The organism is Rouxiella aceris (assembly GCF_012933545.1).
GTDB lineage: Bacteria > Pseudomonadota > Gammaproteobacteria > Enterobacterales > Enterobacteriaceae > Rouxiella > Rouxiella aceris.
Genome location: NZ_JAADJU010000016.1, coordinates 1 through 57,671, shown reverse-complemented (window position 1 = coordinate 57,671; position 57,671 = coordinate 1). Strand labels below are relative to the sequence as shown.

56 protein-coding genes (1 of these 56 running past the window's edge) are annotated in these 57,671 nt (G+C 53.1%); 40 read left to right on the top strand and 16 right to left on the bottom strand.

Going from position 1 to position 57,671, the window contains the following annotated elements; genetic code table 11:
• A protein-coding gene (locus GW590_RS22770; protein WP_169405374.1) for a thioesterase family protein crosses the window boundary here: on the bottom strand, positions 1–251 show its 5' portion. The gene continues 232 nt to the left of window position 1, outside the view; only the first 251 of its 483 coding nucleotides appear in the window; it begins with the start codon at positions 249–251; its stop codon lies beyond the left edge, outside the window.
• Positions 252–553: 302 nt separating this feature from the next.
• On the opposite strand from GW590_RS22770, the gene pldA reads away from it, so the two are divergent.
• The 3 genes from pldA to rhtC all read left to right on the top strand — a co-directional run bounded on the left by pldA (position 554) and on the right by rhtC (position 4,042).
• Positions 554–1,432 (top strand): phospholipase A, encoded by an 879-nt coding sequence (pldA, locus tag GW590_RS22765; protein ID WP_169405373.1) that lies wholly within the window; start codon positions 554–556, stop codon positions 1,430–1,432.
• An 87-nt stretch (positions 1,433–1,519) separates the two neighbouring features.
• Positions 1,520–3,352, top strand: a complete 1,833-nt coding sequence (recQ, locus tag GW590_RS22760) for an ATP-dependent DNA helicase RecQ (RefSeq protein WP_169405372.1) — start codon at positions 1,520–1,522, stop codon at positions 3,350–3,352.
• A 66-nt stretch (positions 3,353–3,418) separates the two neighbouring features.
• Positions 3,419–4,042 (top strand): threonine export protein RhtC, encoded by a 624-nt coding sequence (gene rhtC, locus GW590_RS22755; protein WP_169405371.1) that lies wholly within the window; start codon positions 3,419–3,421, stop codon positions 4,040–4,042.
• 61 nt (positions 4,043–4,103) lie between these two features.
• Here the strand turns inward: rhtC and rhtB are convergent, their stop codons facing one another.
• Positions 4,104–4,724, bottom strand: a complete 621-nt coding sequence (rhtB, locus tag GW590_RS22750; protein WP_169405370.1) for a homoserine/homoserine lactone efflux protein — start codon at positions 4,722–4,724, stop codon at positions 4,104–4,106.
• A 159-nt stretch (positions 4,725–4,883) separates the two neighbouring features.
• Between rhtB and pldB the strand changes: the two genes are divergently transcribed.
• Positions 4,884–5,876, top strand: coding sequence for a lysophospholipase L2 (pldB, locus tag GW590_RS22745; protein ID WP_169405369.1), 993 nt, complete (start codon positions 4,884–4,886; stop codon positions 5,874–5,876).
• A 75-nt stretch (positions 5,877–5,951) separates the two neighbouring features.
• Positions 5,952–6,761 (top strand): sugar/pyridoxal phosphate phosphatase YigL, encoded by an 810-nt coding sequence (gene yigL, locus GW590_RS22740; RefSeq protein ID WP_169405368.1) that lies wholly within the window; start codon positions 5,952–5,954, stop codon positions 6,759–6,761.
• A gap of 53 nt (positions 6,762–6,814) precedes the next feature.
• Here yigL and GW590_RS22735 read toward each other — a convergent pair whose 3' ends face one another.
• Both GW590_RS22735 and GW590_RS22730 read right to left on the bottom strand, forming a co-directional pair.
• Positions 6,815–7,381 carry a DcrB family lipoprotein gene (locus GW590_RS22735; RefSeq protein ID WP_169405367.1) on the bottom strand — a complete coding sequence of 189 codons (567 nt, stop codon included), beginning with the start codon at positions 7,379–7,381 and terminating at the stop codon, positions 6,815–6,817.
• Positions 7,382–7,492: 111 nt separating this feature from the next.
• Positions 7,493–8,182, bottom strand: a complete 690-nt coding sequence (locus tag GW590_RS22730; protein WP_169405366.1) for a 7-cyano-7-deazaguanine/7-aminomethyl-7-deazaguanine transporter — start codon at positions 8,180–8,182, stop codon at positions 7,493–7,495.
• A gap of 218 nt (positions 8,183–8,400) precedes the next feature.
• Between GW590_RS22730 and tusA the strand changes: the two genes are divergently transcribed.
• On the top strand, positions 8,401–8,649 hold the full coding sequence (gene tusA, locus GW590_RS22725; protein WP_169405365.1) for a sulfurtransferase TusA: 249 nt from the start codon (positions 8,401–8,403) through the stop codon (positions 8,647–8,649).
• 263 nt (positions 8,650–8,912) lie between these two features.
• On the opposite strand, the gene GW590_RS22720 is transcribed toward tusA, so the two are convergent.
• The 4 genes from GW590_RS22720 to rsmD form a co-directional block, all read right to left on the bottom strand.
• Positions 8,913–11,273: a zinc/cadmium/mercury/lead-transporting ATPase gene (locus tag GW590_RS22720; RefSeq protein WP_169405364.1), complete on the bottom strand. Its 2,361-nt coding sequence runs from the start codon at positions 11,271–11,273 to the stop codon at positions 8,913–8,915.
• An 86-nt stretch (positions 11,274–11,359) separates the two neighbouring features.
• A complete protein-coding gene (locus GW590_RS22715) occupies positions 11,360–11,986 on the bottom strand; it encodes a lysoplasmalogenase (protein WP_169405363.1) in 627 nt (208 codons plus the stop codon).
• 272 nt (positions 11,987–12,258) lie between these two features.
• Positions 12,259–12,534 (bottom strand): DUF1145 family protein, encoded by a 276-nt coding sequence (locus GW590_RS22710; RefSeq protein ID WP_169405362.1) that lies wholly within the window; start codon positions 12,532–12,534, stop codon positions 12,259–12,261.
• Entirely contained in the window at positions 12,524–13,147 is a 624-nt protein-coding gene (gene rsmD, locus GW590_RS22705) for a 16S rRNA (guanine(966)-N(2))-methyltransferase (protein WP_169405361.1), read from the bottom strand. Before rsmD ends, GW590_RS22710 begins: the two co-directional genes overlap by 11 nt.
• 250 nt (positions 13,148–13,397) lie before the next feature.
• Between rsmD and ftsY the strand changes: the two genes are divergently transcribed.
• The 4 genes from ftsY (at position 13,398) to rpoH (ending at position 17,475) form a co-directional block, all read left to right on the top strand.
• Complete coding sequence (gene ftsY, locus GW590_RS22700) at positions 13,398–14,669, top strand: signal recognition particle-docking protein FtsY (RefSeq protein WP_169405360.1); 1,272 nt, start codon at positions 13,398–13,400, stop codon at positions 14,667–14,669.
• Between the two features lie 5 nt (positions 14,670–14,674).
• Positions 14,675–15,346 carry a cell division ATP-binding protein FtsE gene (gene ftsE / locus GW590_RS22695; RefSeq protein WP_169405359.1) on the top strand — a complete coding sequence of 224 codons (672 nt, stop codon included), beginning with the start codon at positions 14,675–14,677 and terminating at the stop codon, positions 15,344–15,346.
• On the top strand, positions 15,336–16,316 hold the full coding sequence (gene ftsX, locus GW590_RS22690; protein WP_169405358.1) for a permease-like cell division protein FtsX: 981 nt from the start codon (positions 15,336–15,338) through the stop codon (positions 16,314–16,316). The genes ftsE and ftsX overlap by 11 nt, the downstream gene beginning before the upstream one ends.
• A 301-nt stretch (positions 16,317–16,617) precedes the next feature.
• The gene (rpoH, locus tag GW590_RS22685; protein ID WP_169405357.1) at positions 16,618–17,475 is read left to right on the top strand and encodes an RNA polymerase sigma factor RpoH; all 858 of its coding nucleotides are present in this window, start codon (positions 16,618–16,620) and stop codon (positions 17,473–17,475) included.
• Positions 17,476–17,685: 210 nt separating this feature from the next.
• Here the strand turns inward: rpoH and panM are convergent, their stop codons facing one another.
• Positions 17,686–18,078, bottom strand: a complete 393-nt coding sequence (gene panM / locus GW590_RS22680) for an aspartate 1-decarboxylase autocleavage activator PanM (RefSeq protein WP_169405356.1) — start codon at positions 18,076–18,078, stop codon at positions 17,686–17,688.
• Between the two features lie 420 nt (positions 18,079–18,498).
• On the opposite strand from panM, the gene GW590_RS22675 reads away from it, so the two are divergent.
• The 10 genes from GW590_RS22675 (at position 18,499) to ugpQ (ending at position 28,744) form a co-directional block, all read left to right on the top strand.
• Complete coding sequence (locus GW590_RS22675) at positions 18,499–19,611, top strand: branched-chain amino acid ABC transporter substrate-binding protein (protein ID WP_169405355.1); 1,113 nt, start codon at positions 18,499–18,501, stop codon at positions 19,609–19,611.
• A gap of 186 nt (positions 19,612–19,797) precedes the next feature.
• Positions 19,798–20,724, top strand: coding sequence for a high-affinity branched-chain amino acid ABC transporter permease LivH (gene livH / locus GW590_RS22670; protein WP_169405354.1), 927 nt, complete (start codon positions 19,798–19,800; stop codon positions 20,722–20,724).
• Positions 20,721–22,010 carry a high-affinity branched-chain amino acid ABC transporter permease LivM gene (locus GW590_RS22665; protein ID WP_169405353.1) on the top strand — a complete coding sequence of 430 codons (1,290 nt, stop codon included), beginning with the start codon at positions 20,721–20,723 and terminating at the stop codon, positions 22,008–22,010. Before livH ends, GW590_RS22665 begins: the two co-directional genes overlap by 4 nt.
• Entirely contained in the window at positions 22,007–22,777 is a 771-nt protein-coding gene (livG, locus tag GW590_RS22660; protein WP_169405352.1) for a high-affinity branched-chain amino acid ABC transporter ATP-binding protein LivG, read from the top strand. The genes GW590_RS22665 and livG overlap by 4 nt, the downstream gene beginning before the upstream one ends.
• Positions 22,778–22,780: 3 nt before the next feature.
• A complete protein-coding gene (gene livF, locus GW590_RS22655) occupies positions 22,781–23,482 on the top strand; it encodes a high-affinity branched-chain amino acid ABC transporter ATP-binding protein LivF (protein WP_169405351.1) in 702 nt (233 codons plus the stop codon).
• 241 nt (positions 23,483–23,723) lie between these two features.
• The gene (gene ugpB, locus GW590_RS22650) at positions 23,724–25,040 is read left to right on the top strand and encodes a sn-glycerol-3-phosphate ABC transporter substrate-binding protein UgpB (RefSeq protein ID WP_169405350.1); all 1,317 of its coding nucleotides are present in this window, start codon (positions 23,724–23,726) and stop codon (positions 25,038–25,040) included.
• A 151-nt stretch (positions 25,041–25,191) separates the two neighbouring features.
• Positions 25,192–26,079, top strand: a complete 888-nt coding sequence (gene ugpA, locus GW590_RS22645) for a sn-glycerol-3-phosphate ABC transporter permease UgpA (RefSeq protein ID WP_169405423.1) — start codon at positions 25,192–25,194, stop codon at positions 26,077–26,079.
• Complete coding sequence (gene ugpE, locus GW590_RS22640; protein WP_169405349.1) at positions 26,076–26,921, top strand: sn-glycerol-3-phosphate ABC transporter permease UgpE; 846 nt, start codon at positions 26,076–26,078, stop codon at positions 26,919–26,921. Before ugpA ends, ugpE begins: the two co-directional genes overlap by 4 nt.
• 6 nt (positions 26,922–26,927) lie before the next feature.
• Positions 26,928–28,001: a sn-glycerol-3-phosphate import ATP-binding protein UgpC gene (locus tag GW590_RS22635; protein ID WP_169405348.1), complete on the top strand. Its 1,074-nt coding sequence runs from the start codon at positions 26,928–26,930 to the stop codon at positions 27,999–28,001.
• 2 nt (positions 28,002–28,003) lie between these two features.
• Positions 28,004–28,744, top strand: a complete 741-nt coding sequence (gene ugpQ / locus GW590_RS22630) for a glycerophosphodiester phosphodiesterase (RefSeq protein WP_169405347.1) — start codon at positions 28,004–28,006, stop codon at positions 28,742–28,744.
• Positions 28,745–28,983: 239 nt separating this feature from the next.
• On the opposite strand, the gene GW590_RS22625 is transcribed toward ugpQ, so the two are convergent.
• Together GW590_RS22625 and GW590_RS22620 are read right to left on the bottom strand one after the other, a co-directional pair.
• Positions 28,984–29,682: a DUF3592 domain-containing protein gene (locus GW590_RS22625; RefSeq protein ID WP_169405346.1), complete on the bottom strand. Its 699-nt coding sequence runs from the start codon at positions 29,680–29,682 to the stop codon at positions 28,984–28,986.
• 198 nt (positions 29,683–29,880) lie between these two features.
• A complete protein-coding gene (locus GW590_RS22620; RefSeq protein ID WP_235956016.1) occupies positions 29,881–30,195 on the bottom strand; it encodes a DUF2756 domain-containing protein in 315 nt (104 codons plus the stop codon).
• A gap of 225 nt (positions 30,196–30,420) precedes the next feature.
• Between GW590_RS22620 and GW590_RS22615 the strand changes: the two genes are divergently transcribed.
• A complete protein-coding gene (locus GW590_RS22615; protein WP_169405345.1) occupies positions 30,421–31,320 on the top strand; it encodes a carboxylate/amino acid/amine transporter in 900 nt (299 codons plus the stop codon).
• Here the strand turns inward: GW590_RS22615 and metR are convergent.
• The gene (metR, locus tag GW590_RS22610) at positions 31,205–32,161 is read right to left on the bottom strand and encodes an HTH-type transcriptional regulator MetR (RefSeq protein WP_169405344.1); all 957 of its coding nucleotides are present in this window, start codon (positions 32,159–32,161) and stop codon (positions 31,205–31,207) included. The genes GW590_RS22615 and metR overlap by 116 nt on opposite strands.
• A gap of 104 nt (positions 32,162–32,265) precedes the next feature.
• Here metR and metE point away from each other — a divergent pair, with 104 nt between their 5' ends.
• Positions 32,266–34,542, top strand: coding sequence for a 5-methyltetrahydropteroyltriglutamate--homocysteine S-methyltransferase (gene metE / locus GW590_RS22605; RefSeq protein ID WP_169405343.1), 2,277 nt, complete (start codon positions 32,266–32,268; stop codon positions 34,540–34,542).
• Positions 34,543–34,776: 234 nt separating this feature from the next.
• A complete protein-coding gene (locus GW590_RS22600) occupies positions 34,777–35,541 on the top strand; it encodes an SDR family NAD(P)-dependent oxidoreductase (RefSeq protein ID WP_169405342.1) in 765 nt (254 codons plus the stop codon).
• 89 nt (positions 35,542–35,630) lie between these two features.
• On the opposite strand, the gene GW590_RS22595 is transcribed toward GW590_RS22600, so the two are convergent.
• On the bottom strand, positions 35,631–36,458 hold the full coding sequence (locus tag GW590_RS22595; RefSeq protein ID WP_169405341.1) for a dienelactone hydrolase family protein: 828 nt from the start codon (positions 36,456–36,458) through the stop codon (positions 35,631–35,633).
• 366 nt (positions 36,459–36,824) lie between these two features.
• Here GW590_RS22595 and udp point away from each other — a divergent pair, with 366 nt between their 5' ends.
• The 10 genes from udp (at position 36,825) to tatD (ending at position 45,983) form a co-directional block, all read left to right on the top strand.
• Complete coding sequence (gene udp, locus GW590_RS22590) at positions 36,825–37,586, top strand: uridine phosphorylase (protein ID WP_169405340.1); 762 nt, start codon at positions 36,825–36,827, stop codon at positions 37,584–37,586.
• 366 nt (positions 37,587–37,952) lie between these two features.
• The gene (locus tag GW590_RS22585; RefSeq protein WP_408014957.1) at positions 37,953–38,462 is read left to right on the top strand and encodes a DedA family protein; all 510 of its coding nucleotides are present in this window, start codon (positions 37,953–37,955) and stop codon (positions 38,460–38,462) included.
• Positions 38,463–38,598: 136 nt separating this feature from the next.
• On the top strand, positions 38,599–40,182 hold the full coding sequence (gene rmuC / locus GW590_RS22580; protein ID WP_328803096.1) for a DNA recombination protein RmuC: 1,584 nt from the start codon (positions 38,599–38,601) through the stop codon (positions 40,180–40,182).
• A gap of 137 nt (positions 40,183–40,319) precedes the next feature.
• Complete coding sequence (gene ubiE / locus GW590_RS22575) at positions 40,320–41,096, top strand: bifunctional demethylmenaquinone methyltransferase/2-methoxy-6-polyprenyl-1,4-benzoquinol methylase UbiE (protein WP_169405338.1); 777 nt, start codon at positions 40,320–40,322, stop codon at positions 41,094–41,096.
• Positions 41,097–41,109: 13 nt separating this feature from the next.
• Positions 41,110–41,718 carry a ubiquinone biosynthesis protein UbiJ gene (gene ubiJ / locus GW590_RS22570; protein WP_169405337.1) on the top strand — a complete coding sequence of 203 codons (609 nt, stop codon included), beginning with the start codon at positions 41,110–41,112 and terminating at the stop codon, positions 41,716–41,718.
• A complete protein-coding gene (gene ubiB / locus GW590_RS22565) occupies positions 41,715–43,355 on the top strand; it encodes a ubiquinone biosynthesis regulatory protein kinase UbiB (protein ID WP_169405336.1) in 1,641 nt (546 codons plus the stop codon). Before ubiJ ends, ubiB begins: the two co-directional genes overlap by 4 nt.
• 146 nt (positions 43,356–43,501) lie before the next feature.
• A complete protein-coding gene (gene tatA / locus GW590_RS22560; RefSeq protein WP_169405335.1) occupies positions 43,502–43,771 on the top strand; it encodes a Sec-independent protein translocase subunit TatA in 270 nt (89 codons plus the stop codon).
• Between the two features lie 3 nt (positions 43,772–43,774).
• A complete protein-coding gene (gene tatB, locus GW590_RS22555; RefSeq protein WP_169405334.1) occupies positions 43,775–44,368 on the top strand; it encodes a Sec-independent protein translocase protein TatB in 594 nt (197 codons plus the stop codon).
• A 2-nt stretch (positions 44,369–44,370) separates the two neighbouring features.
• A complete protein-coding gene (tatC, locus tag GW590_RS22550; protein ID WP_169405333.1) occupies positions 44,371–45,141 on the top strand; it encodes a Sec-independent protein translocase subunit TatC in 771 nt (256 codons plus the stop codon).
• Positions 45,142–45,197: 56 nt separating this feature from the next.
• Entirely contained in the window at positions 45,198–45,983 is a 786-nt protein-coding gene (tatD, locus tag GW590_RS22545; RefSeq protein WP_169405332.1) for a 3'-5' ssDNA/RNA exonuclease TatD, read from the top strand.
• 28 nt (positions 45,984–46,011) lie between these two features.
• Here the strand turns inward: tatD and rfaH are convergent, their stop codons facing one another.
• A complete protein-coding gene (gene rfaH / locus GW590_RS22540; RefSeq protein WP_169405331.1) occupies positions 46,012–46,500 on the bottom strand; it encodes a transcription/translation regulatory transformer protein RfaH in 489 nt (162 codons plus the stop codon).
• 128 nt (positions 46,501–46,628) lie between these two features.
• Here rfaH and pepE point away from each other — a divergent pair, with 128 nt between their 5' ends.
• From pepE to fre, 3 genes are all read left to right on the top strand, one after another.
• On the top strand, positions 46,629–47,354 hold the full coding sequence (pepE, locus tag GW590_RS22535; protein ID WP_169405330.1) for a dipeptidase PepE: 726 nt from the start codon (positions 46,629–46,631) through the stop codon (positions 47,352–47,354).
• Between the two features lie 144 nt (positions 47,355–47,498).
• Positions 47,499–48,986 (top strand): 4-hydroxy-3-polyprenylbenzoate decarboxylase, encoded by a 1,488-nt coding sequence (gene ubiD, locus GW590_RS22530; protein WP_169405329.1) that lies wholly within the window; start codon positions 47,499–47,501, stop codon positions 48,984–48,986.
• A gap of 151 nt (positions 48,987–49,137) precedes the next feature.
• A complete protein-coding gene (fre, locus tag GW590_RS22525; RefSeq protein WP_169405328.1) occupies positions 49,138–49,839 on the top strand; it encodes an NAD(P)H-flavin reductase in 702 nt (233 codons plus the stop codon).
• Between the two features lie 41 nt (positions 49,840–49,880).
• Here fre and fadA read toward each other — a convergent pair whose 3' ends face one another.
• Both fadA and fadB read right to left on the bottom strand, forming a co-directional pair.
• On the bottom strand, positions 49,881–51,044 hold the full coding sequence (gene fadA / locus GW590_RS22520; protein ID WP_169405327.1) for an acetyl-CoA C-acyltransferase FadA: 1,164 nt from the start codon (positions 51,042–51,044) through the stop codon (positions 49,881–49,883).
• Between the two features lie 11 nt (positions 51,045–51,055).
• Positions 51,056–53,245 (bottom strand): fatty acid oxidation complex subunit alpha FadB, encoded by a 2,190-nt coding sequence (gene fadB / locus GW590_RS22515; RefSeq protein ID WP_169405326.1) that lies wholly within the window; start codon positions 53,243–53,245, stop codon positions 51,056–51,058.
• A gap of 200 nt (positions 53,246–53,445) precedes the next feature.
• On the opposite strand from fadB, the gene pepQ reads away from it, so the two are divergent.
• Genes pepQ through hemG form a run of 4 tightly spaced genes read left to right on the top strand, consistent with a single transcriptional unit; the run spans position 53,446 to position 57,447 of the window.
• On the top strand, positions 53,446–54,777 hold the full coding sequence (gene pepQ, locus GW590_RS22510; protein ID WP_169405325.1) for a Xaa-Pro dipeptidase: 1,332 nt from the start codon (positions 53,446–53,448) through the stop codon (positions 54,775–54,777).
• A complete protein-coding gene (locus GW590_RS22505) occupies positions 54,777–55,385 on the top strand; it encodes an IMPACT family protein (protein WP_169405324.1) in 609 nt (202 codons plus the stop codon). The genes pepQ and GW590_RS22505 overlap by 1 nt, the downstream gene beginning before the upstream one ends.
• Positions 55,386–55,424: 39 nt before the next feature.
• On the top strand, positions 55,425–56,876 hold the full coding sequence (trkH, locus tag GW590_RS22500) for a Trk system potassium transporter TrkH (RefSeq protein WP_169405323.1): 1,452 nt from the start codon (positions 55,425–55,427) through the stop codon (positions 56,874–56,876).
• Positions 56,877–56,913: 37 nt separating this feature from the next.
• Positions 56,914–57,447 (top strand): menaquinone-dependent protoporphyrinogen IX dehydrogenase, encoded by a 534-nt coding sequence (gene hemG, locus GW590_RS22495; protein WP_169405421.1) that lies wholly within the window; start codon positions 56,914–56,916, stop codon positions 57,445–57,447.
• Positions 57,448–57,671: the final 224 nt, after the last annotated feature.

Genomic DNA, 57,671 nt, shown 5'->3' with positions numbered 1-57,671 from the left:
CGGATAAGCGAACTGTTAACACACACCAGACCGGCGGCGACATCCAGCACGGCAGCAATCACCCCGCCGTGTAAAATTTTTTGCGCGGCGTTGCCAACCAGTTTGCCATTATTTTTAAAGGTTAGCTCAATATAGCCAATATCCAGGCGCTGTATTTCCAGGCCCAACTCGCGGTTAAACGGCATATCATAAACAAAAATATCGCCAATCAACTGGCGGGCAGCATCGTGACTCAAGGGGATTGCGGACATGAATATTTCCTGATGACGAATTGATAGGAAGATTCGTTAATTGTGAATTAGTTGTTGATTTTATGCCTCGACATAGGCGATTTCCAGCCCTGTCATGCTATCGCCTTCATCTTTCTCCCTGGATGTTGCCAATAGATTGATGGCGCGTCCTGACACCCTCGGTTCTGCCTCCTGAACTTTGAAAGCTGAATGTTTAATCATTCCGAATTTAATTTATGTGTAAAATGAATCTGGCTTTTAAAAAATTTAAACAAGTATCAGTGTTGCCGCTGACCGGCAAAAAATTTGGGGGTAATGGAAGGATGCGTAATTCTTGGGCGGTTGGTGCGGTGATAATGGCTGCGCCATTACTCAGCTATGCTGATGAAGCAACGATTCAGAAAGTGCATGATACGCCCAGTGTGCGTGGCAGTATTATAGCCAGTATGCTGCAGGAACATGATAACCCGTTTACGCTTTACCCTTATGACTCAAACTACTTGCTTTATACCTACACCAACCATATCAATAAGCAGGCCATTAAGTCCTATGACTGGGCGGATAATGCCAAGCGCGATGAGGTTGAGTTTCAACTGAGCCTGGCCTTTCCTCTGTGGCGCGGTATTGCCGGGGAAAACTCGGTGCTGGGTGCGTCTTACACGCAAAAGTCTTTTTGGCAGCTCTCCAACCGTGCCGAGTCCTCGCCTTTTCGGGAAACCAACTATGAGCCGCAGTTATTCTTAGCCTGGGCTACGGATTACGAGTTCCTCGGCTGGACCCTGCGTGAAGCCGAGTATGGGCTCAACCATGACTCCAATGGCCGTTCGGATCCCACCTCGCGCAGCTGGAACCGGGTTTATGCCCGTTTTATGGCGCAGCACGGTGACTGGCAGGTAGAGATAAAACCCTGGTACCGTATTCCAGAAAGCCAAAATAATGATGATAATCCCGACATAACCAAGTATATGGGTTACTACCAGCTTAAAGTAGGTTACGCCCTGGGCGAAAGTGTGATTAGCGTGACCAGCCGTTATAACTGGAATTCCGGTTACGGCAGCGCGGACTTGGGCTGGAGTTATCCAATTTCACGCCATGTGCGCTTCTACACCCAGGTGTCCAGCGGCTACGGAGAGTCATTGATTGACTACAACTACAAGCAGACTCGCGTCGGTGTTGGTATCATGCTCAACGATATGATGTGACCGACCGATCGGCGCATGCCAGGCCCGGCGCTATGTTGATGTTATCTAAAACATAGTAGTCGGGTGTCATCAATATTGGGGATACGAGTGTCAACGGCGGCAGTGTTAAATAAGGAGTTGCTGGCAGAACAGGTGTTGCGCGATACCTTTGGTTATCAGCAATTTCGACCGGGTCAGCAAACGATCATCAATGCAGCTATCTCCGGGCAGGATTGCCTGGTAGTGATGCCAACCGGCGGCGGCAAGTCGCTGTGTTATCAAATCCCTGCGCTGGTGATGGACGGCCTGACGCTGGTGGTCTCGCCGTTAATCTCTCTGATGAAAGATCAGGTCGATCAACTGATGGCGGCTGGTGTTGAGGCCGGTTGCCTCAACTCGACCCAGACTCGTGAACAACAACTGGAAGTGATGGCCGGTTGTCGCAGTGGTCGCATTAAAATGCTGTATATCGCCCCCGAGCGCCTGACCATGGGGGATTTCCTGGAGCAGTTGCAACAGTGGAATCCGGCGATGCTGGCGGTGGACGAAGCGCACTGTATCTCGCAGTGGGGCCATGATTTCCGTCCCGAGTACCGCGCCCTCGGTCAGCTAAAATTACGTTATCCGCAGTTGCCGGTGATTGCGCTCACCGCCACCGCCGATGATGCCACGCGTAGCGATATTATTCGCCTGCTCGAGCTGAACGATCCGCTGGTGCAGGTCAGCAGCTTTGACCGCCCCAATATTCGCTATACCCTGGTGGAGAAGTTTAAACCGCTCGATCAGCTGTGGCGCTTTGTGCAGGATCAACGGGGTAAAAGCGGGATCATCTATTGCGGCAGCCGGGCCAAGGTGGAAGACACCGCCGCCCGTTTGCAAAGCCGGGGTATCAGCGTCGGGGCCTATCACGCCGGTCTGGACAATGAACGCCGCTCTCAGGTGCAAGAAGCCTTTCAACGCGATGATTTACAGATTGTGGTCGCCACCGTGGCTTTTGGCATGGGCATTAACAAGCCCAATGTGCGTTTTGTGGTGCACTTTGATATCCCGCGCAATATCGAGTCCTACTATCAGGAAACCGGGCGCGCCGGGCGTGATGGCCTGCCCGCAGAAGCCGTGCTGCTGTACGATCCGGCCGATATGGCCTGGCTGCGGCGCTGTCTCGATGAGAAACCTGCCGGTGCGCAGCAAGATGTGGAACGCCATAAACTGAATGCCATGGGCGCTTTTGCCGAAGCGCAAACCTGTCGCCGGTTGGTATTACTCAATTACTTTGGCGAAGGTAAACAGCAACCCTGTGGCAACTGTGATATTTGCCTGGACCCGCCCAAACGCTACGACGGCTTAATGGACGCGCAGAAGGCGCTCTCCTGCGTCTATCGCGTCGGCCAGCGCTTTGGTCTCGGCTATATCGTTGAAGTGCTGCGCGGGGCTAATAATCAGCGTATCCGCGAATATGGACACGATAAGCTGCCGGTCTATGGCATCGGCCGCGAGCAAAGTAATGAGCACTGGATTAGCGTGGTGCGCCAGCTGATCCACCTCGGGATGATCACGCAAAATATTGCCATGCATTCTGCGCTACAGTTAACCGAGGCCGCCAGGCCGGTATTGCGCGGCGAAGTACCCATGCAGCTGGCGGTACCGCGTATTCAGACATTAAAAGTGCGCAGCAGCCATTCGCAAAAAACCTATGGCGGCAATTACGATCGCAAACTCTTTGCCAAGCTGCGTAAGCTGCGTAAATCGCTGGCCGATGAGGGTAACGTCCCGCCTTATGTGGTCTTTAACGATACCACGCTACTGGAAATGGCCGAGCAGTTGCCGGTCAGTCCCGGCGAGCTGTTGGGGATCACCGGCGTGGGTCAGCGCAAGCTGGAGAAATTTGGTCGGCCGTTTATGGCGGTGATCAAAGAGCATATTGATAACGGTGACGATTAATCGGTTTGCTCGGTTGATGTCGTCACATACTCGGTCTTGCAGGTTTCATCAGGGAGAATGTCAGTTATGTTAATGCTATTTTTAACCGTTGCCGTGGTCCATTTAGTCGCCTTATTGAGTCCGGGGCCAGACTTCTTTTTTGTTTCGCAAACGGCGGTAAGCCGCTCGCGTAAAGAAGCGATGATGGGCGTATTGGGTATTACGCTGGGGGTGCTGATATGGGCGGGCGTTGCGCTGATGGGGCTGCACCTGCTGCTGCAAAAAATGGCCTGGCTGCATCAGATTATTACCGTTGGTGGCGGCTTGTATCTGTGCTGGATGGGCTGGCAACTGTTGCGTTCTGCACGGGCCAAAAAATCAGCCACAGCGACAGATGAGCAGCCGGTGGTGTTACCGGCACGTGGCAAGACATTTATGCGCGGCCTGTTGACCAACCTGTCCAATCCGAAAGCCATTATCTATTTTGGCAGCGTGTTTTCGCTGTTTGTTGGTGATAGCGTTGGCGGCGCTGAGCGCTGGGGGATTTTTGCGCTGATTTGCCTGGAAACCCTGGCCTGGTTCTCAGTGGTGGCGCTGGTGTTTGCCCTGCCGGTGATGCGCCGTGGTTATCAACGGCTGGCGAAATGGATTGATGGCGTGGCCGGGGTGTTATTTGCCGGTATTGGTATCCATTTGATTATTTCCCGCTAAGGATTCACCCCAGGCATACCTATTGCTGTGCGCCTGGGGTGAGTGCTGTTTGTACCACCGGTCAGATTTTGCGTGCCGAAGCCAGCAGTAAACCGACCAGCACAAACAGCGAACCAAAAATCCGATTTAACAGCGTCATCTGTTTGGGTGCCTTGATCCAGCCGGCAATGCGTTTGGCCAGCGTGGCATAACCGATCATCACGATAATATCGACAAGCACCGTCGTTACGCCCAGCACCACATACTGCGCTGCCTGCGGCTGATGCGCGATGATAAATTGCGGAAACAGGGCGGCGAGAAAGACAATGCTTTTCGGGTTGGTGAGATTGACCAGCACCGCGCGTTTAAACAGTTTGCGGCGCGGCATACTGCCCGACAGGGCTTTTAAATCAATGGCCCCGGCGGCGCGCCACTGCACAATACCGAGCCAAATCAGATAGGCGGCACCCAGCCATTTCAGGATCTCAAAGGCGAGCAGCGACTGGGAGATTAACGCCCCCAGACCAATGCCAACCAGCACGATATGAATCGACAGGCCCAGCTGCAATCCGGCAATAGAAGCCACCGCCCCGCGATAGCCGTGGCTGATGCCGGTACTCATGGTATTGATGGCACCGGATCCCGGTGACAGGCTTAAAATCGAGGTCGTCAGCAGATAGGTCAGCCACCAATCCCATGTCATTGCATTACTCCCTGAGTTTAGGTTGCCGGAGCGGTTTCCCCCGGCTGGAAATCTATTGGAACAGGTCATTTTGTGGCACAATACGCTATTGTTTGAACTTGCGCTACGTCCCGAAATTACTTATTTCTTCATACGGTTTATTTGCTCCTGGAACACTCGATGTCATCAAATTATGAGCAGTGGTTAACCCGAGAGCGCGGATTTTCCGCCTTTGCCACCGGGCCATTACTGGACTTCTGGCAGGGAAGGGAAGAAGCAGAGTTTTTGGGGGTCGATGAGGTGGCGATCCGTTATGTCCGCTTTTGTTCACCCGAGCATGATAAAGTCATCCTGGTGTCCACCGGACGTATCGAAAGCTATGTAAAGTATCCTGAACTGGCTTACGACCTGTTCCATAGCGGCTATGATGTGATGATTGTCGATCATCGTGGTCAGGGACGTTCCGGGCGTCTGCTGGACGATCCCCATCGTGGCCATGTTCAGTCTTTCGACGACTACGTGACGGATTTGGCGACCTTTTACCAGTTGGAAATTGCCCCGCGGCAGTACGCCAAAAAGTTTGCCTTGGCCCACTCGATGGGCGGCGCCATTCTCGCGCTGTTTCTTGCCCGGCAACCCGACAGTTTCGACGCTGCGGCGCTGTGCGCGCCAATGACCGGCATCTATATTCGTATGCCCGGCTGGCTGACGCGACGTATTCTCGACTGGGCGGAATATCGCCCGCTTTACCGCGATGGCTACGCGCTCGGCACCGGGCATTGGCGTCCATTGCCTTTTGTGGTCAATCGCCTGACCCACAGCCGGGAACGCTATCGCCGCAATCAACGCTTTTATGCCGATTATCCCGAACTGCAGGTCGGCGGCCCCACTTATCATTGGGTACGGGAAAGCCTGCAGGCGGGGATACAAATTCTGCAAGAAGCCCAAAATATCACTACACCGCTATTATTATTGCAGGCGAGTGAGGATCATGTTGTCGATAACCGATCCCACCTTGCCTTTTGTCAGGCCATGGCCATTGCCGGACATCCTTGTGAAGGGGATAAACCCTTGGTCATTGAAGGCGCGCGCCATGAGATCCTGTTTGAACGGGACGATATGCGGGCACAGGCGTTAGACGCCATCCTGCGCTTTTTTGCGCGACAGAAGTAGGCTGTGCTTGATGCTGATACAGCCTGACCCGCGTGTCACCGCGCATAACTCCACCAGAGGTTAGATCTTACCGCTATGTATCATGTTGTTGCTTCCGATTTAGATGGCACCCTGCTGTCACCCGACCACTCCCTGAGTCCATTCGCCAAAGAGACCCTGCAACTGCTGACCCAGCGGGATATCCACTTTGTCTTTGCCACCGGCCGTCACCACGTTGATGTGGCGCAGATGCGCGATGGCCTGGGGATCAGCGCCTATATGATCACTTCTAACGGTGCTCGCGTGCATAACACCGACGGTGAGCTGATCTTCAGCCATAACCTCGACGCCGATATTGCTGAAGATCTGTTTGGCATTGTCCATCATCAAGCCGACATTCTGACCAATGTGTACCGCAATGACGATTGGTATATGAACCGCGATCGTCTCGATCAGAATGATTTCTTTAAAGAATCCATCTTCAAATATAAAGTCTATCAGCAGGGGATGCTGGAGACAGACGGCATCTGCAAGGTCTATTTTACCTGCGAAGACCATGAAAAACTGCTGCCGCTGGAAGCAGCAATCAACGCGCGCTGGGGCGATCGGGTCAATGTCAGTTTCTCATTGCCGGTCTGTCTGGAAGTGATGGCCGGTGGCGTATCCAAAGGGCATGCGCTGGAATACGTTGCCAAGCTGATGGGTTATTCGTTAAAGGACTGCATTGCTTTTGGTGACGGGATGAACGATCTCGAAATGCTGAATATGTCCGGTAAAGGCTGCCTGATGAGCGGCTCATTGCCACGTTTGAAAATGGCGCTGCCGGATGCCGAAATCATCGGCTCCAACGCCGATAACGCGGTTCCCCATTACCTGCGCAAAATGTATTTAAACCCGTCGCGCTAGGGGTAAAGCGCGCGGAGGGAGACCCTCCGCGTGCCAAGTGCATAACAAAACGCTTATTGCAGTTTCAAGGTATTGACGATGGCCTGGGCATTGGTCTGCGCTTGCTGCTGATCGTCCGCAGGCACTGTGATTTGCATGGTCATCAGATGATTGGCAACTTTAGCCAGCACGATAGACGAATAGGCTTTCTGACCGGCTGCATTGATCACGCTGTCAAACTGTTGCAGCGTTTGGCCGTTGATCTGAATGGCCTTGTTGCTGACCACCTGCAGATTGGTATCACGGGCGCGCTGTTGCTGTTCAAGACGGTTGGCCAGCACGTCGAGGGCGTCCGGCGTATTGTCGCCTAAAATCACGATCACCGCTTTCTGTCCGCTTTTATCGGCATAAACATGCATATTATTGGCTTGCGTACCCAGCTTACCGCTCTGGTCGCTCATGCCTTGTGGTAACGAAAAGATCACTTTACCGTCAAGCAGGCTGATAGGTTGCACAGGCGCTGCGGCTGTGGGTGTCGCCCCTTTGTCCGTCGAAGCGGTTTTATTGTCAGTTTTGCCATCGCAAGCTGCCAGGCCAGTGACCAGCAGTGTTATTCCCATAATCCGGGCTAATTTGTGCATAGGGCTTCCTTTAAGTTTCACGCATCCTATCCCGGTTACGCTAAGAGATAACCGGGATAGCTTATTGACTTCATGGCCTTTATGGCACCCTATTCAAGAGCGAAAAGCAAGTCAGATATTGGCGGGTTTTCTGGCATCCTGAAAGGATACCGCTTCGCTTTTACCGGAATCAGCCAGGCGCTTAAGCAGGACATTGAGCAGCATACCGTACATTGGCAGGAAGAATATAAGACAAATCAGCAATTTGAAACTGTAATCCACCAGCGCAATTTCTACCCAATATTGGGCCATAAAGGCGTCGCTGCTTTTGTAAAAAGCGATAAAGAAGAACGCCAGCGTATCGCTGATATTTCCCAGGAACATCGCCGCCGTCGGGGCAACCCACCAGCTGTTGCGCTGACGCAGGCGGTTAAATACCTGAACATCGAGGATTTGCCCGAGCACATACGCCATAAAGCTGGCGCTGGCGATACGAGCGACCATCACATTCAGACTGCCCAGTGACTCCCACCCTTGCCAGCTCCCCTGAAAGAACAGCGCAGAGATAAAATAGGAAATCACCAAGGCCGGCATCATAACGCAAAGGATAATGCGGCGCGCCAGCGGGGCACCAAAAATCCGTACCGTCAGATCGGTAGCCAGGAAAATAAAGGGAAAGGTAAAGGCTCCCCAGGTCGTGGTAAACCCGAAGATCGATACAGGTAACTGCACCAGATAATTACTGGAGGTGATAATGGCGATATGGAATAGCGATAGCCATATCAACGCAATAAAGCGCTGTTGTGCGGAAAAAGCGTACATAGATTGTGACCTTTTTAGTGGTTGGGGTGAGGGAACCCAATAACTCGACTGATTAAACGCTGTACAAAAAACGGTGATTTTACTACCGCGGCGCGCATACTACCCTTTTCCGGGCCGTTTGCGCAACTGCAATGATACGGCAGGACAGTGGCGCTTGCACTGGCGAATTTGCCGGGTAAACTGACGCGGCTTACTGTTTGAAAGGGGAGAGCGTATTAATGACAGATCAATTTCAAGAGGCAGATCACCAGTTAGATGCCCTGGGTTTACGTTGCCCCGAACCGGTGATGATGGTGCGTAAAACCATCCGTAAAATGCATGACGGGGAAACCCTGCTGATCCTCGCCGACGATCCGGCAACTACCCGTGATATTCCCGGTTTTTGCCGCTTTATGGAACATACCCTGCTTGCCGCCGACACCGGGCAGTTGCCCTACCGCTATCTGCTGAAAAAAGGCATGGCCTGAGTTGGTGACCAAGTGGTCTTGCTGATCGAGATACTCGGGCATAGCCTGCTACTTTGTGCTTAACGTCTCTATTGGCGGTCATTGCCTGGTCCATAAAAAGTCTATATTTGAACCTTACGCTGTCCGCTTGCGCAAAAGAGGTGTGTAGGAGGCAAATACCAACGATTAGTTTTGTCAAAAAGCACGCCGCTGCCCTGGATCTCTCCGAACCTATTCTGGTTACCCAAAACGGGGACCCTGCCAGCCTGCAGGATCCCTTGCTATTACGATCTTTTCCTCAGCAGGCGCAGCGCATTGGCGGTGACCAGCGCGGTGGCTCCGGAATCGGCCAATACCGCCAGCCACAGACCGGTTAGACCCAGCAGCGTCGTGACCAGAAACAGCGCCTTAAGACCCAGAGCAATGGAGATATTCTGACGGATATTGGCGCGGGTTGCCCGCGATAACCGGATCATCTCCGCCAGCCCGTTCAGGCGATTATGGGTCAATGCCGCATCGGCTGTTTCCAGCGCCACGTCGGTGCCACTGCCCATGGCAATACCAATTCGTGCCGCCTTCATCGCCGGGGCGTCATTGATACCGTCGCCGACCATGGCCGTGACCTGCGTCTGGCTGATTTCGGCCACCACCTGCACCTTATCTGCCGGTAACAGTCCGGCGCGGAAATCGATCCCCAGTTTCTCGGCTATGCTACGTGCTGCCAGCGGGTTATCCCCGGTCAGCATCAGCGTCTTGATGCCGAGACTTTTCAACGCCGCCAGGGCGCTAATGGCATCGTCTCGCAGCTTGTCCTGCATTGCCAGCAAACCGAGCAGGCGCTGTTCTTCCATCACCACAACCACGGTTTTACCCGCCGCTTCCAGGGCACTAATCTGCGTCACAACTTCGTCGGTCAGGGTCGCATGCGGCAGGTGCTTGGGGGCGGCAACCAAAATACGCTGACCATTAACCCAACCTTCGACGCCAATACCCGCCAGTGCGCGACGACGTTCGGCCACCAGCGTCTGCTGTGGTGGCGCGGCCTGAATAATGGCTTTAGCCAGTGGATGGTGCGATCCAGCTTCTACCGCCGCTGCGACCGCCAGCAGATGTTCTATGGCAATATCTGCCAGCGGCAGTGTATCGGTGACCACCGGCTTGCCTTCGGTCAGGGTGCCGGTTTTATCCAGGGCAATAGTTTCTACCAGCGCCAGTTGTTCCAGTGCCGCACCGCCTTTAATCAGTGCTCCCTGGCGGGTGGCCGCGGCCAACGCAGAAGTGATGGCGGCAGGGGTTGAGATCACCAGAGCACAAGGACAACCAATCAGCAGCAGCGTTAACCCGCGATAGATCCAGGTTTCCCACGGCAGTCCCATCGCCAGCGGTGGTATAAGGATCACCAGCAGCGCCATCAGCATAATCGCCGGGGTGTAATAGCGGCTAAAGCTATCGAGAAAACGCTCAATCGGCGCACGGCGCTCTTCAGCTTCTTCAATCAGTTGCAGAATGCGGTCAATAGCGCTTTGCCCGGGAGCGGAAACCACCTGCAACTGCGCCACATTGTCGACACACAAACTGCCAGCCGGCACTTTCTCACCAGGCTGGCGCTCTACCGGCATGGATTCACCGGTGAGGGCGCTCTCGTCAAAGCTGGCTGCGGCCTGTAGCAACAGCGCATCTACCGGCAGACGACCACCGGCCGCCACTTCGAGGATATCACCGGGACGCAGGCTGGCAACCGGCACTGATAGCAGCTTGCCAGCGACGATTTTTTGCGCGCTGTCGGGGATCAGCGCCATCAGACTCTTCACACCGCTACGGGCACGATTGGCGGCAAAAGCTTCCAGTTTCTCGCCAATCATAAACAGCAGCAGCACCATGGCAGCTTCGGCAGTCGCGCCAATAAATAGCGCACCGATGGCGGCAATACTCATCAAGGTTTCAATAGCAAAGGGGCTGCCGCTGCGGGTCAGTTTGATCGCCTGGCGCAGCACCGGCCACAGACCGACCAGGGTGGTCAGTGTGAAGGCGAGGGTGCCCCACTGGACATTGACCTGCGCCAGCAACGCACTAAGCAGCATCAGCAAGACCAGCGCAATCAGCGTGGCATTTTCTTTTAGCCAGGAAGGTGCTGCAGCAACGGGGCCTGCGGGGGTATCAAGGCTTTGTAGTGTAAAACCGGCAGCAATAACGGCCTGGCTAATCTGTGGGGAAATATCCTGCTCGCTATCGACGATCAGTTTCTCGGTAGCGAATAGCACTTTGACCTGGCTGACATGGGGCAGATTTTTGACCGCATTCTCGATTTTACGAGCGCAGCTGGCGCAATCCATACCTGACACCAGCCAGCTAAAACGCCGGGTATCAGCCTGTTCTGTGGCAGTTGTCGCGGGACCTTCTTCGTCACCGCCGCCGTCATCATGGGCGTTGCTGCTACAGCAATCCCCTTTTGTAGGTGAGTGCTCACTAGATTCACTGCTGCAACAGGATGCGCCCGCGACCGGGGCTGAACCACTGCAACAATCCACCGGATGCGGGCCTGCTGCCGGCATCGGCGCCATTGACCGAAAAGTGGGCGCACGAGAGGTTGAGGAGTGGCAGCTTGCGCCGCAGCTTTTTGAATGTTGATGCTGTTGGGGTGACATATTGCCTCCTGAAGCCTGGGGTTAACCACGAATATCAGGAGTGTACACCCTGGAGTTGACTCCAGGGTCAAGGCAAAAATCGACGGTTACAGGTACAGCGAACGGACGATCAGAAAATGACCACCAAAATAGCAGGCAGCGACAATCGCATCCGCCGCGCGGAATTTGAAGCGATAGTGGCTAATCATCCACACCGTGTTTGCCAGCAGCAGCAGCACGCTACCGGCCAGCAGCGAGAACGCCAAATCGGTGCTGCGGGCGAAATATTGTTCCCCGGCAACCCAGACCATCAGCAACGACATGGCGATAAAGGTCAGAATGGCCCAGCGCATTTCCTCCAGTCGTGTCCAGATAATCGCCAGCAGCACAATCCCCACCGCCAGCAGGATCACTGGCAGCGGCCAGAAGAAAGTAAAACTCATCTGACTGGCAAAACTCAGGGTATAGAGCAGATGCGACAGGAAAAAGGCGCCAATGGCGTAAAGAAAGCGTTCCCGGGGCAACAGCAGCAGGGCGTCGGCAATCAGTGTCACCATCAGACCCAAAACGATCAGGTAGCCATTGGTGGTCAGCACCGGCGCACGCCAGGCTAACAGTAACAGCAGCAGCAGAGTGACGGGTTTGAACAGCCAGCCTTGCCAGCGCGGACCACGATAGCGCGCATCGACATACAGCCAACCAGAAAGAAATACAGCAATAAACGGCCAACTCATTGTTTATCCTTATTTAATAAAAGAATGCAAAGAACTGCCAAATGAAAGCCTGAAACTCAGGTTCTCTTATCCCTTTAGTGTAGGAGAGGCACGGGGGGGCCGACAATCTTAAAAGAGGCTTAAAATTATGCTGAACAGTTTGTCTGCGAGATTGCAGGCCTGGATATAGTAACGCCGCCTGCGCTTTTGCACTATGTCTAAGCAGCAGCGTTGTAGGAGATTGAGCGAGACAGGCGCAGGTCATTCCTGACCCACGCCTGATTAAAAAGGCATTACTTTTTTGGCAGTGGCGGCTGTTTCTTTTGCCAGGCTAACAGTTCAAACACGCCGAACAGAAAAATTCGCAGCTGCAGGCCGGCACCGAGCGGTTTTTGTTCTTTCCCCTGTGTGGCTTTGAGCAGCATGACCTGTAGCCCATGCATAAAGAACATAAATACCATGGCGACATCGAGGAAATATTTCATCGGCTTGGGAAAGGGATGAACAATATTCATCAGCAAAAATGCCCAGATGCATAGCATCAACAGGCGACCAATATTAATCAACATCTGACTGCTCCTGTGGCGACGCGTCAACGGCAGGTGTAACGTCGCGGTGATATAAGCGATAGGCAACTTGTCCGGCAATCTTTTCCCGATGCAACCGCCAGTTGGCGGGCACCGGCAACGTGCCGTGTTCTACTTCTGATTCAATATATATCCAGGCTTCTTCGGCCAGCCAGCCATTGCGATCGAGCAGGGCAATGGTTTCTTGCAAAATACCCTGGCGAAAAGGCGGATCGAGAAACACCACGTCAAATGGCGTACCGCTCTTGGCCAGCCAGTTTAGCGTATTGACGTTGATCACCTGCCCGTCCGGCGTATTGAGCAGGGTTAAATTACGTGTCAATTGCTGGGCAACCGGGCGTTCAAATTCCAGTAAGGTGGCACTCCCCGCGTAGCGAGACAGCGCTTCAATGCCCAGCGCACCGCTGCCGGCAAAACAGTCCAGGCAACGCGCACCCTGGATCACCGGAGCCAGCCAGTTGAATAAGGTTTCCCTGACGCGATCGGTGGTCGGCCGCAGTCCTGGGCTATGCGGTACCGGCAGCTTGCGTCCACGCCATTTGCCGCCAATCAGACGGATTTGGCCAGCAGCCGGGGTTTGCGGTTTTTTTGCCATAATTAATCGGGTTCGGTAAATGTCTTTCTAATGGTTAAGAATACGGGTTTGGGGGGCTATTCTACCGGTGTGACACATTTGGGCAAATGTTGTCTGCATCTCTTTAGGCAGATTGATGGCTAGTTGATTGTATGGGCAGTGGAAATCATCATGCGGACGTGTTGCGGTAAAGGGAAAGTGATAGACTCTGGTTATTACCCTATTGATTATCCGTTCGTCGAGAATTAACGGCGTGGAGTGAAGTTGTAAAATGGCAAAAGAGAAAAAACGCGGTTTTCTATCCTGGTTTGGCCGTGGCCGCAAGGAAGACGAACAGCCACAAGAAGTGGAACCTATTGCGCAATCTGAAGTACCTGCTGAAGAACCGGCAGAATCGGCAGATATCCTGGCTGACGAGGCGCTGACGGCCACGTCGGATGCCGAAGCGATCGCGCCTGAACAGGCTGCCCAGTCATTGGCGCAGGACATTGTCCGTGTTACCGAGCAGGTCGCCGAGCAGCAGGCTGAGTTGCCCGCAGAACCGGAAATCGAGGTGCAGCAACCGCTGCCGGTAGCCCTGGAACCGTTGATCGTCACTCAGGTCGAACAGGAACGTCCCAGCAAAGAGGGCTTCTTTGCCCGGCTTAAACGCAGTCTGGTCAAAACCAGACAGAATCTGGGATCGGGCTTTATTGGCCTGTTCCGCGGCAAGAAAATTGACGACGATCTGTTTGATGAACTGGAAGAGCAACTGCTTATTGCCGACGTCGGTGTGGAAACCACCCGTAAAATCATTACTTCGCTGACCGAACACGCCAGCCGCAAACAGCTAAAAGATGCGGAAGCGCTGTACAGCAAGCTGAAGGAAGAAATGTCCGAAATATTGACCAAAGTGGAGAAGCCACTGGATGTCAGCGGCAAAACCCCGTATGTCATTCTTATGGTTGGCGTCAATGGCGTGGGGAAAACTACCACCATCGGCAAACTGGCGCGTCAGTTCCAGGCTGAAGGCAAGTCGGTGATGCTGGCCGCGGGAGATACCTTCCGTGCTGCGGCGGTGGAGCAGTTGCAGGTTTGGGGTCAGCGCAATAACATTCCGGTTATCGCCCAGCATACTGGCGCAGACTCCGCCTCGGTGATTTTTGATGCCATTCAGGCGGCCAAATCTCGTAAGGTCGACGTATTGATCGCCGATACGGCAGGGCGTTTGCAGAATAAAGCGCACCTGATGGAAGAGCTGAAGAAGATTGTCCGGGTCATGAAAAAACTGGACGAAGACGCCCCCCATGAGGTTATGCTGACGCTGGATGCCAGCACCGGCCAGAACGCCGTCAGTCAGGCCAAACTGTTTGATGAGGCGGTAGGTTTGACCGGCATTACCTTGACCAAACTCGATGGTACCGCCAAGGGCGGGGTGATTTTTGCCATCGCCGACCAGTTTAGTATCCCTATCCGCTATATCGGCGTGGGTGAGGGGATTGAAGATTTAAGGCCGTTTAAGGCTGACGATTTTATTGAGGCACTTTTTGCCCGAGAGGATTAATACGGATGATTCGCTTTGAACAGGTCAGTAAAGCTTATCTAGGCGGACGACAGGCGTTACAAGGTGTCGATTTCCATATTCAGCAGGGCGAGATGGCCTTTCTGACCGGTCACTCTGGTGCCGGTAAAAGTACCCTGTTGAAATTGATCTGCGGTATTGAACGCCCGAGTGCCGGGCATATATTTTTTGGCGGTCATGATATCAGTCGTCTTAAAAACAGTGAGGTGCCGTTTTTGCGGCGCCAGATCGGCATGATCTTTCAGGATCACCATTTGCTGCTCGATCGCACGGTTTACGACAATGTTGCCATGCCGTTGGTGATTGCCGGTGCCAGCAGCGAAGATATTCGCCGTCGCGTGTCGGCGGCGCTGGATAAAGTCGGCTTGCTGGATAAGGCCAAAAATTTCCCTATTCAGCTGTCCGGTGGTGAACAGCAGCGTGTCGGTATTGCCCGCGCCGTGGTCAACAAACCCGCGGTGCTGCTGGCAGATGAACCTACTGGAAATCTGGACGAAGTGCTGTCGGAGGGGATTTTGCGTTTGTTTGAAGAGTTTAACCGTGTCGGTGTTACCGTCTTGATGGCAACGCATGATATGGCGCTGATAGCCAGTCGTCGTTATCGCATGATGACCTTGAGTCAGGGCAGGATCGCCGGAGGTGCCTACTATGGCGAATAGCCCGCACCCGGCCAGAACGGCGAAAAGCGCACGAATGTCGAAGAGTAAGGCATTGCAGGGCGGATGGCGCGAACAGTGGCGTTATGCCTGGGATAACGCGGTGCAGGATATGCTGCGTCAACCCTTGGCCACGCTGTTGACCATTATGGTGATTGCCATCTCGCTGACTTTGCCTAGCGTCTGTTATCTGGTATGGAAAAACGTCAGTCAGGCTGCCGAACAGTGGTACCCAACTCCGCAGCTTACGGTCTATCTCGATAAGTCACTGGATGATGATGCCGCAGAAAACGTGGTGAAATCCCTGAAAGCCGAAGCCGGGGTTGATAAAGTCAACTACCTCTCTCGCGCCGAAGCAATGGGCGAATTCCGCAACTGGTCGGGATTTGGCGGTGCCATGGATATGCTTGAGCAAAATCCATTGCCGGCGGTGGCGATTATCACCCCGAAAATGAATTTCCAGGATGCCAAAACCCTCAATAGCCTGCGCGACCGCGTGGCGGCGGTGCAGGGGGTGAACGAAGTGCGTATGGATGACAGCTGGTTTGCACGGCTGGCGGCCCTTACCGGGCTGGTCGGGCAGATTGCTGCGCTGATCGGGCTGCTAATGGTGGTGGCGGTGTTCCTGGTGATCGGTAACAGCGTGCGGCTGAGCATTTTTAGTCGCCGCGATACCATTAATGTTATGAAACTGATCGGTGCCACCGACGGCTTTATTTTACGGCCATTCCTCAATGGTGGCGCGATGCTGGGCTTTTGTGGGGCCTTCTTGTCGTTGATCCTGTCAGAAGTGCTGGTGTTCCGGCTGGAGGCGGTGGTGACCCAGGTGGCATCGGTATTTGGCACTACCTTTGATATCCATGGTCTGGCGTGGGACGAAAGTTTGCTGCTGTTATTGATCTCGGCAATGATCGGTTGGATCGCCGCCTGGTTAGCAACCGTGCAACATTTACGTCGATTTACACCACAGTAATAATTTTTTGGTATACTCTTCCCTTGTAGCTGTGGGTTGTGCTACGAGGGTGAGCACAATTTCCCAATCATTCCCCCTGAACTTCGCATACAGTCATTAGCCCGCAAGGCGCTAATGAATGAACTTTGAGTGAGTTTCAGGGTCGAATCAGCAGCCAATGTGATAGGTTCTACGCTGTAGCATGGTATGCATTCCATGACAGCGTTAAAAATAACCGAGTAATTGAAGTTGCAGCCCTGGTGGCTGGGCTTCAAGTGAGAAAGTGAACCACCTTCTTACTTTATGTTATGAGAGGCTTTGAATGACCAAAGAAATGCGAACTTTAGCTTTAGTTCCCCAAGGTAGCCTGGAAGCCTATGTACGGGCCGCCAATGCCTATCCTATGCTCACCGCAGAGGAAGAACGGGCACTGGCTGAACGGCTGCATTACGAGGGCGACCTGGATGCCGCTAAGCAGCTTATCCTGTCTCACCTGCGCTTTGTTGCTCATATCGCCCGTAACTATTCCGGTTACGGCCTGCCGCAGGCAGACCTTATCCAGGAAGGCAATATCGGCCTGATGAAAGCGGTTCGCCGTTTTAATCCTGAGGTCGGTGTCCGTCTGGTTTCCTTTGCTGTGCATTGGATCAAGGCAGAAATCCACGAATACGTCCTGCGTAACTGGCGTATTGTGAAAGTGGCCACCACCAAGGCACAACGCAAGTTGTTCTTTAACCTGCGCAAAAACAAACAGCGTCTGGGTTGGTTTAGCCACGAAGAAGTCGAGCACGTTGCCCGCGAGCTGGGAGTAACCAGCAAAGATGTTCTGGAAATGGAATCGCGCATGGCGGCCCAGGACATGACCTTTGACCCAACGCCGGACGATGAACCGCGTGACGGTCAGGCAATGGCGCCAATGCTCTATTTGCAGGATAAAAGCTCCGACTTCGCCGAAAGCATCGAAGAAGACAACTGGGAGCATAGCGCGGCAGACAAACTGACCTTTGCAATGGAAGGCCTTGACGAACGCAGCCAGGATATTATCCGCGCTCGCTGGCTTGACGACGATAACAAGTCGACCTTGCAAGAGCTGGCCGACAAGTACGGCGTATCCGCAGAACGTGTGCGTCAGCTAGAAAAGAACGCCATGAAAAAACTGCGCCTGGCTATTGAAGCCTAACGTATTGGCGTAAAGCGAAAAAAGCGACCTCCAGGGTCGCTTCAGACTGCTGACAAAGCTCATTTTTAGGGAGAGTACACCGTTGGGGTCGTAGCGGGCTTGCCCGCCGGAGCGCCCCTAGGTGTGCTATGCCCGGGTATCTCGATCTTCAAAACCACTTTGTCATCAAACTCAAGCGACCTCCAGGGTCGCTTTTTTTATACCTGCAATCTACGAAGGGCGAGTTTTTAACCACTGTCCGGCAGTCAGATGAAAACCGCAGGCCTGCATAAAGGCGTGCAGCACACTCTCTTCGCTGCTGGCATCCATTGACCAGTGGCTTATCTCCGGCAGTTGCTGCTGCAGATCTTCCAACAGATACAGCCCGACGCCACGACGGCGGGTCACCTCGCGCACGGTTAAATCACTCAGCGTTCCCTGAGTGGCGTTAACCGACACTTTGACTGCCGCCAACAGCCGGTCGTTAAAACGTGCGGCAAAAATCATCCCTTGCTCATTGATCCAGCGTTGCCAGTCCGCTGCCTGCTGCTGCGGCCAGATTTTTGCCAAATCACTGAGATCCTGCGCGCTAAGGCTACTGAGTTTTACTATGGTTAATTTCATGGTTGAAGAAAAAATCACGAAGAAAAAAGGGCAGAAAACAGTGTACCGGATCGCAGTAATTTCGGGGCGTAACTTTTTTTGTACAGTAACAGGTTGAAAATATTTTTTCGATCGCCGTATAAAAGACAAACGGTGGCTTAATCAAAATTAAGCAGTTTTAACGGCTGATAGTTGGCGTTTTTGCCGCGTATTCACCCAAATAAAATTCTGTTTACACCTCTTGTTTCGGCATCGGCGATTTGATTTGCAGAGGAATATTCCTGTTTAATAACGTGATAAATAAGCTCTTATTTAAAAATAAGACAAAATAAGCCGCTAACTCATTCTAACTTATAGTGAAAACGAAAAGTGACCATGTTTTAAGCAGGCGTCAAAATCCAACAGCACATCATCATCAATCGATAAGACGGGGTAGTCAGGATGAAATTAACGAAGGGTAAGATCTGGTTGGCAGGCTGCGTTGCCTTGGCAATGGGCCATTCAGCAATGGCGAAAGACATTAAAATTGCCATTGTCGGTGCCATGTCCGGACCGGTTGCCCAATACGGCGATATGGAATTTACCGGAGCCAAACAGGCGATTGCCGATATCAACGCCAAAGGCGGCATCAAAGGCGACAAACTGGTCGGCGTCGAATATGACGACGCTTGCGATCCAAAACAGGCGGTTGCCGTCGCCAACAAAGTGATCAACGACGGTATCCATTACGTTATCGGTCACCTGTGTTCTTCTTCAACCCAACCGGCTTCTGATATTTATGAAGACGAAGGCGTGTTGATGATCACTCCGGCTGCCACCAACGCCGATCTGACCACTCGTGGTTATAAAATGATTATGCGTACCACTGGTCTGGATTCCGATCAGGGTCCAACGGCGGCGAAATACATTTTGAGCGCCATCAAGCCGCAGCGCATCGCCGTGATCCATGACAAACAACAGTATGGTGAAGGTCTGGCGCGTTCGGTTCAGGATAGCCTGAAGAAATCCGGCGGCAACGTGGTGATGTTTGAAGGCATCACCGCGGGCGACAAAGATTTCTCCACGCTGGTGGCCCGTCTGAAGAAAGAAAACGTCGACTTTGTTTATTTCGGCGGCTATTACCCGGAAATGGGGCAAATTCTGCGTCAGGCCAAACAGGCTGGCTTAACCGCCAAGTTTATGGGACCTGAAGGCGTAGGCAACTCCTCATTGTCGAACATTGCCGGCGCCGCCTCTGAAGGCATGCTGGTAACCCTGCCAAAACGTTATGACCAGGTTCCGACTAACCTGCCGATCGTTAATGAGCTGAAAGCCAAGAAACTGGATCCAACCGGACCTTTCGTCTGGACCACCTATGCCGCCTTGCAGGCTCTGACCACCGGTATGACCCGCAGTGGCAGCATGGAACCGGCTGAAATCGCCAAAAACCTTAAATCAGCCCCTGTTGATACCGTAATGGGTCCGTTGAGCTGGGATCAGAAAGGCGATCTGAAAGGCTTTGAGTTTGGTGTTTTCCAATGGCATGCCGACGGCACCTCAACACCAATTAAGTAATTGTTTCGCTATATAGCTGTTATCCCTGCATTTTGCAGCGTAGCGGTTATATGCCTTAAGTCATTAAAAGACCTCTGGTGAGGTAAGCGCACCCCTTGGAATCTTCCCGAGGGGTGTCTGTTTCTGGCCGCATAGACCCGTAACGCCTCGCCTTAGGCCGCATTTTTTGCGCATCAAGGGTAGGGTATGTCAGAGCAGTTTCTTTATTTTATACAGCAGATGTTTAACGGCGTAACGCTAGGCAGTACGTATGCGCTGATTGCCATCGGCTATACCATGGTTTACGGCATTATCGGGATGATCAACTTCGCCCATGGCGAGGTGTATATGATCGGCAGCTACGTCTCTTTTATCGTGATTGCCGCACTGATGATGATGGGGATTGACGCCAGCTGGTTGCTGATTGGTGCCGGATTTATTGCCGCCATCGTTATTTCCAGCGCCTACGGCTGGAGCATCGAACGCGTCGCCTATAAGCCAGTGCGTAACTCCAAGCGTCTGATTGCGTTGATTTCCGCCATCGGCATGTCAATTTTCCTGCAAAACTATGTCAGCCTGACCCAGGGCTCTCGCGACCTGGCGTTACCGAGCCTGATCACCGGGCAATGGAAACTGGCCGAGACCAACGGTTTTGCCGCCACCATTAGCACCATGCAGCTTACTATCTGGATTGTGACTTTTATCGCCATGTTGGCGTTGACCCTGTTTATTCGCTATTCCCGCATGGGCCGCGCCTGTCGCGCCTGTGCCGAAGACTTGAAAATGGCCAGCCTGTTGGGTATCAGTACTGACCGGGTGATCTCGCTGACCTTTGTGATCGGCGCACTAATGGCGGCGGTGGCGGGTGTGCTGCTTGGCCAGTTTTATGGCGTAATCAATCCCTATATCGGTTTTATGGCCGGTATGAAAGCGTTTACTGCGGCAGTATTAGGCGGCATCGGCAGTATTCCCGGCGCCATGATTGGCGGACTGATCCTGGGCGTGGCAGAAGCGCTGACCTCGGCCTACCTCAGCACCGAATATAAAGATGTGGTTTCCTTTGCGCTGCTGATTGTGGTGCTGTTGGTATTGCCTACCGGTATCCTCGGTCGTCCGGAGGTTGAGAAAGTATGAAACATCTCAATCTGCTTAATGCACTGATTTCATCCCTGGTGTTACTGGTGCTTGCCTCCTTTGTGATGGGCATGCAACTCAGTCTCGATGGCACCCATTTGGTGGTGCACGGTGCCGACGCCGTTCGCTGGTACTGGATTGCTGCCGGCTGCGCCATCGTCTTTGTCTTCCAGCTTTTTCGCCCGTTGTTACATCGCGGACTGGGAAAAATTTCCGGACCAAACTGGGTATTGCCAAGCTTTGACGGCTCAACGCCAAAACAGAAATGGCTGGCCCTGGCGATGATCCTGGTGGCTATCGCCTGGCCGTTTATTGTTTCCCGTGGCACCGTGGATATTGCCACGCTGACGCTGATCTACATCATGCTCGGCCTGGGCCTGAACGTGGTGGTGGGATTATCGGGTTTGCTGGTGTTGGGTTATGGCGGCTTTTACGCCATTGGTGCCTACACCTATGCGCTGCTCAATCACTACTATGGCATCAGTTTCTGGGAAGCCCTGCCACTGGCCGGTCTGGTCTCTGCCGCTTTTGGCTTCTTGCTGGGGTTCCCGGTACTGCGCTTGCGCGGTGACTATCTGGCGATTGTCACGCTCGGTTTTGGCGAGATTGTACGTATTCTGCTGCTTAACAATACCGAACTCACCGGCGGTCCCAACGGTATCAGCCAGATCCCGAAACCGACGCTGTTTGGCCTCGAGTTCAGCCGTTCAGCGCGGGAAGGGGGCTGGGATACCTTTAGCCACTTCTTTGGCCTGCGTTATGACCCCAGCGACAGGATTATTTTCCTGTATATGGTGGCCTTGCTGCTGGTACTGCTGACCTTATTTGTTATCAACCGTTTGCTGCGTATGCCACTGGGCCGCGCCTGGGAAGCCCTGCGCGAAGACGAAATAGCCTGTCGCTCACTGGGCTTGAATCCAACGCGCATCAAGTTGACTGCCTTTACCATCAGTGCGGCCTTTGCCGGTTTTGCCGGTACATTGTTTGCGGCGCGCCAGGGGTTTGTCAGCCCGGAATCTTTCACCTTTGTCGAATCGGCATTTGTGCTGGCGATTGTCGTCCTGGGCGGTATGGGATCGCAGTTTGCGGTGATCCTGGCGGCCATTTTGCTGGTGGTGTCCCGCGAACTGATGCGCGATCTCAATGAGTACAGCATGTTGCTGCTCGGTGCCCTGATGGTACTGATGATGATCTGGCGTCCACAAGGGCTGCTGCCGATGAAGCGTCCACAACTGAAACTGAAAGTCTCGACTGAAAACGCTGCGAACCAGGGAGAGCAGGCATGAGTATGCAATCTTTGTTGTCCGTAGAAGGACTGTCGATGCGTTTTGGCGGCCTGCTGGCGGTAAATAATGTCGCGCTGGAGCTTAACCAGGGAGAGATTGTTTCGCTGATTGGGCCAAACGGCGCAGGCAAAACCACGGTCTTTAACTGCCTGACCGGTTTCTATCGCCCGAGTGCGGGCACCATCAAGCTGCGCGAACAACATCTGGAAGGCTTGCCTGGCCAGAAAATTGCCCGTATGGGCGTAGTGCGTACCTTCCAGCATGTGCGCCTGTTCCGCGAAATGACGGTGATCGAGAATTTGCTGGTTGCCCAGCATCAGCACCTGAAAAGCGGAGTATTAGCCGGACTGTTTAAAACACCGGGATTTCGTCGCGCCGAAGCCGATGCGCTGGATCGCGCTGCGCAATGGCTTGAACGCGTTGGACTGCTGGAGCTGGCTAACCGTCAGGCGGGCAATCTGGCCTATGGTCAACAGCGCCGTCTGGAGATTGTGCGCTGTATGGTCACTCGCCCGGAAATATTGATGCTCGACGAACCGGCGGCGGGGCTTAACCCGCGGGAAACCGAAGAGCTAAATCAGCTGATTGCCGAGCTGCGTAACCAACACCAGGTTTCTGTGCTGCTGATTGAACATGATATGAAACTGGTGATGGGTATTTCCGACCGGATTTATGTCGTTAATCAGGGAACACCGCTGGCACAGGGTACCCCCCATGAGATCCGTAACAATCCTGACGTGATCCGTGCGTATTTGGGCGAGGGCTAACAGATGTTGTCATTTAATCAGGTATCGGCCCAGTACGGCAAAATTCAGGCACTGCATGAAGTCAGTCTGCATATTAACCACGGCGAGATAGTGACGCTGATTGGTGCCAACGGCGCGGGTAAAACCACGCTGCTGGGGTCGCTGTGCGGCGAGCCACGCGCTTCTGCGGGTTCCATTGTATTCGAGGGTCAGGATATTACTCAGTGGCCGACAGCGCGCATTATGCGCGGTGATATCGCCATTGTTCCCGAAGGGCGTCGGGTGTTTTCTCGCATGACGGTGGAAGAGAATCTGGCAATGGGCGGCTTCTTTGCCGAACGCTCGCAGTATCAGCAGCGTCTGGAGCGAGTGTTTACCTTGTTCCCGCGGCTGAAAGAGCGACGTGCCCAGCGTTCCGGCACCATGTCGGGCGGTGAGCAACAGATGTTGGCCATTGGCCGGGCATTGATGAGCCAGCCGCGTTTGCTGTTGCTCGATGAGCCCTCTCTGGGCCTGGCACCGATTATCATCCAACAGATTTTCGATACCATCCAGAAACTGCGTGAAGAGGGGATGACCATCTTCCTGGTAGAGCAGAACGCCAACCAGGCGCTGAAGCTGGCTGACCGTGGCTATGTGCTGGAGAACGGTCATGTGGTGCTGGAAGATACCGGTGCTGCGCTGTTGGCCAATGAAGCGGTGCGCTCGGCTTATCTGGGCGGCTAAGGGATAGTTATTGTTGAAAGGCTTCTCCTACGAGGGGCCTTTGAGTTGATCACTCAGTCGTCTAAAGCACCTCCTGCAGGTGCTTTTTTTTTCAGTTTTTTTGCCGCCGCTCGTCACTCTGCTGTCACATTGTCGTCATCAAAGCATTATTTTTCTGTCATTGACGCGTGTCATGTTAGCTCCCGACCCTATGAAATCATTACACAACAGCATTTCATTATTGCTCTTTCAGGAGAAAAGCATGCTCAAGCAGGCTGCAACAAAAACCACACTCTGTCTCGCACTGGCATTGGCGTTTAGCGCCCAGGCGATGGCGGTCACTGAAATACCTTTCTGGCACTCCATGGACGGCGAGTTGGGCAAAGAAGTCGACTCCCTGGCCACGCGTTTTAACCAAACCCACGCTGATGTAAAAATTGTCCCTGTTTACAAAGGGAAATACGATCAGAGCCTGGCGGCGGGTATTGCAGCTTATCGTACCGGCAATGCGCCAGCGATCCTGCAAGTGTATGAAGTGGGTACTGCCACCATGATGGCCAGCAAAGCCATTGAGCCGGTGTACCAGGTTTTTGCCAATGCCGGTTTGAAACAGGACGTTTCCCAGTTTGTGCCGACGGTTTCCGGTTATTACTCCGATTCGCAGGGGCGTTTGCTGTCCCAGCCGTTTAACAGCTCTACACCGGTGCTGTATTACAACAAAGACGCCTTTAAAAAGGCCGGTCTGAATCCTGACCAACCGCCAAAAACCTGGCAGGAACTGGAGCAGGATACCGCCAAACTGAAAGAAGCCGGCATGAAGTGTGGTTATGCCAGCGGCTGGCAGGGCTGGATCCAGATTGAAAACTTCAGCGCCTGGCATGGCTTGCCTATCGCCAGCAAAAACAATGGATTCGATGGCACCGATGCGGTACTGGAATTCAATAAGCCAGAACAGATCAAGCATATCCAGCTGCTGCAGGATATGAACAAGAAAGGCGAGTTCACCTATTTTGGTCGCCAGGACGAATCCACCGCCAAGTTCTATAACGGTGACTGCGCCATGACCACCGCCTCTTCCGGCTCACTGGCCGATATTCGTCAGTACGCCAAATTTAACTACGGCGTAGGCATGATGCCTTATGACGCTGATGCCAAAGGTGCGCCGCAAAACGCCATTATCGGTGGTGCCAGCCTGTGGGTGATGAAGGGCAAAGATGCCGCTACCTACAAAGGCGTTGCCGAATTCCTGCAATACCTGACCACCCCGGCTATTGCCGCCGAATGGCATCAGAAAACCGGTTATCTGCCGGTGACGACCGCCGCCTATGAGCTGACCAAACAACAGGGCTTCTATGACAAGAACCCGGGCTCAGATGTGGCAACTCGTCAAATGATGAACAAACCGCCACTACCTTTCACCAAGGGTCTGCGTTTGGGCAATATGCCGCAAATTCGTACCATTGTTGACGAAGAGCTGGAAGCGGTGTGGAGCGGTCAGAAAACGGCAAAACAGGCACTGGATGAATCGGTACAACGAGGAAATCTGCTGCTGCGTCGCTTTGAAGCGTCGGTGAAATAACGACCACCGCGTTTGGCTGGCAGATCACCGGGCAGTGCCTGGCAAACTTACGGGGGGGGCGAATTCCGTAAGTTGCCAGGCGCTGCCTGTTTTATCCCGCCGGCATTCACCTGTCCCGATCTCCGCTTTTTGTTCTGATGAGTAATTGATGATGAGTACACACCGTCCCGGATTCGGCTGTAGCTGGCTGCCTTACCTGCTGGTTCTGCCACAGTTACTGATTACGGCGATTTTCTTCCTGTGGCCTGCCGGTCAGGCGCTGTGGTATTCGGTGCAGACGCTGGATCCCTTCGGTATCTCCAGCCAGTTCACCGGGCTGAGTAACTTTGAGCAGCTGTTCCAGGATCCCTATTATCTGGCCTCGTTTTATACCACGCTGAAATTCAGCTTTATGGTGGCGTTTTTTGGCCTGGTTATTTCTCTGCTACTGGCTGCCATGGTTGACCATATCATTCGCGGTAGCCGTATATATCAAACCTTGCTGATCCTGCCTTATGCCGTGGCGCCCGCCGTGGCCGCCGTGCTGTGGATGTTTCTGTTCAGCCCAGGCCTCGGTTTGATCACCCACTATCTGGGGATGCTCGGTTATAACTGGAATCACGCGCAAAACAGCGGCCAGGCGATGTTCCTGGTGGTGCTGGCCTCCATCTGGCAACAGACCAGCTATAACTTTCTGTTCTTTCTTGCCGCCTTGCAGTCGATCCCTCGTTCGCTGGTGGAAGCCGCGGCCATTGACGGTGCCGGTCCTGTCCGTCGTTTCTTTAACCTGGTGCTGCCGCTAATCTCGCCGGTGAGCTTCTTCCTGCTGGTGGTTAACCTGGTGTATGCCTTCTTTGATACTTTCCCGGTGATTGATGCCGCCACCGGCGGTGGCCCGGTGCAGGCGACCACCACGCTGATTTACAAAGTCTATCGCGAAGGCTTTACCGGGCTTGATCTCTCCAGTTCCGCAGCACAGTCGGTGGTATTGATGGTGTTGGTGATCGCCCTGACCTTTATTCAGTTTCGCTTTGTTGAGCGTAAGGTGCGTTACCAATGATCGAGAACCGCAGAGGCCTTGATATCTTTTGCCACCTGGTGCTGATTGTCGGTGCACTGATGGTGCTGTTTCCACTGTATGTCGCCTTTGTTGCCGCCACGCTGGATAACAAAGAAATCTTTAATGTGCCGATGACGCTGATCCCCAGCGGCCATCTGTTTGAAAATATTCGTACCATCTGGAGTCAGGGGGCAGGCAGCAACAGCCCGGCCTTTGGCCCGCTGCTGCTTAATAGCTTTGTCATGGCTTTGGGGATTACCATCGGCAAGATCTCCATTTCCATGCTCTCGGCATTTGCCATTGTCTATTTTCGCTTTCCCCTGCGTAACCTGTTCTTCTGGCTGATTTTTATCACCTTGATGTTGCCGGTGGAAGTGCGTATTTTCCCTACGGTGCAGGTGATCGCCAATCTGCATATGCTCGACAGTTTTACCGGTCTGACGTTGCCGCTGATGGCTTCCGCCACGGCGACCTTTTTATTCCGTCAGTTCTTTATGACCTTGCCGGACGAACTGCTGGAAGCGGCGCGCATTGATGGTGCCGGGGCGATGCGCTTTTTCTGGGATATCGTGCTGCCATTGTCGAAAACCAATCTGGCCGCGCTGTTTGTGATCACCTTTATTTATGGCTGGAACCAATATCTGTGGCCGATCCTGATCACCAGTAGCCCTTCAATGGGGACGGCGGTGGCGGGAGTCAAAAGCATGATTTCCCTTGGCGACGGAACTACCCAATGGAATCAGGTCATGGCCGCCATGATCCTGACGTTATTGCCACCCCTGGCGGTGGTGCTCCTGATGCAGCGCTGGTTTGTGCGCGGTCTGGTAGACAGTGAGAAGTAATTTAATATGGCAAATTTAAAACTCCAGGCAGTGACCAAGTCTTACGACGGCGAAAATCAGATTATCAAGACCATCGATCTTGACGTGGCCGACGGTGAATTTATTGTGATGGTGGGACCGTCAGGCTGCGGTAAATCGACGCTGCTACGCATGGTCGCCGGTCTTGAGCGCATCACCAGCGGCGATATCTATATCGATAACGTGCGCGTGACCGAACTCGAACCCAAAGACCGCGGCATTGCCATGGTATTTCAAAACTATGCGCTGTATCCGCATATGAGCGTATTTGACAATATGGCCTATGGCCTGAAAATTCGTGGTTTTGGCAAGGCGCAGATCCTGGCGCGGGTAGAAGAAGCCGCGCGGATCCTGGAACTGGGTCCGTTATTAAAACGCAAACCGCGCGAACTCTCCGGTGGCCAGCGCCAGCGTGTGGCAATGGGCCGCGCTATTGTGCGTGAACCGGCGGTATTTCTATTCGATGAGCCGCTGTCCAACCTCGATGCCAAGCTGCGGGTGCAGATGCGTCTTGAGCTGCAACAATTGCATCGCCGTTTGCGTACCACCAGTTTATATGTCACCCACGATCAGGTCGAGGCGATGACCCTGGCTGAGCGAGTGATTGTGATGAATAAGGGGATTGCCGAACAGATCGGTACGCCGACCGAGGTCTACAAACGACCCGCCAGCCTGTTTGTTGCCAGTTTTATTGGCTCTCCGGCGATGAATTTACTGCCGGGACAACTGACCAGTGATGGTACCTCGCTGGTGATGGAAGGGGGTTTTGAGCTGCCATTACCGAAAGCGCGACCGGAATGGGGTGGCCGTGAGTTGACCTTGGGGGTACGACCGGAGCATATTCAGCTGACAGAGGATGCGACAGCCGGAATTGCCATGGAGCTGAAAAACCTCGAGTTGCTGGGTGCGGATAATCTGGCCCACGGCGTTTGGGCGGAAAGCGGGGTCGTGGTGCGACTGTCCCATGAAATTGTCCCTGCCACAGGTTCACAATTACGTTTGGTTTTACCCGCACAGGCGCTACACTTTTTTGATTCAAAAAGCGGATTACGGATGGAATGAACATGACAGTTTGGCCTTATCCACGAATTGTTGCTCATCGCGGTGGCGGTTCTTTGGCCCCGGAAAATACGCTGGCAGCGATAGATGTCGGTGCGCAGTATGGCCACAAAATGATCGAGTTTGATGCCAAACTGGCGCAGGACGGCGAAATATTCCTGCTGCATGACGATACTCTCGATCGCACCAGCAATGGTTGGGGCGTGGCCGGGGATCTCAGTTGGCAACAACTGGTAAAACTCGATGCCGGCAGTTGGTATGGCAGTGCGTTCAGCGGCGAAAAACTGCCGCTGCTGGCGCAGGTCGCCGCCCGTTGCGCGCAACATAACATGCTGGTAAATATCGAAATTAAACCGACTACCGGGCTGGATGAAAAAACCGGTACCGAGGTGGCGTTGGCTGCTCGCGCGCTGTGGAAAGACCAGGCGGTAGCGCCGCTGCTTTCCTCGTTTGAGTTTGACGCACTGGTCGCCGCCAAAAAAGCCGCCCCTGAGCTGCCGCGGGGATTGCTGATCGACGAATGGCACCCCGACTGGCAAGCGCTAACCGATGAACTGCAATGCGTGTCACTGCATCTTAACCACAAGCTGTTGAACGCCGAACGGGTAAAAGCCATTAAAGATGCCGGGCTGCATATTCTGGTTTACACCGTCAACAGCCCGGATCGCGCGCGCGAGTTAATGGGTTGGGGCGTGGACTGTATCTGTACCGACCGCATCGATCTTATTGGGCCGGATTTTGTTTAATCCGCGACGATGAGCAAAGTAAAAAACGGCGCTGATATAGCGCCGTTTGAGTTTGGTGACAAAGTGGTCTTGAAGATCGAGATACCCGGGCATAGCACACCTAGGGGCGCTCCGGCGGGCAAGCCCGCTACGACCCCAACGGTGTACTCTCCCTAAAAACGAGCTTTGTCAGCAGTCTGAAACGGCGCTGATATAGCGCCGTTTTTTTGGGAAATTTTTTGTGCACTAAAAAAAACAGCTTATGCTTTGCTTGGGAGGAAAGTGATATCTACCCAATATTTTTTCGGGTTAGATTTATCGATAAAAACCGTTAGCTCTTCGCAGGAAATATACTCCGCGGGATTGAACCAGATGTTTTGGCTATTAAACACGTAAACACGATTTTCCTGCATATTATGCCATTGGCAAACAATCTGCCACGGGTTGCGCCCATTAATAGTGATTGTCTGGTTTTGTTCAATACTGGTTATCTTGGCTTTAACCGGTGTGCCATTATGCTGTAGCTTTTTAACTTTGTTGCCTGATAAACGGGTAATAAAGCGACTTATAATTAACGGAAGCATGAAAACCACCGCAAAAATGCCAGTAATGATGGCACCTGCCCATAGCTCAAAGAAAGTATCTATTTTGGCATTTTCGGGATTATCGATCTGATAAATAATCGGTACTTTTTCTCCCACGCTGTAATGCGCCGGGTTGCTGCCGCTGGCAGACTCAATAAGCTGAGGTGTGTGGTGGCTATCTATAAAGGTTAACTGTGGATAATAGAAAATTTTATCTTTACCGTTATCTTGTGAGTATTTTTCAATAAGTTTAACGACAGTGCCTTCAGTATGCTGTGCGCTGGCGGTGAATTTTATGGTATTCACTATTTGCCAGGTAGTAAATAGTAGTAAAATCAACCCTAATATAGTTGATATAAGTTTTAATTTTTTCATTAAAATTCCATTTTAATAAATTTAATTTAGTGGGGGAGGTGTTTTGTAAATAGATAGCCGTTGATGGCGAGCGAATAATATATTAGATAATTACCAGGGGCATGACAAGACGCGAATAATATCAATCCCCGCTTTCCTTATTAAAAGGAAAGCGAGAAAGAGATCCGCAGGGAAGAAAAACAGGCAAATCAGCCATTACTAAGGCGTTTGTTGTAATTTCTGCTGCAGCAGTTGCTGATTGTTGTCGAGCTGATTTTGTTGCAAACGCTGCTGATCGTTTTGCGACTGGGCTCGTAACCGCTGTTGCTGCTGCTGTTGAGTAAACTTCATATCTTGTTGCAGCTGGCGTTGATGCAACTGCTGGTCGCTTTGCATCCGTTGCTCCATACGTTGTTGCGATGGATTGATCAGCAACTGCTGCTGTTTTTCGATTGGTGTCTGGGTGATCGCGGCAAAACCCGACGCAGGAAGCAGCGTCAGCGCAATCACCATGCCATAAAGACCTTTCATCATCGCTTCTCCTGTTTGATAGCTCTGTTAAGTGTACGCCATCCCGAGGCCGACAATATGTCTTTCAGAGCCATGCTTACCCGCTTTTCCTGACGGCACTCGACTGTACACGGGCGATAAACGCGGTTGATTGTGTTTTTATTAACCACATGTACACTTATTTTGTTGATATCTGCTTTGCAACTTCCGCTACAATCAAATCCTATCCTGGTTATTGGGCTGTAAATCGTGCCATTACTTATTATTACCACCATTCTGTGGGCCTTTTCATTTAGCCTGATTGGCGTCTATCTTGCCGGTCAGGTCGACAGCGTTTTTTCCGTGCTGGTCCGTTTGGCGCTGGCGGCGCTGGTCTTTCTGCCGTTTCTGCGCTGGAAAGGCTATCCGATCAAAACCTTGCTGTTGTATATGGCGGTGGGAGCCATGCAGCTCGGCATCATGTATCTGATCAGCTTCGAGGCCTATCTCTACCTGTCGGTGCCGGAGTTCCTGCTGTTTACCGTGATGACTCCGCTGTATGTCACGCTGATTTATGACCTGATCAGCGGTCGCCGCATTCGGATGGGCTATGCGTTAAGTGCTCTGCTGGCGGTAGTGGGCGCGGCCATTATCCGCTACGACCATATTAGCGAACATTTTATCATTGGGTTGCTGTTGGTGCAGGCGGCCAATATCTGTTTTGCCATCGGCCAGGTAGGCTATAAGCGGTTGATGGAAACCCATCCCATGCCGCAGCATACGGCGTTTTCCTGGTTTTATATCGGCGCGCTGATCTGTGCGGTGATTGCCTGGGGCCTTTGGGGCAATCCCCATAAACTGCCCACCACCCATTTACAGTGGGGGATTTTGATCTGGCTGGGCGTCGGGGCTTCGGCACTGGGCTATTTTATGTGGAACTATGGTGCCACCCAGGTAGACGCCGGTACTCTGGGTATTATGAATAACTTCCATGTCCCGGCCGGGTTATTGGTCAATCTGGCTATTTGGCAGCAACAGCCGCACTGGCCAAGCTTTATTCTTGGGGCGGCAGTGATAATGTCTTCGCTATGGGTGCACCGCCATTGGGTCGTGAAGCGTCACGGACAAACGGCAGATGATCGCAAGCATGCTGTCGCGCCGAACGAATAAATGCCTCGGTAACCGGTTGGCGCTGCTCACCGTCGCGCACGGCGGCGTACAACCGGCTCCATAAGCCATCACCCAGGGTCTTGGTGACCACCAGACCCTGTCTCTCAAAACTTTCTACCACCCAATGCGGTAGCGCGGCAATACCCATGCGGGCCGACACCATCTGGATCAGCAGCAGTGTATTATCGACACTCTTTAATGCCGGGCTGACCCCTGCCGGTTGCAGGAAGTGGCGCCAGATATCCAGACGCTGGCGCTGTACCGGATAAATCATCAGGGTTTCGCTGGCGAGATCTTCCGGCAGGATCTGCGCTTTTGTCGCCAAAGGGTGATCCGGTGCCAGCACCAGGCGCACTTCAAAATCAAACATCGGCGAATAGTGCAGGCCACTGCGCGGCAGAATATCCGAAGTCAGCACAATATCCAGTTCACCTTGTTGCAGTGCGGGCTGTGGGTCAAAGGTTACGCCAGATTTAAAATCCATCAGCACCTGCGGCCAACTGTGATGAAAGCTATCCAGCGCCGGCGTCAGCCACTGAATACAGCTATGACATTCGATGGCAATCCGCAGCGAGGTCTGATGCGGTTCATGACATGCCTGCAATGCCTGCTGAATTTGCGGCAGTACCTGCTCGGCCAGTTGCAGCAAAATTTCCCCCTGCGGCGTAAATCGCAGCGGCTGGCTTTTGCGCACAAAGAGTCTGAAACCGAGACGCTGCTCCAGATCGCTAAATTGATGCGACAGGGCAGATTGGGTCTGGTGCAGCTGTGCCGCTGCGGCGGCAAGAGACCCGGTGTTACGCAATGCTTGCAGCGTCCGCAGATGTTTCAGTTCGATCATGAGAGTCCTTCACTGTCACTGTGAATAATTTGCGCTTGTACAATATACAGTACCTGCGGATTATAGATGTGTAAACATCTGGATGGCTAAATGGGAATTTAAAGATGACGATACTGAATCACACTCTGGGTTTTCCGCGCGTTGGTTTGCGTCGTGAACTGAAAAAAGCACAGGAAAGCTACTGGGCAGGTAACTCAACACAAGAAGAGCTGCTGGCCACCGGACGCGAACTGCGCGCCCGCCATTGGCAACAACAACAACAAGCCGGTGTCGATCTGCTGCCGGTCGGCGATTTCGCCTGGTACGATCATGTGCTTACTACCAGCCTGCTGCTGGGTAACGTCCCGGCTCGTCATCAAAATGACGATGGTTCGGTCGATCTCGATACGCTATTTCGTCTCGGACGTGGTCGCGCCCCTGGCGGCAAACCGGCCGCCGCCGCTGAAATGACCAAATGGTTTAACACCAACTATCACTATATGGTGCCTGAGTTCGTAAAAGGCCAGCAGTTCAAGCTGACCTGGACGCAGCTGCTGGACGAAGTCGACGAAGCGCTGGCCCTGGGACATAACGTCAAACCGGTGCTGCTGGGCCCCTTAACCTATCTGTGGCTGGGTAAAGTCAAAGGCGAGCAGTTTGACCGTCTGTCGCTGCTCAATGATATTTTACCGGTGTACCAGCAGGTGCTGGCCGAACTGGCAAAACGCGATATCGAATGGGTGCAGATTGATGAACCTGCGCTGGTGCTTGAGTTGCCACAAGCCTGGCTGGATGCCTATCAACCGGCTTATGCCGCACTGGCAGGTCACAGCAAACTGCTGCTGACCACCTACTTTGACAGCATTGGCCACAATCTGGAAACCATCCGTCAACTGCCGGTACAGGGTTTGCATATTGACGCCGTTGCCGGTCACGATGACCTGACTGCCGTTGCCGCCGCACTGCCCAAAGAGTGGCTGTTATCGCTGGGGGTGATTAATGGCCGTAACGTCTGGCGGGCCGATTTAAGTACCTGGCTGGAACGCCTTAAGCCGCTGGCTACCGGGCGTCAACTGTGGCTGGGCAGTTCCTGTTCACTGCTGCATAGCCCTATCGATCTCAGCGTTGAAACGCGACTGGATGATGAAGTCAAAAGCTGGTTTGCCTTTGCTCTGCAAAAGTGCGCCGAACTGGCCCTGCTGACCGAAGCGTTAAACAACCCGACGGCGGCGACGCTCGACAAACTGGCTCAATACAGTGCGCCAATTCGTGCTCGCCAGCAGTCTACCCGGGTACATAATGCGGCGGTCGACCAGCGTCTGGCGGCGATCAGTGCCCATGATATTGAGCGTGCAAGTCCTTATCCGCAACGTGCTGCGGCGCAGCGTGCGCGCTTTAACCTGCCGGCCTGGCCGACCACCACCATAGGTTCATTCCCGCAAACTACCGAGATCCGCGGTCTGCGTCTGGACTTTAAACAGGGTCGTCTGGATGGCAAAAACTACCGCGTCGGGATCAGCGAACATATCAAGCAGGCGATTCAGGAACAGGAACGTCTTGGCCTGGATGTGCTGGTACACGGTGAAGCCGAACGTAACGATATGGTTGAATACTTCGGCGAACACCTTGATGGCTTTATCTTTACGCAAAACGGCTGGGTGCAAAGTTACGGCTCACGCTGCGTAAAACCACCGGTAATCATCGGCGACGTCAGTCGTCCTGAAGCCATTACCGTGGAATGGGCGAAATATGCCCAGTCGCTGACCGATAAACCGGTAAAAGGCATGCTGACCGGACCGGTAACCATCCTTTGCTGGTCATTCCCGCGGGAAGATGTCAGCCGTGAAACCATCGCCAAACAGATCGCCCTGGCCTTGCGCGACGAAGTGGAAGATCTGGAAGACGCGGGCATTGGTATTATCCAAATCGATGAACCGGCACTGCGCGAAGGGTTGCCGCTGCGCCAGTCCGAATGGCAGGCTTATCTGCGTTGGGCGGTAGATGCATTTAAACTCAACGCCGCCATTGCCAGTGATGATACGCAGATCCATACCCATATGTGTTACTGCGAATTTAACGACATTATGGACTCCATTGCGGCGCTGGATGCGGATGTTATCACCATCGAGACCTCCCGTTCAGATATGGACCTGCTGGAATCCTTTAAAGATTTCGAGTATCCGAATGAGATTGGACCCGGTGTCTACGATATTCACTCGCCGAACGTGCCAAGCGTGGAATGGATCGAAGCGCTGTTGCGTAAAGCCGCCGACCGTATTCCTGCCGAACGTCTGTGGGTCAATCCGGACTGTGGTCTGAAAACCCGCGGTTGGCCGGAAACCCGTGAATCGCTGGCGAATATGGTCAAAGCCGCCCAGCGTCTGCGTGGCGAAAAAGTCTGAAGATAGTGTCTTACTAACGAACTCCCCGGGCGCTTCGGCGCCCTTTTTTATTGATTTGGCCGTGGTATTCGTATTTTGTAACCTCTTTATCTCCCCCCTTCATTGCCTGCTGTCCCTTGCCTGCGCGTACTTTGCTACCCCCTTGTCAGCAGTTTGCCTCGTTATCACCGCATTTTGACTAAGCTTAAAGCAGTGCAAATAGTGATTTATTAATGCAACCGTCAGGAGATAACCATGACGCGATTTAAAGATAAAGTGGTAGTGGTAACCGGTGCCGGTTCGGGGATGGGCGCAGCGACCGCCCGGCGTTTTGCTGCCGAAGGTGCCATTGTGGTGCTGGTGGGACGCACCGAGACCAAACTGGTCAAGGTCGCCAATACGCTGGAAAGCAGCCGTTTTTATGTGCACGTGGCCGATATCTCTTCGCCGCAGGACGTCGAGCGCCTGGCGCAGGTTGTCGAGGACAAGTTTGGTCGTGTCGATGTGTTGGTCAATAATGCCGGCGTGGTGGTGCAGGGCCAGGTCGATGAGGCCAGTATCGAAGACTGGAAGAAAATTATTGATATCGATCTCAGCGGTGTTTTTTACTGTTCACGCTTTTTTATGCCAGCCTTAAAGAAAAGCCGCGGCAATATCGTTAATGTCTCTTCCGTTTCCGGACTGGGTGGCGACTGGGGCATGAGTTTTTACAATGCGGCCAAAGGCGGCGTCAGCAACTTTACCCGTTCATTGGCCATGGACCACGGAGTCGATGGCGTACGCGTCAATGCCGTGTGCCCGAGCCTGACGCTGACCGATATGGCCGGAGATATCAAGGATAACCAGGCATTGCTGGCAAAATTTGCCGAGCGTATTCCGCTGGGACGGGCGGCACAACCGGAGGAGATCGCCGATGTGATTGCCTTTCTGGCCAGCGATGATGCCCGCTTTGTTACCGGCGTCAATCTGCCGGTTGACGGTGGCCTGAGCGCTTCTAACGGACAGCCGAAACTGGCCTGATAGCAACACCACCCCACGATGAAGACACCATATAAAAAGGCCGCCGTCAGCGGTGACTGACGGCGGCCTTGATATTATTGAGAGCTGTCTTACTTCACGCCATTTTTGGCGAACCAGGCCAGCATCCGTTGCCAACCGTCGGCGGCCGCTTCGGCATCATAGCTTGGGCGGTAGTCGGCGTTAAAGGCATGACCGGCCTGCGGATAGACCACGATTTCGGCATCGGCATTGGCGGCACGGATCGCCTGGCGCATGCTTTCGACGGTATCCAGCGGAATGCCACTATCCTGACCGCCGTACAGGCCTAAGACCGGCGCGGTCAGGTCGATGGCTTCATCTATCGGATGCGTCGGATTAGTCAACGTTTTATTACCGACCAATTTGCCATACCATGCCACTCCGGCCTTGAGCTGCGGGCTATGCGCGGCATACAGCCAGGCAATGCGGCCACCCCAGCAGAAGCCGGTGATTGCCAGCTTGCTGGCGTCGCCACCGTGCAGAGAGGCCCAGTGGGCACTGTGATCGAGATCTGCCAGCACCTGCTGATCCGGCACTTTACTGACCAGCTTGTCCAGCAGCTCGCCAATATCGCTATATTGTGTTGGATCCCCTTGACGGAAATAGAGTTCAGGGGCAATGGCCAGATAACCCTCTTTTGCCAGACGCCGGCAAATATCGCGAATATGTTCATGGACCCCGAAAATCTCCTGCACCACTAACACAATGGGCAGTTTGCCACTAAAGCTGGCCGGGCGGGCCAGATAGGCAGGCAGATCTTCACCCTGTGACGGGATAGTGGTTTCCCCGGCATGCAAACCTTCACTATCTGTATAGACAGTCGTGGCAGAAACCGGCGTTACGGCAGGAGAGAAACTGGCAGGTGCTTGTTTTAGTTCTATTGTTTCTTCTTTTCTCATTGCAGTCTCCATACAGGGATAAGGACTATTTTTTCCAAAATAAATACTGCGATTTTAACTATAAGCGATAACGCCAGCACTTCAACCGAGCGGCCTGTTCTATAGTTTAGGCCATAGATAAGATGATTAAACAGCAATGTAATCCAGCGCAGTGGCGAATAGCAGGTAATGCTGTCTGAAAAAACGTCACCTCACTGATTAAATGTGAGTTTAGTCACAATTTTAATGTATGCAATGATAGTTGCGGTTTTGCTTAGCGATGATTATCACAAAATTGGCCGGTAATGCGCGATAAAGTAGCAGGGTATTCCTCTGTGAAGTGATGACCGAATAAAAACACGACCCGAATTATAAAGGAGTTAATTTATGTCTCAGTCTGACGTTTTTCATCTTGGCCTGACCAAAAGCCAACTACAGGGTGCCACGCTGGCCATCGTCCCCGGTGACCCTGAACGTGTTGAAAAAATCGCAAAACTGATGGAAAACCCGGTTCGCCTGGCTTCTCATCGCGAATTTACCTCATGGCGGGCAGAACTGGACGGCAAAGCCGTGATTGTCTGCTCCACCGGGATCGGCGGACCTTCCACCTCGATTGCTGTTGAAGAGCTGGCCCAGCTGGGGATCCGTACATTTTTACGCGTCGGCACAACCGGTGCCATCCAGCCGCATATTAACGTTGGCGATGTGTTGGTCACCACCGCGGCAGTCCGTCTTGACGGTGCCAGCCTGCATTTTGCGCCGATGGAATTCCCTGCGGTGGCCGACTTTACCTGTACTACCGCACTGGTGGCGGCAGCCAAGGAAGTCGGGGCTACCACCCATATTGGCGTGACCGCCTCTTCGGATACCTTTTATCCTGGCCAGGAACGTTACGATACCTACTCGGGTCGCGTAGTTCGCCGTTTCAGAGAGTCGATGAAAGACTGGCAGGAAATGGGTGTGATGAACTATGAAATGGAATCCGCCACCCTGCTGACCATGTGTGCCAGTCAGGGATTGCGTGCCGGTATGGTGGCCGGGGTGATCGTCAACCGCACCCAGCAGGAAATCCCCAATGCCGAAACCATGAAACAGACCGAAAGCCATGCCGTGGCCATTGTGGTTGCGGCTGCACGTCACCTGATTTAATTCTGATTTTTGCTGACTACTGCTTAATCAGGGCTGCCTTCCGGCGGCCCTGAGTTTGATGACAAAGTCGTCTTGATGATCGAGATACTCGGGCATAGCACACCCAGGGGCGCTCCGGCGGGCAAGCCCGCTACGACCCCAACGGTGCACTCTCCCTAATAACGGACTTTGTCAGCAGTCTGAGGGCTGCCTTCCGGCGGCCCTTTTTTTATCTCCGCGCCGCTATCTGTTATGGTCATCCGTGCTGCTATCCTTTGGTTTTTCACTGCCGGTGCGGCATGACCCGCATCCTGGTTACTTTCAATGAAAAGGTCTTTTTAGTTGTCAGCAAAATAGAGGCGGTAATTTTTGAGCATTAACGAAGTTATGCAATACACCACGGAGTTTGTCCGTCAACATCAGGCCTGGGCGGTACCGATTGTCTTTTTCCTGGCCTTTGGCGAGTCACTGGCTTTTCTCTCTTTACTGTTACCGGCCACGGTGATCCTGTTGGGCGTCGGCGCACTGATCGGCGAAGCGGGTATTCCATTCTGGCCAATTTTTGCCGGTGCGGCGGCGGGGGCATTTTTTGGTGACTGGCTCTCTTACTGGATTGGCTTTCACTACCGCGATCGTGTGCCTCATCTTTGGCCCTTTACTCGCCATCCGCAAATGCTGGCGCGCGGACACGCGTTCTTTGAACGCTGGGGGATGCCAGGGGCTTTTATCGGCCGCTTTTTTGGTCCCTTACGTGCCGTAGTGCCGCTGGTTGCCGGAATTTGCGGTATGCCTCAGCGTTACTTCCAACTGGCCAATATTACCTCGGCGCTGGTATGGGGATTTGGCATCCTGGCACCCGGTGCCTTTGGTATTCAATGGCTCAGCCACTGGTTTTAAACGCGCAGGGGCGGGTCTGCGTTCTGTTCTCGCGAGCTGTCTCGCAAAGTGAAGGTGGGTCAGTAAAAAGCATCTGGACATCCATACAGTATGCATTTACCTTGACCAACAACAGACTCAGATAGAGAGAGAACCCGTGGATATCAGCCTTATTTACGCGGCAGGCAGCGGCCTGGTTGGCCTGTTCCTCGGCTGGTTATTGTCCAGCCTGCGGCAACAGCAGCGTCAGGCCGACAGCGATACGCGTTATAAATTACTCGAACAGGCGCAGATGCAGCTCAACAGCGAAAAAGAGCGTCTGCAGCAGGACCTTTTGCAGCTAAGACAGCAGCAGCGAGATAACGAAATCGAACTGCGAACGCTGCACAGTGCACAGGCGGCCAGCGTCGAGAAATTGCAACTGCTGGCCCATTGGCAGAGTGAGTGCGAACAGCTTAATCAGGAACTGCGGGCGCAGCGAGAAATCAACAGCGCGCAAGAGGCAGAGCTGCGCGAAGTGGCCACGCGTCTCGACGAAACGCGGCTGGCGGCCGAAGATAAGCAGCGGTTGTTGATCAACAGCGAGCAGCGTCTGAATAGTCAGTTTGAGAATCTGGCCAATCGTATCTTTGAGCAAACCGGACGCCGGGCGGATGAACAGAACAAACAGAGCCTCGATAAACTGCTGTTGCCACTGCGTGAGCAACTCGACGGTTTTCGTCGCCAGGTGCAGGACAGCTTTGGTCAGGAAGCGCGTGAACGCCATACCCTGACCCATGAGATCCGCAGTCTGCAACAGCTCAATGCCCAGATGGCGCGTGAGGCGCTCAACCTTACCAAGGCGCTGAAAGGCGATAACAAAACCCAGGGCAACTGGGGCGAAGTGGTGCTCAGTCGGGTGCTTGAAGCCTCCGGTTTGCGCGAAGGCTATGAGTATCAGACCCAGGTCAGCGTACAAACCGAAGAAAACAGCAGAATGCAGCCCGATGTGGTGGTGCGTTTGCCGCAGAGCAAAGATGTGGTGATCGACGCAAAAATGTCGCTGGTGGCCTATGAACGCTATTTCAACAGCGACGACGATCTTGAGCGCGAGCTGGCGCTTAATGAGCATATTGCCTCCGTGCGCGGCCATATGCGTTTATTGGGCCGCAAGGATTACCAGCAACTGCCGGGATTGCGCAGCCTGGATTATGTATTGATGTTTATTCCGGTTGAACCGGCCTTTCTGGTGGCCATCGACAAAGAGCCTGAGTTGATTAGCGAAGCCCTGAGTCACAACATTATGCTGGTCAGCCCGACCACCTTACTGGTCGCGTTGCGGACAATTAGTAACTTATGGCGCTACGAGCATCAGAGCCAAAATGCCAAGCATATTGCCGACAAGGCGGCGCGGCTGTATGACAAACTCAGACTCTTTGTTGATGATATGCAGTCGATGGGGCAGAGCCTCGATAAAGCACAGGTAAGTTATCGATTGGCAATGAACAAACTTGCCCAAGGCCGTGGTAATCTTATTGGTCAGGTCGAAGGATTCAGGGCCTTGGGGGTTGAAGTTAAACGACCTATTAACCCGGCGCTGGCCGCAAGGGCGCGCCGCGAGGACGATCCGCAACTGCAGGCATCCCTTGATGAGGTCGACGACGGTGAACAGCCAGAATCTCCGGCGCAAGAGGACGAACTGCGAGATAATGACCCTCTTGCGGCAACGCAGGACAGTGTCGGATCGCAAAAACACTTTTAATTTGTTTTGCTCGGCGAGCGAACAATAATACCGCGCCTTGAACACCGCGTGCGGCGCTAACCGTATCGGTGATGGGGCTTTCTCCGGGGTTCTGATACACTTTCCCCAGGCGATATACTGAATAAGCAGGCAGAAACATGGAAAAGCAGACGCAGGAAAAAGATGTAAATCCTTCAGAAACCACACATTTTGGGTTTCGTACCGTAGCCAAAAATAATAAAGCAGAGATGGTGGCCGACGTTTTTCACTCTGTGGCCGCGAAATATGATCTGATGAATGACCTGATGTCATTCGGTATTCATCGTATCTGGAAGCGTTACACTATCGATTGCAGCGGTGTACGTCGCGGCCATCGCGTACTGGATCTTGCCGGTGGTACCGGTGATTTGACCGCCAAGTTCTCTCGCCTGGTTGGCGAAGAGGGTCAGGTGGTGCTGGCCGATATCAACGACTCCATGCTGAAGGTGGGGCGCGAGAAAATGCGCAACAAAGGCATCGTTGGCAATGTCAGCTACGTACAGGCCAACGCCGAAGCGCTGCCTTTCCCGGACAACTATTTCGACTGCATTACCATCTCTTTTGGGTTGCGCAATGTGACCGAAAAAGAGAAAGCGTTGCGCTCCATGTTCCGTGTGTTAAAGCCGGGTGGCCGTTTGCTGGTGCTGGAGTTCTCCAAACCGGTGCTGGCGCCACTGAGCAAAATTTATGATACCTATTCGTTCCATGTGCTGCCAAGAATTGGCCAGATGGTAACCAAGGATGCCGAGAGCTATCGTTATCTGGCGGAATCTATCCGTATGCACCCGGATCAGGAAACCCTGAAAGGCATGATGGCCGATGCAGGCTTTGAGAACGTGACTTATAACAACCTCACCGGTGGCATTGTTGCGCTGCATCGAGGTTACAAGTTCTGATATGGAAATGCCGATGTTGTTGACTCCGTTATTGACTGCTGCCATTGAGACTGCTCTTAATCAATTGCTGTTCAAGGACCGCAGTATGAAGGCCGCGAGGCTGCGTCTGGCTGGCAAGGTTTTGCGCATTGATCTGCAGGAACTGAGTTCGCCGCTGACGCTGATTTTCTCGGAACAAAAAATAGACGTTGTCGGACAGTGGGACGGGGAGGCAGATTGCACTCTTAACACTCGCCTTGTTGTGCTACGCAAGTTACGCGATCGGCAACAGCTTGCGCCGCTGATCCGCAGCGGTGAACTGGTGGTGGACGGTGATATTCAGGTGGTGCAGCAGTTTGCCGCACTGCTGGATATGTCAGAGTGGGAGCCTGCGGAACTGCTGGCACCCTACATCGGTGATATTGCCGCGCAGAGTCTCAGCCAGGTCTTCGCCGGCGGTTTTCGCTTTCTGACCTCGGGGGTGAAAAAGCACCAGGACCAGTTGGCCCAGGCCCTGACCGAAGAGTGGAAACTGGCACCGGGAACGCTGGAAACTGCCTGGTTTGCCGATGAAGTCTCGGCGCTGGAACGCCAAATCAATGCGCTGGAAGCGCGTTTACTCAAGCTTGGGGAGACTCCATGACACCAGGTGAAATGCGCCGCCTGTATCTGATTATTCGGGTATTTCTGACGTACGGACTCGATCAGCTGATCCCCAAGATTAAATTGACCCTGCCGCTGCGACTGGGGCGGTATCTGTTCTTTTGGATCCCCTTCCGTCATAAAGAAAAACCCTTGGGTACCCGTCTGCGTCTGGCCCTTGAAGAGCTGGGACCGGTGTGGATCAAGTTTGGTCAGATGTTATCGACCCGCCGCGATCTGTTCCCTCCCCACGTTGCCGATCAGCTTGCCCTGTTGCAGGACCATGTCGCGCCTTTTGATGGTGCCTTGGCCCGCAAGCATATTGAGCTGTCACTGGGTGGTCCCATTGAAACCTGGTTTGATGATTTTGATCAGAATGCACTGGCATCAGCCTCTATTGCCCAGGTCCATACTGCGGTTTTAAAGGAAAATGGCCAACAGGTGGTGCTGAAGGTGATTCGCCCGGATATTATGCCCATCATCAGGGCAGATACCCGTCTGATGTCACGGCTGGCGGGTTGGGTACCGATGTTGTTGCCTGACGGGCGTCGCCTGCGTCCGCGCGAAGTGGTCAAAGAGTACGAAAAAACGCTGTTTGATGAGCTGAATCTGCTGCGTGAAGCAGCCAACTCCATTCAACTACGCCGCAACTTTGAAGACAGCCCGGTGCTGTATGTTCCTGAAGTTTATCCCGATTACTGTAGCGAACGTTTGCTGGTAATGGAGCGGATCTACGGTATCCCGGTGTCGGATGTGGTCGCCCTGGAAAAACAGGGAACCAATATGAAACTGTTGGCCGAACGCGGTGTGCAGATATTTTTCACCCAGGTATTTCGCGACAGCTTTTTCCATGCGGATATGCATCCTGGCAATATTTTTGTTAGCCACAAAACCCCGGAAGACCCTTGCTACATCGCTATAGATTGCGGCATAGTTGGATCGCTGAACAAAAATGATAAGCGTTATCTGGCTGAGAACTTTATTGCCTTCTTCAATCGGGATTATCGCAAGGTAGCCGAGCTGCATGTCGATTCTGGCTGGGTTCCGCGTGATACCAACGTTGAAGAGTTTGAGTTTGCCATCCGCACCGTCTGCGAGCCTATTTTTGAAAAGCCGTTGGCAGAAATCTCTTTTGGCAACGTTTTGTTAAACCTGTTTAACACCGCCCGGCGCTTTAATATGCAGGTGCAGCCGCAGCTGGTGTTGCTGCAAAAAACCCTGTTGTATGTTGAAGGCCTGGGCAGGCAGCTCTATCCTCAGCTTGACCTCTGGACCACGGCAAAGCCTTTTCTGGAAAGCTGGATCCGTGACCAGGTGGGACTGCCTGCAATGGTTCGTGCCTTCAAAGAGCGGGCGCCATTCTGGATTGAGAAACTTCCTGAACTCCCTGAACTGGTGTATGACAGCTTAAAACAGCATCAGCTTTTGCAGCATAATATTGAGAAACTGAGCCATCAGTTACAGACGCAGAACGAACGTCAGGGTCAATCCCGCTATCTGTTTGGCGTCGGTGCTGCGTTACTGATTAGCGGTACGGCTTTGCTGCTTGGCAAGATTGAGGTTTATCCGGTATGGCTGATTGCCGCAGGGCTGGTTTCCTGGATTGTCGGCTGGCGACGAACCTGCAAGACGGAATAAACCCGACAGATTTTACGTTGGCCGAGGGTAATACCCCATCATCATTGATCTGTCAGCGTCAACAGCTTGGGTAGCAACCAATAAGTTTAAATCGTGCGTTAACCATACGATTGGCAGTAACTTCTTGTTATATTGAGGTGAATATCATGGCTGGAATAAGTATGACGCAGTTGCTGGTCATCGCGGTGATCGTGGTACTGCTGTTTGGTACCAAGAAACTGCGTGGACTGGGTAGCGATCTTGGTGCCTCGATCAAGGGCTTTAAAAAAGCCATGAACGATGACGATAGCAGCAAGACACCTAAAGAAACTGCAACAACCGGGTCTGATGCAGACTTTTCGGCCAAGTCTATTGCGGGCAGCAAGCCGGAAACGAAAGCAGACGAAACTAAAAGACAAGACAAAGAGCAGGTATAAGCCGTGTTCGACATTGGGTTTAGTGAGCTGTTACTGGTATTTGTGATTGGTCTGGTGGTGTTGGGACCTGAGCGTTTGCCCGTGGCGGTAAGAACGGTGGCGGCCTGGATCCGCACACTACGATCGATGGCAGCATCGGTGCAAAATGAGCTGAATCAGGAGCTGAAACTGCAAGAGCTGCAAGATAGCCTGAAGAAAGCAGAAGAAGCCGGGTTAAAAAACCTGTCGCCTGAAATCAAATCCTCTATCGACGATTTGAAAGAAGCGGCCTCTTCCATGAAGCGCTCTATTACGCTGGATCTTGATCCTGCTGACAAATCTATCGCCGCAGCCAAAGATGAGGGTAATACCATTCATAATCCGCTGTTGAAAGATGCCACAGCCCATTATGAAGAGGGCGTTTCGCCCGCGTCTGCCGATCAGGTTGCCAGTGCACCGGTGGTTACGCCAGAAAGCACCATTACTGCTGACGTTGCGCCATCCGCTGGTATTGCTTCTGCACCGGCAAGCAAGCCAATAGAATCGCCCGCGGCGGCTATTGATAGTCAGCCTGCGGTGAAAACGGCTCCTTCTTCACAACCAACGGGTGAACGCTAAATATGGCAGTTGATGATACACAACCGCTTATCAGTCATTTGATTGAGCTGCGTAAGCGCCTGTTGAATTCCATTATTTGCGTGATTGTGGTTTTTTTGGCACTGGTTTATTTTGCCAACGATATCTACTACATGGTTTCAGCACCGCTGATCAAGGTGATGCCTTTGGGATCGAGCATGATCGCCACCGACGTTGCCTCGCCATTCTTTACGCCTATCAAGTTGACGATGATCGTCTCGGTCTTTGTCTCGGCACCTTTTATTCTCTATCAGGTATGGGGCTTTGTGGCACCGGCGTTATATAAGCATGAACGTCGGCTAATGATGCCGCTGCTGTTTTCCAGCTCTATCCTGTTCTATATCGGCATGGCGTTTGCCTATTTCCTGGTGTTCCCTTTGGCATTTGCCTTTTTTGCCAAAACCGCACCGGCAGGTGTGCAGCTCGCGACGGATATTAACAAGTACCTCGATTTTGTGATGGCCATCTTTATGGCATTTGGCGTGTCGTTCGAAGTGCCTATCGCCATTATCCTGCTGTGCTGGACCGGGGTGACCACGCCTGCCGATCTGCGCAAGAAACGACCTTATGTGCTGGTCGGTGCTTTTGTCGTCGGTATGTTGCTGACACCGCCTGACGTTTTCTCTCAGACGCTATTGGCGATCCCCATGTACTGCCTGTTTGAGATTGGCGTGTTCTTTGCACGTTTCTATGTCGGCAAAAAACGTCGTAGCGATGACGACGATGAGGCTGACAGCGAGCCAGATGCATCGTAAGTCATTTGCCGATTAATAAACCGTCCAGTTGGGCGGTTTCTTTTTTGAGAGACGCTATGTTTGAAATCGGTCTGAATTTAACCAGTAATCAATTTGATAAAGATCGTGCCGAGGTGGTGTCACGGGCCAAGTCGGCAGGTCTTAGCGGCATGTTGATCACCGGCACCTCCCTTGCAGAGAGCCATCAGGCGCAATTGCTGGCTACGCAGTATCCTGACTTTTGCTGGTCGACTGCCGGTGTCCATCCCCATCACGCCAGCTCCTGGGATCGGGAGGTTGAGCAGGCATTACGCGAGTTGGCTCAGGCTCCCCGCGTGGTGGCGATAGGCGAGTGCGGACTGGATTTTAACCGTAATTTCTCAACGCCAGCCGAGCAGGAAACGGCGTTTAGCGCTCAGCTGGCCCTGGCTGCCGAGCTGGAACTGCCGGTGTTTTTACACTGTCGCGACGCTGCCCCGCGTTTTAGCCAGCTGTTGCAACCCTGGCTCGATCGTTTGCCGGGGGCGGTGGTTCACTGCTTTACCGGCAGTCAGCAAGAGCTGGAAGACTATTTATCTCTCGGCCTGTCTATCGGCATCACCGGTTGGGTCTGCGACGAACGTCGCGGGCTGGAGTTACGGGAGATGTTATCGTTGATCCCTGCCGAACGTCTGCTGCTGGAAACCGATGCCCCCTACTTGTTGCCGCGGGATATGGCCGATAAACCCAGGTCACGGCGCAACGAGCCATGTTTTCTGCCGCATATCGTCGCACAGGTGGCACGTTGGCGAGAGCTGGATGAAGAACCGCAGATGCTGGCGAAAATAACCGACGAAAATGCGCGTCGGTTATTCAGACTTTGAGTCATAGTAGGACAGGGCGGATACGTACTCAGATTTTCTGGAATTGGGTGTTGCCGAGGCTTTGTTTTACCTGTTGATTAAGCAGATTCAGCAACAGATGAGAACGCCGCTCGCCGTCTGGTTCGGTATAGATAGCCTGCAGGCCCTCAAATACCCCATCAATGATTAATACGCTATCGCCGGTATGTGGCGTTTCCGGGTCGCGGACTTCGGGCAAGGGTTGATTAACCAACTGGTCAATCACCGCAGGATTGACCATGGCAAGCTGAGGTCCAAACCGGACGAAATGACTTACGCCACGGGTGGCGCTGATCGTCGTGGTATGGATTTTTTCAGGATCAAATGAGATAAACATGTAGTTTGGAAACAAAGGCTCATCTACCAGGGTACGGCGACCACGGACGACCTTCTCTAACGCGATCGTGGGCACAAGACATTGAACCTGTTGACGTTCAAGGTGCTCCTGAGCACGAACATGTTGACCTCGTTTGCAATACAGTAAATACCAGCTTTCCATTATTGGGTTTCCTCTTAACTAACCGGATGAGGATAACAAAAGCTTTAATGGATAAATAGCCGCGCGTGCAGCGCCTGCCGGACTGCAATGGTAACATCAGGTCTGACAGTAACTTTTGGAGAAAAGTAATGGAATTGTTCTTACTGAGTAACGGTAAGCTTTCAAGCGACAGTGAGCCCTTGGATTATGCTCATGAGCAGATCAAGGGGTTGTTGAAGTCTCGCAATATTACCTCTGCCGTATTGATCCCTTATGCTTTGATCCGCAGTGATTACGACGCCCGGGCGGTTGAGCTTGAGCATGCGCTGGGAATTAAAGTCGGCAGTATCCATCATGCCGGTGTCCCGGCTATCGCTATCGAACAGGCACAATGTATTCTGGTCAGCGGCGGCAATAGCTGGATGTTGAACCAGATGCTGCATGAGAAAGACCTGATCGTTCCTATTCAACGCGCGGTGCGTGAACGAGGCATTCCTTATATTGGCTGGAGCGCGGGTTGTAATGTCGCCACGCCAAGTATTCGTACCACCAATGATATGCCGGTGCGTAACGCGGTAGTATTGCCTGCGTTGGGTCTGTTCCCGGTACAGATCAATCCTCACTATACCGATGTGCAGGTTAGTGGTCATATGGGCGAAACCCGCGACGATCGACTGACCGAATTCTGCATGGTTAACACCAGTGAGTCGGTGATTGCCCTGCGTGAAGGCAGTATGTTGCACATTTCCGGCAATGACCTGCGGTATTACAGCGCCAAAGGCGAAGGCTTTAAAGTGTTCCACTACGGTCATGAGACCAAGGAGTATGTGGACACGCGAGCACTTTCCGGTCTTGTTCCCTTCAATTGCCTTTAATAGCATGGTCAAATTGAACAGCGGCGGATAATCCGGTCTGTCGCGCCGCTGATGTTGCGAAATTGAAAAAAGCAGCCACAGCGGCCGACAGGCTTTATACTGCCTCCTAAATTTGGTGATAAAACTTATAATGACGTGCCTCGTATGAAATATCGTGACCTACGTGACTTCCTTTCTTTGCTGGAAAAACAGGGCGACCTCAAACGCATCACTCAACCTGTTGATCCTTACCTCGAAATGACGGAAATTGCCGATCGCACCTTGCGTGCCGGTGGCCCGGCGTTGCTTTTTGAAAATCCCAAAGGCTACGATATGCCGGTGCTGTGCAACTTATTTGGCACGCCCGACCGTGTTGCCAAGGGCATGGGGCAAGATAACGTCGGCGCACTGCGTGAAGTGGGCGAACTGCTGGCTTTTTTGAAAGAGCCTGAGCCGCCGCGCGGTTTTCGCGATTTCTACGACAAAATGCCCAAGTTCAAACAAGTGTTGAATATGGCCACCAAATGCCTGAGCTCCGCTCCTTGTCAGGAGCAGGTCTGGCAGGGTGAAGACGTCGATTTGGGCCGCATTCCGGTTATGCACTGCTGGCCAGAAGATGCCGCACCGCTGATCACCTGGGGCCTGACGGTCACTCGCGGACCACATAAGGTACGGCAAAACCTGGGCATTTATCGCCAGCAAGTATTAGGTAAAAACAAACTGATTATGCGCTGGCTGTCGCATCGCGGCGGTGCGTTGGACTTTCAGGAATGGTGTCAACAAAATCCGGGGCAACGTTTTCCGGTGGCGGTTGCACTGGGTGCCGATCCGGCGACCATTTTAGGTGCCGTGACGCCGGTACCTGATACCTTGTCCGAGTATGCGTTTGCCGGTTTACTGCGTGGCAGTAAAACGGAAGTGGTCAAGTGTATCTCCAACGATCTCGAAGTCCCGGCCAGTGCGGAAATCGTATTGGAAGGCTATATCGAGCCGGGGGAAATGGCGCCAGAAGGCCCTTACGGCGATCATACCGGCTATTATAATGAAGTAGATAATTTCCCGGTTTTCACCGTAACCCATATCACCCAGCGTAAAGATGCGATTTATCACTCCACCTTTACCGGAAGACCGCCCGATGAACCGGCGGTATTGGGCGTGGCATTGAATGAAGTCTTTGTGCCAATCCTGAAAAAACAGTTCCCGGAAATTGTCGATTTTTATCTGCCGCCGGAAGGTTGTTCATATCGCCTGGCCGTGGTCACCATGAAGAAACAATATCCCGGGCATGCCAAACGCGTGATGATGGGGGTCTGGTCATTTTTGCGGCAGTTTATGTACACAAAATTTGTTATTGTGTGTGATGACGACATTAATGCCCGTGACTGGAAAGATGTGATTTGGGCCATTACCACCCGAATGGATCCGGCACGTGATACGGTTCTGGTTGAAAACACGCCCATCGATTACCTTGATTTTGCCTCGCCGGTTTCCGGATTGGGTTCCAAAATGGGGATGGATGCCACTAATAAGTGGCCGGGCGAGACCGATCGCGAATGGGGACGTCCGATTGTGATGGATCCTCAGGTGTGCCAACGCGTTGATGCTATCTGGGACGAGCTGGATATTTTTAACACCGGCAAAACCACGAAATAACACCGATGTACCTGTTTTACTTATTGCAGCCGCGCGGTCCCGTTGCGCGCTGCCTTATTATTATGCCGGTATCGAAGGGTAAACTGTCTGTGTGCTATGTGCAGACGATGTTTGCTACCAGTTGAGATCTGATGACCCTCAGAGGGAATGCATGACCATAATGAGCTGTAAAGTGTCCTCGGTTGAGGCCATCACTGACACTGTGTATCGGGTTCGCCTGCAACCGGAGTCATCTTTTTCATTCCGTGCCGGACAATATTTGATGGTGGTAATGGATGAGCGAGACAAACGCCCGTTCTCTATTGCCTCGGTGCCTTCAGAAACCCAATTTCTGGAACTGCATATTGGCGCATCTGAGCTAAATCTCTACGCCATGGCGGTGATGGACCGCATTCTGAAACAGCCGACCATTGAGATCGATTCCCCGCACGGCGAAGCCTGGCTGCGGGAAGATAGCGAACGCCCTTTGCTGTTGATCGCCGGTGGCACCGGTTTCTCTTACGTGCGTTCTATTTTGATCACTGCCCTGGCGCAACAGCCCAATCGCGATATCGCTATCTATTGGGGCGGGCGCGAGCTCAAACATCTCTATGATTTGGGTGAGTTAGAGGCGCTGAGCGTGCAGCATCCTAATCTGAAAGTGATCCCGGTGGTCGAACAGCCGGAAGCAGGATGGACGGGAAGAAGCGGCACCGTGCTAAGCGCGGTATTGCAGGACTTTGACTCGCTGAGCGAACAGGATATCTATATTGCCGGTCGTTTTGAGATGGCGAAAATTGCCCGCGAACGCTTCTGTGCCGAGCGCGGTGCGCTGGAAGAACGCATGTTTGGCGATGCCTTTGCGTTTATCTGATTAGGCAAAAAAGCCCGCCCTGACGGGCGGGAAGACGGCAACTAAACTCTTTCAAAAACCGTAGTGATCCCCTGGCCCAGACCGATACACATGGTCGCTACGCCAAACTGCACGTCTTTGCGTTCCATCAGATTAAGCAGGGTGGTGGCAATGCGTGCGCCGGAACAACCCAACGGATGGCCAAGGGCAATGGCGCCACCGTTGAGGTTGACCTTCTGCTCCATACTGTCCAGCAGGCCGAGATCTTTAATACAAGGTAGCGACTGGGCGGCAAAGGCTTCGTTGAGTTCAAACAAACCGATATCCGCCAGCGTAAGTCCGGCACGTTTAAGCGCCAGCCGGGTGGCGGGAACCGGTCCGTAGCCCATAATTGACGGATCGCAGCCGACCACCGCCATGGCGCGGATCTTGGCGCGGGCTTTCAATCCCAGCGCAGCGGCACGCGACTCGCTCATGATCAGCATGGCCGCCGCGCCGTCGGATAGCGCCGAAGCACTACCGGCAGTGACAGTGCCATTTTGCGGATCGAACGCCGGTCGCAGCGCGGCCAGCGACGCAACCGTGGTTTCCGGGCGTATCACTTCATCGTAATCCAGATTGATTAACATACCCTCGGCATCATGACCGTTGGTGGCGACAATCTCATTGGCAAAATGTCCGGCAACCGTGGCCGCGTGAGCGCGCTGGTGGGAGCGAGCGGCAAATTCATCCTGCATCTCACGGCTGATATGGTGCATTTTGGCCAGCATTTCTGCCGTCAATCCCATCATACCTGCGGCTTTGGCCACGGTGCGGCTTAGACCGGGATGAAAGTCGACGCCATGATTCATCGGCACATGCCCCATATGCTCAACGCCACCAATCAGGCTGATATGAGCATCGCCAACCATAATCGCGCGGGCGGCATCGTGCAAAGCCTGCATCGAAGAGCCACATAGCCGATTGATGGTCACCGCCGGCACACTGTGCGGGATCTCAGCCAGCAGTGCGGCATTGCGACCAATATTAAAACCTTGTTCCAGCGTTTGCTGCACGCAGCCCCAATAGATATCGTCGATATCGCCAGCCTCAAGTGCCGGGTTGCGCGTCAGCAAGGCACGCATCAGGTGCGCGGATAAATCTTCAGCGCGAACATGGCGGAAAGCGCCGCCTTTAGAACGGCCCATCGGGGTGCGGACCGCATCGACAATCACTACATTTTCCATGGTTTCGGTCCTTATGCCTGTTGGCCGTTGTGCAGATCGGTCAAGGGTTCGGCGTGCGGATAATAGCTTTCGTTGGTCTCGGCCTTGTGACGCAGTCCGTCTGGTGCCTGATACAGCGGACCAAGATGGGCATATTCTTGCGTCAGTTGCACATACTGGCTGCTGCCGAGCGTATCCAGATAACGGAACACCCCGCCGTGGAAAGGAGGGAAGCCGATACCATAGACCAGCGCCATATCCGCCTCGGCGGGGCTGGCGATGATCTTCTCTTCCAGACAGCGCACCACTTCATTAATCATCGGGATCATCATGCGCATAATAATTTGCTGCGGCGTAAATTCTTTGGCCGGCGGATGCCCGCTTGCCAGCAGTGACGTCACCTGTGGATCCGTTTCTTTGCGAGGTTTGCCCTTGCTGTCTTCGCTGTAGCGATAGAAGCCCTGCTGATTTTTCTGACCAAAGCGCTGGGCATCGTAGAGGATATCAACCACATCGCGATAATCCTTGGCCATACGGTCAGGGAAACCGTTGGCCATCACCGCCTGGGCGTGATGCGCGGTGTCGATCCCCACCACATCCAGCAAATAGGCCGGACCCATTGGCCAGCCGAACTGTTTTTCCATCACTTTGTCGATCTGCTGGAAATCGGCACCGTCGCGCATCAACAGACTGAATCCGGCAAAATAGGGAAAGAGTACGCGGTTAACAAAAAATCCCGGACAGTCGTTGACCACAATCGGTGTCTTGCCCATGGCCGAAGCGTAGGCGACAACGCGTGACAGCGTTTGCTCAGAGGTTTTGCTGCCGCGGATTATTTCAACCAACGGCATGCGATGCACCGGGTTAAAAAAGTGCATACCGCAGAAATTTTCCGGGCGTTGCAGCGCCGCGGCCAGGCTATCGATGGGAATGGTGGAGGTGTTGGAAGCGAGTATTGCCTGCTCATCGAGCAGCGCTTCTGCCTCGGCCAATACCGCCGCTTTGACTTTGGGATTTTCGACCACCGCTTCCACCACGATCTGTGCCCGTTCAATGCCGCTATAACTGAGGGTAGGCTGGATGGTGGCCAGGATTTTTGCCATTTTCAGGCCGTCGATCTTGCCGCGCTGCAACTGTTTATTCAGCAGTTTGGCCGCTTCGTTGACGCCGAGGTGCAGTGATTTATCACTGATATCCTTCATAATTACCGGCACGCCTTTCAGCGCCGATTGATAGGCGATCCCGCCGCCCATAATCCCGGCACCAAGCACCGCCGCCTGTTGCGGTTTTTCATTGCCAGCGGCCAGCTTTTTCGCTTTGCCTTTAACAAATTGATCGTTGAGGAAAATCCCCACCAGGGCGCGAGCTTCATCGGACTGGGCGAGGGGAACAAAACTGCGCGTTTCCAGCACCAGCGCCTCATCGCGCCCCATTTTAGCGGCAGCTTCAATGGTTTTCACCGCGGTCATCGGTGCCGGATAATGTTTACCTGCGGTTTGCAGCACCATGCTCTTTGCTACACTGAAACACATTGTCGCTTCGATAGCGCTGAGTTTAAGCGGTAGCAGTTTCGGTTGGCGTTGTGCCTGCCAATCCAGTTTGCCCGCAACTGCCTGGCGCAACATATTCAGCGCACACTCATGCAGTTTGTCGGCGCTGACTACGGCATCAACCAGTCCAAGCTTAAGCGCTTCACTGCCGCTGATATCTTTACCGGCAGCAATAATTTCCAGCGCGCTGTCTGTCCCGAGCAGGCGCGGCAGACGGACCGAACCGCCAAAACCCGGCATAATGCCAAGGCGGGTTTCCGGCAGACCGATGCGACTGTCCGCCGTGGCAATACGAAAATCGGTGGCCAGTACACACTCGCAGCCGCCACCCAGGGCGTAACCGGCAATAGCCGAGATTGTCGGCACCGGCAGATCCTCAAGGCGATTGAAAATACCGTTGGCAAAGCCCAACCACTGATGCAGTTTTTCGCTTGGCGCATTAAACAGCGACAGAAACTCGGTAATATCGGCACCTACAATAAATGCCGGTTTGGCAGAGCTAAGTAGCAGCCCTTGCAGACCGCGCTGTTGTTCGAGCACGGAAATCGCTTCGCCCAGACTGGCAACCGTCCTGGTATCGAGCTTATTGACAGAGCCTGGGGCATCAAATACCAGCTCGGCAATCCCCTCTTCGAGCCAGTGCAGGTGCAGTGTTTCGCCTTGATAGAGCATGTCTCTCTCCTGAATCATCGGTGACGATCTGGTATGACCAGATGAATGGAGTGTGGTTTTTATGTTAACGAAATGCAAATCAGTTGATTGTATTTTGCAGGCAAGATCACAAAGCTTGCGGGGCTACGGCCTGCGGCTGGCTGTGATAAGATGCGGCAATGTTTTGCACTTATCGTATGTATCTAAGTAAGGACAGGTTGATGGAATCGCTCGCTACACTTTATAAAGAACATATCGCCGTTTTACAGGCGCGTGCGCTGGAAATTTTGCAACGCAACCAACTCGATGCTCTGCTGATCCACTCCGGTGAATTGCAGGCGACTTTTCTTGATGACTACAGTTATGCCTTCAAGGTCAATCCACAGTTTAAAGCCTGGGTTCCAGTGATCCAGGTTCCCAACTGCTGGCTGTGGGTGGATGGGGTCAATGCCCCCAAACTGTGGTTTTACTCTCCGGTCGACTACTGGCACAGCGTTGAGCCGCTGCCGAATTCGTTCTGGACGCAAGATGTGCAGGTACATGGCCTGACCAAACCCGACGACATCAAGAAGCAGCTGCCTGCGGACTTATCGCGCGTGGCCTATATCGGCTATTGTCAGGATCGGGCGCTGAGCCTGGGCATTACCGCTGACCATCTTAACCCGCAAGCAGTGCTCGACTATTTGCACTATCATCGTGCCTATAAAACCGACTATGAAGTGGCTTGTATGCGCGAAGCGCAAAAAGTGGCGGTTAGCGGCCATCGCGCGGCGCAGGAAGCATTTTTGTCGGGGATGAGCGAGTTTGATATCAGCATGGCCTATCTTACCGCCACCGGCCATCGTGAAACCGAAGTGCCCTATGGCAATATTGTTGCCCTGAACGAGCACGCCTCGGTATTGCATTACACCACCCTGCAACATCAGCCGCCTGCCGAAATGCGCAGCTTCCTGATAGATGCCGGTACCGAATACAATGGCTATGCCGCCGATCTGACGCGGACCTATGCCGCCAACGCGGACAGCGATTTCGCCGAGCTGGTAAAAGACCTCAATCGCGAGCAGCTTGCGCTGATTGACAGTATCAAGCCGGGCGTCAGCTATACCGACTATCATGTGCAGATGCACCACCGTATTGCGCGTATTCTCAAGGCACATAAGCTGATTGTCGATATCAGTGAAGAGGCGATGGTCGAGCAGGATCTGACCGGACCTTTCCTGCCGCACGGTCTGGGGCATCAACTGGGTTTGCAAGTGCATGATGTCGGTGGCTTTATGCAGGATGAGAACGGCACCCATCTGGCGGCACCGTCGCAGTATCCTTATCTGCGCTGTACCCGCATTATTCAGCCGGGTATGGTCTTGACCATTGAACCGGGTTTGTACTTTATTGAGTCGCTGTTGGCCCGGTGGCGCGATGGCAAGTTCAGTAAGCATTTTGCCTGGGACAAGATTGAGGCAATGAAACCTTTTGGTGGCATTCGTATCGAAGACAATATTGTTATCCACGATAATCGTATTGAAAATATGACGCGTGATTTGAAACTTGCCTGATGCAGCCTTATCCCATTCCCGCTCAACCTGTTGAGGTCAGCGAAGAGATAAAAAAAAGCCGCTTTATCACCTTGCTGGAACCCACCCCAGGCGTGGAAGCGGCCAAGGCTTTTGTGCAGTTGATTAAAAGCCGGCATCCTGCTGCGCGTCATCATTGCTGGGCTTATGTTGCCGGACCGCCCAATGATTCGCAGCAACTGGGCTTTTCCGATGATGGCGAGCCTGCCGGTACCGCAGGAAAACCAATCCTCGGCCAGTTGATGGGCAGCGGTATTGGCGAGATCACCGCCGTGGTGGTGCGTTACTACGGCGGTATCAAATTGGGCACCGGGGGATTGGTGCGGGCCTATGGCAATGGCGTGCAATTGGCACTGGCCAGTTTACCGATAAAACAAAAGGTGCCGCAGGCCGAATTTTTGCTGCAATGCGATTATGGGCAAATCGCCATGATTGAGACCTTATTGCAACAGGTCGGTGGCAGCATATTACAAAGTGAATATGGCGCAGCAGTAGATATCCGTCTGTCGTTGCCAGCATACGAAGCGGCAGAAATTGTGAACCGACTCTATAACCTCAGTCGTGGTTCGCTGCTTCTGCAGCCTGTTTGATCAATTTATCGCATTTTATTTGCAGAGGAATGTGGCCGCATGCATTTTCGTGCCATAACCCGAATTGTCGGGGTGCTGGTTATTCTTTTCTCGGGAACGATGATTATTCCCGGGATAGTGGCATTAATTTATCGAGACGGTGCGGGTCGCGCGTTTAGTGAAACGTTTTTCGTTGCACTGGCTATCGGTTTGCTACTGTGGGCGCCCAATCGTAAACAGCGCAGCGAGCTGAAACCGCGTGAAGGTTTTCTGATTGTGGTGCTGTTCTGGACCGTGCTGGGTAGCGTGGGGGCTTTGCCTTTTCTGTTCTCCGAACGCCCCAGCCTGACGGTGACCGACGCCTTTTTTGAATCCTTCTCCGGTCTGACTACCACCGGCGCGACCACCCTGGTGGGGCTGGACAGCCTGCCGCACGCCATCCTGTTTTATCGTCAGATGCTGCAATGGTTTGGCGGTATGGGGATCATTGTGCTGGCCGTGGCTATTTTGCCCATACTGGGTGTCGGCGGGATGCAGCTTTATCGCGCCGAAATGCCGGGTCCGTTGAAAGATAACAAGATGCGCCCGCGTATTGCCGAGACGGCCAAAACGCTGTGGCTTATCTATCTGCTGCTGACCATCGCCTGTGCCTTTTCGTTATGGGGCGCCGGTATGTCGGCATTTGATGCCATCAGCCATAGCTTCTCGACTATTGCCATTGGAGGTTTTTCTACCCATGACGCCAGCATCGGCTATTTTCATAGCGGCACCATCAACACCATTATCGCCATCTTCCTGCTGATCTCCGGCTGTAACTACGGTCTGCATTTTGCCTTGCTGAGCGGTCGCAATATCAAAGTCTATTGGCGAGACCCGGAATTTCGCATGTATATGGGGGTGCAATTGACGCTGGTTGTGATCTGTACCTCGGTACTGTGGATGCACGATACCTACAGTTCCGGGCTGACAACCTTGAATCAGGCATTCTTCCAGGTCGTTTCCATGGCCACTACCGCCGGCTACACCACCGACAGTATTGCCAGATGGCCGTTGTTTTTACCTATCCTGCTGCTTTGTTCCGCTTTTATCGGCGGCTGCGCCGGCTCTACCGGCGGCGGGCTAAAGGTGATCCGCATCCTGCTGTTGTATCTACAGGGCTCACGCGAGCTTAAAAGGCTGGTGCACCCTAACGCGGTCTATACCATCAAGTTGGGTAACCGGGCATTGCCAGAACGCATCCTGGAAGCGGTATGGGGATTCTTCTCCGCCTACGCGCTGGTATTTATTATCAGTATGCTGGCTATTGTGGCCACCGGGGTGGATAACTTCTCGGCTTTTGCCGCCGTCACTGCCACCCTTAATAACCTCGGGCCAGGCCTTGGCGTCGTAGCGGACAACTTTGCTTCAATGAATCATGCGGCAAAATGGATACTGATTTTGACCATGCTGTTTGGTCGCCTGGAAGTCTTTACCTTATTAGTGTTGTTTACCCCAACGTTCTGGAAGGAGTAAGCAAACCATGGATCCCTTACGTAGAAAGGAGACGGCGATGAAAGCCCTGGTGCTTTATGCAAGTCGAGATGGACAGACCCATGCAATCGCTTCTTATATAGGTAGCTGCTTAAAAGAGGGTGCGGACTGTGAAGTGATGGATCTGCAAGATGCCGGTCAGATTGATTTGAGCAGCTATAGCAAAGTGATGATTGGCGCGTCGATTCGTTATGGTCATTTTGCGCCTGTGCTCAACAAGTTTATCAAGCAGCATATTGTTGAGCTTAACGCGATGCCCTCGGCTTTCTTCTCCGTTAACCTGACGGCGCGTAAACCCGAGAAGCGCACACCGCAGACCAATGCCTATACCCGTAAGTTTCTTTTAGCTACACCCTGGAAGCCGACGCTGTGCAATGTCTTTGCCGGTGCGTTGCGCTATCCGCGTTATGGCTGGTTAGACAGAGTGATGATTCAACTTATTATGCGTATTACCGGTGGCGAAACGGATACCAGTAAAGAAGTGGAGTACACCGATTGGCAACAGGTAAAACAGTTTGCTGCCGATTTTGGCAAACTAGCGGTGAAAAAATAGCGGTAATGCTGGCTACCTGTACGTTTCGTAGAAAAAAGAAACGTTTGGCAAATTTATCGAAATTAAGGGTTGCGGCCTGCTGAGAAGTCCCTATAATGCGCCTCCATCGACAGGGAACAACGTGAACAACATCACGAAGTAACCGGGTCGGAAAGAATAAAAATGATGATGACCGCGAAATTAACGGTTGACATCAAAAGAGGAAAGCGTAAGATACGCCACCT

Coding starts and splice junctions, on each gene's coding strand:
- pldA (WP_169405373.1), top strand. CDS start 554: ATGCGTAATTCTTGGGCGGTTGGTGCGGTGATAATGGCTGCGCCATTA.
- rhtC (WP_169405371.1), top strand. CDS start 3,419: ATGTTAATGCTATTTTTAACCGTTGCCGTGGTCCATTTAGTCGCCTTA.
- rhtB (WP_169405370.1), bottom strand. CDS start 4,724: ATGACATGGGATTGGTGGCTGACCTATCTGCTGACGACCTCGATTTTA.
- pldB (WP_169405369.1), top strand. CDS start 4,884: ATGTCATCAAATTATGAGCAGTGGTTAACCCGAGAGCGCGGATTTTCC.
- yigL (WP_169405368.1), top strand. CDS start 5,952: ATGTATCATGTTGTTGCTTCCGATTTAGATGGCACCCTGCTGTCACCC.
- GW590_RS22735 (WP_169405367.1), bottom strand. CDS start 7,381: ATGCACAAATTAGCCCGGATTATGGGAATAACACTGCTGGTCACTGGC.
- GW590_RS22730 (WP_169405366.1), bottom strand. CDS start 8,182: ATGTACGCTTTTTCCGCACAACAGCGCTTTATTGCGTTGATATGGCTA.
- tusA (WP_169405365.1), top strand. CDS start 8,401: ATGACAGATCAATTTCAAGAGGCAGATCACCAGTTAGATGCCCTGGGT.
- GW590_RS22720 (WP_169405364.1), bottom strand. CDS start 11,273: ATGTCACCCCAACAGCATCAACATTCAAAAAGCTGCGGCGCAAGCTGC.
- GW590_RS22715 (WP_169405363.1), bottom strand. CDS start 11,986: ATGAGTTGGCCGTTTATTGCTGTATTTCTTTCTGGTTGGCTGTATGTC.
- GW590_RS22710 (WP_169405362.1), bottom strand. CDS start 12,534: ATGTTGATTAATATTGGTCGCCTGTTGATGCTATGCATCTGGGCATTT.
- rsmD (WP_169405361.1), bottom strand. CDS start 13,147: ATGGCAAAAAAACCGCAAACCCCGGCTGCTGGCCAAATCCGTCTGATT.
- ftsY (WP_169405360.1), top strand. CDS start 13,398: ATGGCAAAAGAGAAAAAACGCGGTTTTCTATCCTGGTTTGGCCGTGGC.
- ftsE (WP_169405359.1), top strand. CDS start 14,675: ATGATTCGCTTTGAACAGGTCAGTAAAGCTTATCTAGGCGGACGACAG.
- ftsX (WP_169405358.1), top strand. CDS start 15,336: ATGGCGAATAGCCCGCACCCGGCCAGAACGGCGAAAAGCGCACGAATG.
- rpoH (WP_169405357.1), top strand. CDS start 16,618: ATGACCAAAGAAATGCGAACTTTAGCTTTAGTTCCCCAAGGTAGCCTG.
- panM (WP_169405356.1), bottom strand. CDS start 18,078: ATGAAATTAACCATAGTAAAACTCAGTAGCCTTAGCGCGCAGGATCTC.
- GW590_RS22675 (WP_169405355.1), top strand. CDS start 18,499: ATGAAATTAACGAAGGGTAAGATCTGGTTGGCAGGCTGCGTTGCCTTG.
- livH (WP_169405354.1), top strand. CDS start 19,798: ATGTCAGAGCAGTTTCTTTATTTTATACAGCAGATGTTTAACGGCGTA.
- GW590_RS22665 (WP_169405353.1), top strand. CDS start 20,721: ATGAAACATCTCAATCTGCTTAATGCACTGATTTCATCCCTGGTGTTA.
- livG (WP_169405352.1), top strand. CDS start 22,007: ATGAGTATGCAATCTTTGTTGTCCGTAGAAGGACTGTCGATGCGTTTT.
- livF (WP_169405351.1), top strand. CDS start 22,781: ATGTTGTCATTTAATCAGGTATCGGCCCAGTACGGCAAAATTCAGGCA.
- ugpB (WP_169405350.1), top strand. CDS start 23,724: ATGCTCAAGCAGGCTGCAACAAAAACCACACTCTGTCTCGCACTGGCA.
- ugpA (WP_169405423.1), top strand. CDS start 25,192: ATGAGTACACACCGTCCCGGATTCGGCTGTAGCTGGCTGCCTTACCTG.
- ugpE (WP_169405349.1), top strand. CDS start 26,076: ATGATCGAGAACCGCAGAGGCCTTGATATCTTTTGCCACCTGGTGCTG.
- GW590_RS22635 (WP_169405348.1), top strand. CDS start 26,928: ATGGCAAATTTAAAACTCCAGGCAGTGACCAAGTCTTACGACGGCGAA.
- ugpQ (WP_169405347.1), top strand. CDS start 28,004: ATGACAGTTTGGCCTTATCCACGAATTGTTGCTCATCGCGGTGGCGGT.
- GW590_RS22625 (WP_169405346.1), bottom strand. CDS start 29,682: ATGAAAAAATTAAAACTTATATCAACTATATTAGGGTTGATTTTACTA.
- GW590_RS22620 (WP_235956016.1), bottom strand. CDS start 30,195: ATGATGAAAGGTCTTTATGGCATGGTGATTGCGCTGACGCTGCTTCCT.
- metR (WP_169405344.1), bottom strand. CDS start 32,161: ATGATCGAACTGAAACATCTGCGGACGCTGCAAGCATTGCGTAACACC.
- metE (WP_169405343.1), top strand. CDS start 32,266: ATGACGATACTGAATCACACTCTGGGTTTTCCGCGCGTTGGTTTGCGT.
- GW590_RS22600 (WP_169405342.1), top strand. CDS start 34,777: ATGACGCGATTTAAAGATAAAGTGGTAGTGGTAACCGGTGCCGGTTCG.
- GW590_RS22595 (WP_169405341.1), bottom strand. CDS start 36,458: ATGAGAAAAGAAGAAACAATAGAACTAAAACAAGCACCTGCCAGTTTC.
- udp (WP_169405340.1), top strand. CDS start 36,825: ATGTCTCAGTCTGACGTTTTTCATCTTGGCCTGACCAAAAGCCAACTA.
- GW590_RS22585 (WP_408014957.1), top strand. CDS start 37,953: ATGCAATACACCACGGAGTTTGTCCGTCAACATCAGGCCTGGGCGGTA.
- ubiE (WP_169405338.1), top strand. CDS start 40,320: ATGGAAAAGCAGACGCAGGAAAAAGATGTAAATCCTTCAGAAACCACA.
- ubiJ (WP_169405337.1), top strand. CDS start 41,110: ATGTTGTTGACTCCGTTATTGACTGCTGCCATTGAGACTGCTCTTAAT.
- ubiB (WP_169405336.1), top strand. CDS start 41,715: ATGACACCAGGTGAAATGCGCCGCCTGTATCTGATTATTCGGGTATTT.
- tatA (WP_169405335.1), top strand. CDS start 43,502: ATGGCTGGAATAAGTATGACGCAGTTGCTGGTCATCGCGGTGATCGTG.
- tatC (WP_169405333.1), top strand. CDS start 44,371: ATGGCAGTTGATGATACACAACCGCTTATCAGTCATTTGATTGAGCTG.
- tatD (WP_169405332.1), top strand. CDS start 45,198: ATGTTTGAAATCGGTCTGAATTTAACCAGTAATCAATTTGATAAAGAT.
- rfaH (WP_169405331.1), bottom strand. CDS start 46,500: ATGGAAAGCTGGTATTTACTGTATTGCAAACGAGGTCAACATGTTCGT.
- pepE (WP_169405330.1), top strand. CDS start 46,629: ATGGAATTGTTCTTACTGAGTAACGGTAAGCTTTCAAGCGACAGTGAG.
- ubiD (WP_169405329.1), top strand. CDS start 47,499: ATGAAATATCGTGACCTACGTGACTTCCTTTCTTTGCTGGAAAAACAG.
- fre (WP_169405328.1), top strand. CDS start 49,138: ATGACCATAATGAGCTGTAAAGTGTCCTCGGTTGAGGCCATCACTGAC.
- fadA (WP_169405327.1), bottom strand. CDS start 51,044: ATGGAAAATGTAGTGATTGTCGATGCGGTCCGCACCCCGATGGGCCGT.
- fadB (WP_169405326.1), bottom strand. CDS start 53,245: ATGCTCTATCAAGGCGAAACACTGCACCTGCACTGGCTCGAAGAGGGG.
- pepQ (WP_169405325.1), top strand. CDS start 53,446: ATGGAATCGCTCGCTACACTTTATAAAGAACATATCGCCGTTTTACAG.
- GW590_RS22505 (WP_169405324.1), top strand. CDS start 54,777: ATGCAGCCTTATCCCATTCCCGCTCAACCTGTTGAGGTCAGCGAAGAG.
- trkH (WP_169405323.1), top strand. CDS start 55,425: ATGCATTTTCGTGCCATAACCCGAATTGTCGGGGTGCTGGTTATTCTT.
- hemG (WP_169405421.1), top strand. CDS start 56,914: ATGAAAGCCCTGGTGCTTTATGCAAGTCGAGATGGACAGACCCATGCA.